This is a genomic window from Microbacterium memoriense (genome assembly GCF_025398275.1).
GTDB lineage: Bacteria > Actinomycetota > Actinomycetes > Actinomycetales > Microbacteriaceae > Microbacterium > Microbacterium memoriense.
The window spans coordinates 1-56,784 of the sequence record NZ_JAODOR010000005.1 but is presented as its reverse complement, the minus strand read 5'-3'; the positions used below and the strand labels follow the sequence as shown (position 1 = coordinate 56,784).

Here is a 56,784-nt window from a genome sequence, read left to right as displayed (position 1 = left end):
GGGGGTTTCGACGCTGGCGGTGACGGTGGGATTTGAACCCACGGTAGGGGTGAACCTACACAACATTTCGAGTGTTGCACCTTCGGCCGCTCGGACACGTCACCGCGGAACAGCTTACGTGACACCAGAGGATGCCGCCAATCGCGCCGAGAGACCCCCGAGCGCGGGTAGCGTGTCGACGTGACCGAGCGAATGAACGCACAGCAGCGACTGGTGCTCGCGGTGGCCGTGCTCGGCTCTTTCGTCGCGTTTCTCGACTCGACGATCGTCAACGTCGCCCTCCCCGCGATCTCCCGCGACCTGGGCGGAGGGCTCACGACCCAGCAGTGGACGGTGGATGCCTACCTCGTCACTCTCGGCGCCCTGATCCTCGTCGCGGGCGCGGTCAGCGACGCGTACGGCCGCATCCTCGTTCTTCGGATCGGTCTCATCGGCTTCGGCATCGCCTCGGTCGCGGTCGCGCTCGCTCCCGACCCGACCGTGCTGATCATCGCGCGCGCTGCGCAAGGCGCGGCAGGCGCCTTCCTGGTGCCGAGCTCGCTCGCCCTCATCACCGCGACGATGCGTGACCCGCTCCGCGCTCGCGCCATCGGCTTGTGGACCGCGCTGACCACGGGTGCGACGGTCATCGGGCCGCTCATCGGCGGGCTGATGGTCGACTATCTCTCGTGGCGCTTCGCGTTCGTCATCAACGTGCTGCCGATCGCGGCCGGCCTCTTTCTCCTCACCCGCCTGGACCTCCCCGGCGACCGCATCCGGCCTGCGGGCACGCGGATCGACTGGCTCGGCGCGGCTATGTGCACCTTCGGGCTCGGCGCCGCCGTCTACGCGCTGATCGAAGAACCGAACGCCGGATGGGCGGCCCCCGAGATCTGGATGCCGGGGATCGCCGGCATCCTGTTGCTCATCGCTTTCGGTTGGCGGCAACGCACCGTCCCTCACCCGATCCTGCCGCCCGCGCTTTTCCACCGCCGCAACTTCACGGCGGGCAACATCTCGACCCTGTTCGTCTACGCCGCACTCTCGCTCAACGGTTTCGTCCTCGCCGTCTACCTGCAGCAGGGTGCGGGGCTGTCGGCCACCCTCGCGGGGCTCGCGAGCCTGCCGATCACGATCCTCATGATCCTGCTGAGCTCACGCGCCGGCACCCTCGCCGGGCGCTGGGGGCCCCGCGTCTTCATGACAGCAGGCCCGTTGATCATGTCGGCCGGCACCCTGCTGCTCCTGACCGTCTCGGCCGAGTTCGACTACTGGTGGCAGGTGCTCCCGTCAATGCTCCTCTTCGGCATCGGTCTCGCGCTGACGGTGTCACCGCTGACGTCGGCGATCCTCGGCGCGGCTGATCCGGCGCAGGCGGGCATCGCGTCCGCGGTGAACAATGCGGTGGCGCGGATCGCCGGGCTCGTGCCGATCGCCGCCCTGGCGGCGATCACGGGTGGCGCACTCGACCTCGCCGGATTCCACCGCGCGGCCATCGTGACCGCGGTCCTGCTGGCGATCGGTGGGCTGGTCGCGCTCGTCGGCATCCGCAACCCGCGGGTGGTTCAGGCCGAGCCAGGCCCGTAGGCGGCGGCGATGTCCTGCGAGGTCGCTCCGCCCTCGTATGTGCCGTGTTGCGGCCATCCCTCCGGGACATCTTGCCACTCCTCCTGTCGCCCGAAGGGCAACAGGTCGATCAGCCCGTGGATGTGGCCGATCTGCTCGGTGCCGCGCCCGTCAGTGTGCCAGGTGCGGTAAACGGTGTCCCCGTCACGCATGAACACATTGAGGGCGAATCCGGCCTCAGGGGGCGCGCCCATGTCGGCGCCGAACGGGCTGTCCGCGGTCGAATACCACCCCATCGCGTTTCCGACGCGCTCTTTATAGGCGAGGGCCTCGTCGATCGGCCCCTGCGTGACGATCACGAAGCGCGCGTCGTAGTCGTCGAGGAAGTCCAGCCGCGTGAATTGCGCCGTCCACCCGGTACATCCGGGACACTGCCAGGTCTTTCCGGGAAACCACATGTGGCTATAGACGATCAATTGGGTCTTGTCCTGGAAGAGGTCGATCAGCCGAACGGGTCCGTTCGGTCCGTCCAGGATGTAGTCCGGCAACTCGACCATCGGCAGCCGTCTGCGCTGCGCCGCGATCGCGTCGAGCTCGCGCGTCGCGGCCTTCTCCCGCACGCGCAGAATGTCGAGCTCGCGGCGCCAGGTCTCGGCATCCACGACGGCAGGCAAAGCGGTCATCGTGTCCTCGCTTTCTCATCGAACGGATGTCGCCATGCTCGCGCCGCGCGAAATCGTCGCGCAAGGGGGATTCTCGGTAGCCGCGGCATCCGCCGCCCTGCCAGACTGAGCGCATGAGCGTGATCGAGAACTCCAAACTCACTGTCGTCGGCGCGGGTGCGGTCGGATCTTCCGTCGCATACGCCGCCCTGATCCGCGGCTCCGCCCGCCACGTCGCCCTGTACGACATCGCCGCAGAGAAGACCGAGGCCGAGGTGCTCGACCTGGCCCACGGCGCCCAGTTCACCGGATCGAGCGACATCATCGGCGGCGCCGACATCTCCGTTGCTGCCGGCTCGCACGTCGTGGTGATCACTGCCGGCGCGAAGCAGCGCCCTGGCCAAACGCGCATCGAGCTCGCCGGCGTCAACGCCAACATCCTGAAGTCGATGATGCCGCAGCTCCTCGAGGTCGCTCCGGATGCCGTCTATGTCATCGTGACCAACCCGTGCGACGTGCTGACCGTCCTCGCGCAGGAGACCACCGGCCTGCCGTCGGAGCGCATCTTTGCGTCCGGCACGGTGCTGGACACCTCCCGCCTGCGCTGGAAGATCGCTCAGCGCGCAGGCGTCTCGATCGCGAGCGTGCACGCCTACATCGTCGGCGAGCATGGCGACACCGAGTTCCCGCTGTGGTCGCACGCGACGATCGGCACGGTCCCGATCCTCGACTGGCAGCCGCTCGATGGGCAGCCGAAGTTCACGGTCGCCGAGCTCGATCAGATCGCGGTCGACGTCCGCGATGCCGCGTACAAGGTCATCCAGGGCAAGGGTGCGACCAACTACGCGATCGGCTTGTCGAGTGCCCGCATCGTTGAGGCGATCCTGAACGACGAGCACACCGTCATGCCGGTCTCGACCGTGCTGCAGGACTTCCACGGCGTGAACGGTGTCGCCCTCTCGGTGCCGTCGGTGGTCAGCAACCGCGGTGCGGTACCGATCCGCGAGACCACCTTCTCGGAGCACGAGCTCGGCCTCTTCCGCCACTCGGCCGAGGCGCTCCGCGAGGTCGCCGACTCCCTCCGCTGACCCCGGCCTGAGCGGGCCGGTGTCGGTGGGCGCGGCTAGCCTGAAGACATGGCATCCAAGCGCGCGACGACCACGACCGCGTTCCGGTGCACGGAGTGCGGCTGGACGGCGGCGAAGTGGGTCGGCCGCTGCGGCGAGTGCCAGCAGTGGGGCAGCGTCGTCGAAGCGGCGACTCAGACCGGGATCGTCCAGAACGTCGCGGCGATCAGCCCGATCCGCGCCGCCGTCCCGATCACACAGATCGACACCGCCGACACCCCTCGGCGCACGAGCGGGGTCGGCGAATTCGACCGCGTGCTCGGCGGCGGCATCGTCCCGGGCGCCGCGATCCTCCTCTCCGGCGAACCGGGTGTGGGCAAGTCGACCCTCCTGCTCGAAGTCGCCGCCCAGAGCGCGCGGGCCGGTCGACGCGTGCTCTACGTCAGCGCCGAAGAGTCGCTCGGCCAGGTGCGCCTGCGCGCCGAGCGTACGGCGGCGCTCCACGACGAGTTGTTCCTCGCGAGCGAAACCGACCTCGCCACCGTTCTCGGCCACATCGACGAGTGCGCGCCCGACCTGCTGATCGTCGACTCGGTCCAGACGGTGTCATCGTCACTGATCGACGGATCCGCCGGCCAGCCCGCGCAAGTGCGCGAAGTCGCCTCCACCCTCATCCGTGTCGCGAAAGCGCGCGATCTGCCGGTCATCATCGTCGGGCACGTCACCAAGGATGGGTCGATCGCAGGTCCCCGCATCCTCGAGCACCTCGTCGACGTCGTCTGCCACTTCGAAGGCGACCGCCAAACGTCGCTGCGATTCGTCCGTGCGCTGAAGAACCGGTTCGGCGCAACGGACGAAGTCGGATGCTTCGACATGACCGGTGCCGGCATCGCCGAAGTCCCCGACCCCAGCGTCCTGTTCCTCGGGCACGGCTCTCAGCAGCCCGGCACCTGCGTCACGATCGCACTCGAGGGACGACGTGCTCTCCCGGTCGAGGTCCAGGCGCTGACACTTCCGGCATCCGGACCGAACCCGCGGCGCATCGTCAGCGGCGTCGACGGCGCGCGCGTGGCGATGGTGCTCGCGGTGCTCGAAAAGCGCGCACACGTCAAATCATCCGATCAGGATGTGTACGTCTCGACCGTGGGCGGCGTGCGCCTGATCGAACCCGCCGCCGACCTTGCTATCGCCCTCGCCGTCGCGAGCGCGATCACCGGGCGCAGCAACCCTCCGGGAGTGGCCGCGATCGGAGAGCTCAGCCTGGCCGGTGAGATCCGCGCCGTCACCCAGCATTCCCAACGCCGCGCCGAAGCCGCGCGACTCGGGTACCGATCGGTCATCGACACCGCCTCGCGCGAGCTGTCGACCGCCTGGCGCGAGCTCGCCGGCAACCACCGCACCGATCCGACAGACCCGCCGACCTTCTGACCCGGGCTACGCGTCGAGCGCGGCGATCAGATCGGCCGGGGTCGCCTGGAGAGGGTGGGGCCCGGCGATGTCGAAGAAGACGGTCGTGATCTCGTCCCCGTGCGTCCCGAGGAAGGCACGCAACCAGGCCGGCGACTGGAGCGCGACCCCGGGCGGCAACGCCGCCGGTTTGTGTGCGGCATCGCTGAAGAGCAAGAGGGCAAGGTCGCCGGAGTTCGGATCGCGGTAGGTCCACACTTCGCCGGCGTCGAGTGGATTGTCGCGCTGACCAGGCTTCATCAGGGGGACGACGGTCGGGCCGTGGCGAAGGGCGAATGCGAGAGCCGCCATGTCCTGCGTCTGCAGCGCGTCGGCCAGTTGGGGGTTCCGAAACTCCAGGGGAGGTTTCGCGCGCTTCTTGCCGGCCATGACGACAACTCTAGAAGACAAGAAGGGGCCCTCTCGATTTCCTCATTGGGGACTGCGGAAATCGAAAGGGCCCATCGCTCACCGGGGCGAAAGTTTTCGTCTGGCCACTGGGGGTTGGCTTCGACTGACCATTGCTGGGGACAACGGGGACCGCCACCGGGAACTACTACAAGGGTACGCACTCCGAAGCCTCGCCGTCTGCATGAAACCCCAGACAATTCATGAGAATGTTCTCAGGAACACCGGCGCCGGTTCACCGCAGTTCGAATGCTTTCGTGTCCGCCGCTTCGATTCCACCGATCGACACCGAAAGGTGGAAGTACCCGGCCGGTGCCTGCGGGCGTGCCGCCGCGCACGTGTCCACCGACGACCGAGTGCGGTCCCATTCGAGCGGCGTGACGCTCGAGACGGTCTGCCCGGCATCCAACTGGACCACCTGATCACTCGATTCGGCCTGGCAATCGGTCGATCGCCACCAGACGTCCGGGCCGCTCGAAATCTCGAACGCCTGCGTCGCCGTGCCGACGTTGATCAGGCACGGCAGGTCGGAGTCGTTGGAGAGCGTGATCGACAGTTTCGGCAACTCGCCGCCTCCGTACGAGTCCTGGTCGGTCACTGCGAGCACCGTGATGTTCGAAGTCGAGCACGCTTCGATGGCTGGGGCGGCGGTCGGCTCGGACGGCGCCGGTTCCTCGGGTACCGACGGCTCGGACGGGGACGGTGTGGCCGCAGGGCTCGTCGCCACGGCGGAGCTCGTCGGACTCGCAGACGCAGCCGGTGTCGCAACCCCGCGCCACGGCTGCCAGATCGCCAGCGCGACGACGCCCGCGACCACGAGCAACGCCACCACCACGACGACGAGTCGACGGCGGCGGTAGACGGCGGGCGAGGGCCGACGGGAGGGGGTGCTCACAGACCCAGGCTATGCGCCGGCATCCGCCGATCCATCAGGACGCGCCTGCAGGCTCTTGAGCATGCGGGTATTACCCAGGGTGTTGGGCTTGACGTGCGCGAGGTCGAGGAACTCCGCGACGCCTTCGTCGGGGCTCCGGAGGAGCTGCGAATACACATCCGGGTCGACGACTTGCTCACCGATCGGCGCGAAGCCGCGGCGGGTGAAGAAGTCGACCTCGAAGGTGAGGCAGAACAAACGGCTGAGCCCCAGGTCCTGCGCGCGCTCCTCGAGCTTCTCGACGATCGCGCCACCCACCCCGTGGTGCAGCCACTCCTCCGAGACGATCAGGGTGCGCACCTCGCCGAGGTCTTCCCAGATGACGTGCAGCGCGCCGCAGCCGATGAGGCGCCCTTGCGCCTCCGCGACGACGAACTCCTGAACGGATTCGAAGAGCGTGACGACCTCTTTGCCGAGCAGGATCCGGCGCTGGACCCACGGGTCGAGAAGCTCGAGGATGCCGCGCACATCGGCCGTCCGTGCGGGTCTCACCCGGAAGAGCGGGTCGGCGGAGTGCGAGGGTGTCACCGCACCACTGTATTGCGGCGCCCTGCCGACCCGCACGAGCGCAGAGATAGTGTTACCTGTAACCCGCCCGCAACAGGGCTCGACCAAGCTGGGGCAATGTCGATCAAAGTCGCACTGGAGCACTACACCAGCTACGAGTTCGCGCGGCCGGTGTCAGTCACCCCGCACGTCGTGCGCTTGCGACCCGCCCCGCACGCGCGGACGCCGATCGAGGCGTACACGCTGGACATCTCACCGGCGAACCACTTCCTCAACTGGCAACAGGACCCGTTCGGCAACTGGCTCGCGCGGATCGTCTTCCCCGAGAAGGTCAGCAAACTCGAGATCACGGTCGGCGTCGTCGCCGACATGATGGTGATCAATCCGCTCGACTTCTTCATCGAGGAGTACGCCGAGCGTTTCCCGTTCACCTATGCGCCGTCGCTGGCGGCCGATCTCGCGCCTTACCTCCGCCCCGTCGACGACAGCGATCGGACGGAGGCCTGGCGTGCGGGACTTCCGCCGCTCCCGGCAGATGGCATGCCGACGGTCAGCTTCCTCTCCCAGCTCAACGCGGCCGTCAACGGTGCCGTCGCCTACAGCGTGCGCATGGAACCGGGTGTGCAGACGCCCGATCACACACTCGCCGCCGGGATCGGCTCGTGCCGCGACAGTGCGTGGATGCTGGTGAGCTTGCTGCGCCAGTACGGTCTCGCGGCGCGGTTCGTGTCGGGTTACCTCGTGCAGCTCGCGCCCGACCAGAAGTCGCTCGACGGCGGAAGCGGCCCGGCCGAGGACTTCACCGACCTGCACGCATGGGCCGAAGTGTTCATCCCGGGCGCCGGCTGGGTCGGCCTCGATGCGACGAGCGCCCTGTTCGCCGGCGAAGGGCACATCCCGCTGTCGGCGACGCCGCATCCGTCCAGTGCCGCACCGATCGAGGGCGGCACCGAACCGGTCGAGGTGACTTTCGGGTTCCACAACGAGGTGCGGCGCATCCACGAGGACCCCCGCACGACGAAGCCGTACACCGACGCCCAGTGGGGGCGCATCGACGCGGTCGGCGAGCTCGTCGATGAACGGTTGCGCGCGGGAGACGTGCGCCTGACCCTCGGCGGCGAGCCGACGTTCGTCGCTCTCGACGACGCGACGGCCGCCGAGTGGAACACGGATGCCGACGGCCCGCAGAAACGCGAGCTCGCGAATGTGCTCGCCGAACGCTTGCGACGCACATATGCCGCAGGCGGCATCGTTCATCGCGGGCAGGGCAAGTGGTACCCGGGTGAGCCCATGCCGCGGTGGAACATCGCGCTGCAGTGGCGTACCGACGGCGTTCCGCTGTGGAACCGCGCCGAGCTCTTCGACGACCCGTGGGGCAAGCCCGCGTATCCCGGGTCGGCCCCCGAACGTGCTGAAGCGCTCGCGCGCAGCATCACCGGCATCCTCGGCCTTCCGGAGGGGCAGCTTCTGCCCGCCACGGAAGATGCGCTCGCGGCGCGGCTCGCCGATGTGCGCAGGCCGGCGGGCGCCCGTCCGGGCGACGAGGATGACAGCGACGCTCCGGATGCCGGCGCCCCGACCGCGTGGGTGCTCCCCCTCGTCACGGGAGAGGCCTGGGCAAGCCCCGCGTGGCGTTTCCGCCGCGGACGCCTCGTCCTCGTCCCGGGCACGAGTTCGGCCGGGCTCCGTCTCCCCCTCGATTCCGTCTCGTGGGAGGACCCCGCCTGGCAGGGCGAACCGACGTACCTGGATGCCTCGGCGCCCCTGGTCCCCGGCATCCCCCGCGTCACCATCGTCGATCCCGACGAGCAGCCCACCACAGCACTCGTCGTAGAGGCGCGCGAAGGCTTCGTGCACGTTTTCCTGCCGCCGACCGACCGCCTCGATGACTATGTGAGCCTGCTCCAGGTCATCGAGCGCGCCGCGACCCAGGGCGGCACCCGCCTCGTGATCGAAGGCTACGGCCCGCCGCCGGATGCACGGCTGACGCAGCTCGTCGTGACGCCGGACCCTGGTGTCATCGAGGTCAACGTGCAGCCGACGGCGTCGTGGGCCGAGCAGCGGGCGCTCACGTTCGACCTTTACGGAGAGGCGCGTCTGGCGCGGCTGTCGACCGAGAAATTCGACGTCGACGGCACGCACACCGGCACCGGCGGCGGCAATCACATCACTCTCGGCGGCCAGCAGCCGATCGACTCACCGCTGCTGCGGCGTCCCGATTTGCTCGCGAGCCTCGTCACGTACTGGCAGCGGCATCCGGCCCTCTCCTTCCTCTTCTCCGGGCGGTTCATCGGGCCGACCAGCCAGGCGCCGCGCTTCGATGAGGGACGTCCGGAAGCGGTCTATGAAATGGAGATCGCGCTGAGCGAGGTGCGGCGGCTGAGCGCCGAGACCGACGAGCCCCGCCCCTGGCTGATCGACCGCGCCCTGCGGCACCTGCTCACCGACCTCACCGGCAACACGCACCGCGCGGAGTTCTGCATCGACAAGCTGTACAGCCCCGATACGAGCCGCGGGCGCCTGGGCCTCCTGGAACTGCGCGGCTTCGAAATGCCCCCGCATCCGCAGCTCGCCCTCGTCCAGGCGCTCCTCGTCCGCAGTCTCGTGACGATGTTCTGGGAGAAGCCGCTGATCGCACCGCTCGTGCGCTGGGGCACGGCGCTCCACGAGGACTTCCTGCTGCCGCAGGGCACCCGGCGCGACATCCTCGAGGTGGTCGAAGACCTCCGCGCCGCCGGAATCCCGGTCGAGTACAGCTGGATGGAGCCGTTCGTCGAGTTCCGGTTCCCGCGGATCGGGTTCACCCGTCTGGGCGGCAGCGCCGGGATCGAGCTCGAACTGCGCCAGGCGATCGAACCGTGGCACGTGCTGGGCGAGGAAGCGACGGCCGGTGGCACCTCGCGTTACGTCGACTCGTCGGTCGAGCGCATCCAAGTGACCGTCTCCGGCATCGATCCGACTCGGCACCTCGTCGCGTGCAACGGCGTCGCCGTGCCGCTGACGTCGACGGGGAAGCTTGGCGAGTACTACGCCGGCGTTCGCTATCGCGCCTGGCAGCCCTGGTCTGCCCTGCACCCGTCGATCGAGGTGCACGCACCGCTGAGTTTCGAGGTCGTCGATGTGGATGCCGCGGCCAGCCTCGGCGGGGCGACGTACCACGTCGTCCATCCAGGTGGCCGGGCGTACGAGCACCCGCCCGTCAATGCGAACGAAGCCGAAGCACGGCGCTCCGGCCGGTTCGAGCCGCGCGGCCACACGCCGGGCGCGTTCGATGTCGCGGCGGCCCGTGAGGCTGGGGCGCGTGCGGCGACGGTCGACTACCCCCGTACGCTGGACCTCAGGAGGGTTCCGCAGGCGTGAGTGTGCTCCGCGACTACGCGATGGCAGTGTCGCAACCGACACTGCCCTTTGACGCGCCCGTCGACGGCGCCGTGTCGCGCTACGACGAGGTCGTGGGCGCCGATGGCGCACTGCGACCCGCGTGGAAGTCGATCGCCTCGCTCGCACTGTCGCTGAGCCCGCAGGAACTGCATCGCGTCGACGACGAGATCACGAGGTTCCTCGCCGACGACGGCGTCTCCTACATCCGCCCCGGCAGGGGCGCCGAGCCGTGGCAACTCGATCCGATGCCGCTCGTGATCGACGCGGCCGGCTGGGCGCGGCTGGACGTGGGTCTTGCGCAACGCGCGGAACTGCTCAACGCGATCCTCGTCGACCTGTACGGACGGCAGACCCTCTTGCGCGAGGGGATCATCCCCTCCGCGATCGTTCTCGGTCACGCCGGATTCGCGCGGCCGGTGGCGCGGGCGAGCGCCAAAGATCCGAACCCGCTGCTGCTGTCGGCGACCGACCTCGGTCGCGATGCGGACGGCGAATGGCATGTGCTCGCCGATCGCACCCAGGCGCCGTCCGGTCTCGGATTCGCCGCGGAGAACCGTCGGGTGATCTCGCAAGTTCTGCCCGATCTGTACCAGGAGGGCAACCTCCACCGGATGGATCCCTACTTCACCGCCCTCCGCGCCGCCCTGCTGTCCTCCGCGCCCGAGGACGTCGACGATCCGCAGATCGTCATCCTCTCCCCCGGCACACTCTCCGAAACGGCGTTCGACCAGGCCTTCCTCGCCAACGCGCTGGGCTTCCCGCTCGTGCAGGGTAGCGACCTCGTCGTGCGCGACGGTTGGGTGTGGATGAAGCCATCCGGATGGCCGCGGACGCGCCCGACCGAGCGGATCGATGTCATCATCCGCCGGGTGGACGCCGCCTACTGCGACCCGCTGGAACTCCGTGGCGACTCGCGGCTCGGCGTTGCCGGGCTCTCCGAAGCCGTGCGCCGGGGACGCGTGCGACTCGTGAACGGGCTCGGCGCCGGTGTGCTCGAGAACCCGGCGCTCATGCCGTTCCTGGCGGCGGCGTGCGAGCACCTCCTCGGCGAGCAGCTCCGGCTGCCGTCGGCGCCGACCTGGTGGTGCGGAAACCCCGAGGATCGCGCCCTCGTGGTCTCGCGCATCGCCGCCGGCGATCCCTCGCTGATCGTGCGGATCATGGATTCCCCGCGCCGGAGCCTCGCCGGCCTCTCCCCCGACGAGCTGATCGCGCGCATCGAAGCCGCGCCGCACCGATTCGTCGGGCAGGACCTCCTCCCGCTGTCGCAGGCGCCGGTCTGGAACAGCTCAGGCCTCGCGTCGGCGATGCCGATGACGTTCCGGGCCTTCACGCTGAGATACGGCTCCGCGTATCGGCCCCTGATCGGCGGGCTCGCGACGGTGCGCTCCGGTGTCGATGCCACCCCGACGACGAAAGACGTGTGGGTCCTGAAGTCGGCGGAGACCGATCCGGACCAGGGTCTGTCCGAGATCGTTCCGGCGCCCTCGGGCCGTTCCATCCCGTCGCTGGCGCCGCGCGCTCTTGCCGACATGTTCTGGGCGGGCCGGTACGCCGAGCGCGCGGAGGACCTCCTCCGCCTGGTACTGAGCGCCCAGACCTCTCTCGATCAACACGGCGGACACACTGCTACGACGGTCGATGACAGCTCGCGCGTGTTGCTGAACGCGCTCGGCTTGCTCGCCGGAACCCGGTCGCTCGATCCCGAAGCCGAGTTCCGCTCGTTGCTGATGGATGCCGGACGCCCCGGGTCGGCCGGCCACTCGATCGCACGCCTGCGCGAAGCGATGGAAGGCGTCCGCGATCAGCTGTCCGGCGACACGTGGCGTGTGTTCGCGCACATCGACCGCGCACTGCGTTCGCTGCGGAGTTCCGCGCATCCGCACCGCACGGCGGAGTCTGCGGGCCGCATGCTCTCCGCGATGCTGTCGCTCTACGGTGTGACGGCCAACATGATCCGCGACACCGGATGGCGCATGATCGAGGCCGGTCGCCACCTCGAGCGAAGCCTGCAGGTCTGCCACCTGCTGACCGCAGGGCTGACCGAACCACGCAACGCGCGACGCGAGCGGGATGTGCTCGAGGCGGTGCTGACGGCATCCGAGAGCATCGTGACCCACCGCCGCCGGTACCGCGGGTCGATGCGCGTCGCGGACGTCCTCGACCTTCTGCTGAGCGACCAGGACAACCCGCGCTCGGTCGCCTTCGGCCTGGCCGCGCTCCGCACGCACCTCGCCGCGATGCCGGCATCGACCGGGTCCACCCGCGCGGAGCGCTTGCTCGACCATCTCGAGACCCAGCTGCAGAACGCCGACCTGGCGGAGCTCGCAACCGTGACGTCGGGGCGCCGCGAACACCTCGCCGTTTTCCTCCGGGAGATCTCCGCGCAGCTCGCGCAACTGTCCGACGCGATCGGCCACCTCCACTTCGAGAGCGGCCCGCCGGCCGTGTCGATCGCGGATCTGGCGCTGATCGAACTCATGGAGGCGCGCGCGTGAACCGCTACCGCGTCTGGCATCGCACCGAGTACACGTACTCGAAGCCCGTGCAGGACAGCGTCGGCCAGTTCCATCTGGTCCCTCGCATCCTGCCCTGGCAGAAAGTGACCGACGCCACCGTCACCCTCGACCCGCACCCGGCCGATCTTGCGCCGGACGTCGACTATTTCGGCAACTCCGCCACCTACTTCCACCTCACCGGGGGGCATTCGGCGCTGTCGATCGAGGCCTCCAGTGAGGTCACGGTCGACGAGCCCGCCTACGACCACGACGCACTCGCGCGCCCGTGGGAGGACGCCCGCCCGCTTCTCCACCCGGATCTCGTGGGCTCCTGGTCGGCCGTCGAATACGCCCTCGAGTCCGAACGCGCCCGCCACGACGCCGAGGCGACCGCATATGCCGCCGAAAGCCTGACGCCGGGTCGCCCGATCGGTGAGGCGGTGACGGAGCTGATGCAGCGGATCTTCCGCGACTTCGACTACGACAAGACCGCGACAACCGTGACCAGCAGCGTCGCCGATGCCATGCGCAAGCGCGCCGGAGTCTGCCAGGACTTCGCGCACGTCGCGCTCGCGAGCCTCCGCGCGCACGGGGTTGCCGCCCGATACGTGTCGGGATACCTCGCCACCCAGCCCCCGCCAGGGAAGCAGCGCGTCTTCGGCGCCGACGCGTCCCACGCGTGGATCGCGGTGTGGTTGCCGGGAACCGACCAGTGGCTCGCCGTCGACCCGACCAACAACCAGTGGGCGAACGACCGGTACGTCACCGTCGCCTGGGGGCGCGACTACGGCGATGTCGCTCCGGTCCGCGGCATCATCTTCACGAAAGCGAAGAAGTCCACCCTCCGCGTCTCGGTCGACGTCGCTCCCCTCGTGGAGTGACGCAGCACGGCGTGCGCTGTGACACGCTAGGGCGGTGAAGGCCTATCGCTGCCGCGTCTGCGGCAATCCCCTGTACTTCGAGAACTCCGTCTGCGTGTCCTGCGGTACGCCGCTCGGCTACTCGCGCGGCGAGCGGGAGATCGTCCCCGTCGATGCCTCCGGAGTCTACGTCGACGCGGACGGGTGGATCTGGCACGTCTGCCGCAACCTCAATCTGTCCGGCTGCACGTGGCTCGCACCACTGGCGGGAGGGCAGTGCTTCTCGTGCGACCTCACCCGCATCCGCCCGGCCGATACCGATGCGCCGGGCCTTGTGAACTTCCCGATCGCCGAGCGAGCGAAACGCCACCTGATCACCGAGCTGGATGCGTTGGGCTTTCCGCTCGTCACGAAGGGCGAGGACCCCACCGGCGGCCTCGCGTTCGATCTGCTGTCGAGCACGCTGGCTCCCGTCATGATCGCGCACAGCGACGGCATCATCACGATCGACCTGGCCGAGAGCGACGACTCCCACCGCGAGCGCATCCGCCGGCAACTCGACGAGCCGTACCGCACGATGCTCGGCCACTTCCGCCACGAGGTCGGTCACTACTTCCAGTGGCGCCTCGTCGAAGACGACCCCGAGGTGCTCGCGCGATGCCGCGAACTGTTCGGCGACGAGAGCGTCGACTACGACGCCGAGATCCGACGGCACTACGCCGACGGTCCCCCGGCGAACTGGACCGAGCACTACATCTCGTCCTACGCGACGATGCACCCCTACGAGGACTTCGCGGAGACGTGGGCGCATTACCTCCACATCTGCGACACCCTCGAGACGGCCATCGAGTACGGGCTGCTTCCGGCCGCGGACCTCCTCGGACACGCGCGATTCCGCGACCTCGTGGCGAGCGTCTGGGTGAAGCTCTCCACAGGCCTGAACCTCGTCAACCGCTCGATGGGCAAAGACGACCTGTATCCGTTCGTGCTGGCCCCGACCGTGCTCGACAAGCTGGACTTCGTCTCGACCCTCCGCCCGGCGCCCTGACAAACGTCGCCACAACGACGAAGAGCGGATGCCCGTCGGCATCCGCTCTTCGTGGTGTGAGGACTACGCCCCGGCGACGATGTCCGGTGTGGCCTCGATCGCGCCGGCAGCGGTCACACCGACCGCGACCTTCTCGCCACGCGGCCCGTTCACGAACGCGAACTTGCCGTCTTCGACATCCACCTTGACGTGGTCGCCGCTGTTCAGCTCGCCGTGGAGGATCCGCTCACTGAGGTGGTCCTCGATCTCGCGCTGCATGGCGCGGCGGAGCGGCCGGGCACCGAGCGTCGGGTCGAAGCCGATCTCGATCAGCTTGTCTTTCGCGGCATCGGTCAACTCGATCGTCATGTCGCGATCGAGCAGACGCTCCCCGAGGCGCTTCGTGAACAGTCCGACGATCTGGCGCAGTTCAGGCTTGCTCAGCTGCGGGAAGACGATGACGTCGTCGACACGGTTGAGGAACTCAGGCTTGAAGTGGCGCTTGAGCTCTTCGTCGACCTTGCCCTTCATCCGCTCGTACGTCGTCTGCGCGTTGCCCTCGACCTGGAAGCCCACCGGGCCACCGGCGATCGCCGACGAACCGAGGTTGGTCGTCATGATGATGACCGTGTTCTTGAAGTCGATCACGCGGCCCTGACCATCGGTCAGGCGACCCTCTTCGAGGATCTGCAGCAGCGAGTTGAAGATGTCCGGGTGGGCCTTCTCGATCTCGTCGAACAGCACGACGGAGAACGGCTTGCGGCGGACCTTCTCGGTGAGCTGGCCACCCTCTTCGAATCCGACGAATCCGGGAGGGGCACCGAACAGACGCGAGACGGTGTGCTTCTCGCCGAACTCGCTCATGTCGAGGGAGATCAGTGCGCTCTCATCGTCGAACAGGAACTCGGCGAGCGCCTTGGCCATTTCGGTCTTTCCGACACCTGTGGGGCCGGCGAAGATGAACGAACCGCTCGGGCGCTTCGGGTCCTTGAGGCCCGCACGCTGGCGACGGATCGTGCGCGAGAGCGCCGCGATCGCCTCTTCCTGGCCGATGACCCGCTGGTGCAGGGCCTTCTCCATGAAGACGAGGCGGCTGGTCTCTTCCTCGGTGAGCTTGAAGACGGGGATGCCGGTGGCCTGCGCCAGAACCTCGGCGATCAGACCTTCGTCGACGACCGCGTGGGTCGCGACGTCACCGGAGCGCCACTGCTTCTCGAGGCGCAGGCGCTCGGCGAGCAGGGACTTCTCCTCGTCGCGCAGCGACGCGGCCTTCTCGAAGTCCTGCTCTTCGCTGGCGAGCTCCTTGTCCTCACGGACCTTGGCGATCTTCTCGTCGAACTCGCGCAGTTCCGGGGGGCTCGACAGGATCGACAGGCGCAGGCGGGCGCCGGCCTCGTCGATCAGGTCGATCGCCTTGTCGGGCAGGAACCGGTCCGCGATGTAGCGGTCGGCGAGGTTCGCGGCAGCCACGATCGCACCGTCGGTGATCTGCACCTTGTGGTGTGCCTCGTAGCGGTCGCGGAGGCCCTTGAGGATGTTGATCGCGTGGGGCAGGCTCGGCTCGGCCACCTGGATCGGCTGGAAGCGGCGCTCGAGCGCGGCATCCTTCTCGAAGTGCTTGCGGTACTCGTCGAGCGTCGTCGCGCCGATCGTCTGCAGCTCGCCGCGGGCGAGGAGCGGCTTCAGGATCGAGGCCGCGTCGATCGCGCCTTCCGCGGCGCCCGCGCCCACGAGGGTGTGGATCTCGTCGATGAAGACGATGATGTCGCCGCGCGTGCGGATCTCCTTGGTGACCTTCTTGAGCCGCTCTTCGAAGTCACCGCGGTAGCGGGATCCGGCGATGAGCGAGCCGAGGTCGAGCGAGTAGACCTGCTTGTCCTTCAGCGTCTCGGGTACGTCGTTCTTCACGATCGCCTGCGCGAGACCTTCGACGACGGCGGTCTTGCCGACGCCGGGCTCGCCGATCAGGACGGGGTTGTTCTTGGAGCGACGCGAGAGGATCTGCATGACCCGCTCGATCTCCTTCTCGCGCCCGATCACGGGGTCGAGCTTGTTGTCGCGCGCGGCCTGCGTCAGGTTGCGGCCGAACTGGTCGAGGACCGCCGAACCGCCCTGTGCGGACTGATTGTTCTGCTCGCCGGCACCGGCGGCGACGCCCGCGGGCTCCTTGCCCTGGTAACCGCTGAGGAGCTGGATGACCTGCTGGCGCACCTTGTTCAGGTCGGCGCCGAGCTTGACGAGCACCTGTGCGGCGACACCCTCACCCTCGCGGATGAGGCCGAGCAGGATGTGCTCGGTGCCGATGTAGTTGTGGCCGAGCTGCAGCGCTTCGCGCAGACTCAGCTCGAGCACCTTCTTGGCGCGCGGCGTGAACGGGATGTGACCCGTCGGCTGCTGCTGGCCCTGGCCAATGATGTCCTGGACCTGCTCGCGCACGGCGTCGAGCGAAATGCCCAGGCTTTCGAGCGCCTTGGCGGCGACGCCCTCGCCCTCGTGGATGAGGCCGAGCAGGATGTGCTCGGTACCGATGTAGTTGTGGTTGAGCATCTTCGCCTCTTCTTGGGCGAGTACAACCACGCGACGGGCGCGATCCGTGAATCTCTCGAACATCTTGGGCTCCTCCAGCACACAGTCCTCGGGTGCGCTTACGAACGACGATAACGACGGATGCGTGCCGGTATGCCCGTGTTCGCCGTCGGCATACCTTCTCATGACGAATCAGAGCCCTCTCGACGTGCGCCGACCAGGTTCGGGGTCGTGACGTGCCGCCTGGGGCTTTCGGAACCGACACAACGCGACCCCGAACTGGGCTCTTGACCTCAGGAGCATTCGCACCATATCGTTTGTCGATAACAATGTTTATCGATATGGAGGATGCCGTGGCTGAACGCACGCTGATGTCTCGCTGGGATCGCACCCTCGCGTTCGCTCTCTACCTGGCGACGTTCTTCTTCGGCGCCTGGTGGGCGGCGAGCGGCCTCATCCAAGGCGCGTTCCGCGTGATCGCCCCCGCGCGATACCCGGTGACGCTCCTCGCCGAAAGCCCGGTCGACCATGGAGCGGAGGTCATCTCCGCGGTGGCTGACACCGTTACTGTGCGGTCCGACGCACTGTCGTCCGGCACCGTCTGGATGCTCGCATCCGCCGATTTCCTCCAGGCTCTGACGATCGCCGGCGTCCTGATCGGAAGTGGGCTGGTGATCGAGCGGCTGCTGCGGGGCAAACCGTTCCACCGGGTGGTGCGCCCGGCGATCCTGCTCGCGGCCTGCTCACTGGCATTCGGCAGCCTGCTCACCCAGGGCGTTCGTGGCCTCGGACAGATGATGGCGGCATCCGACCTGAACGATCAGCTCGGCGGCATCCTGGTCGTGGGGTTCTCGTTCGACATCGTCCCGATCGTGGCCGGCTTCGGGTTGCTCGCGCTCTCGTACGTCATCGCCGCGGGCATGCGGCTCGAGCGCGACACGGAAGGACTCGTCTGATGGATGTCATCGGACTCGCAGCGACAGCCGTCGCCGTCATCGGCGTCGTCGCCCTCGTCTTCTGGATCGGGCTCTCGAGAGGTCGCCCCGACACGTCAGCAGCCGGTGGCCGCGTCATCGGACTCACGATGTGGGTTGCCGTGATCTGGGCCGTCGTCAGTGGGGTCAGCGCCCTCATCGTCGCGGGGTTGGCAGTGTGGTCGCCGGAGGTCGCGATCACGATTCCCGTGCAGCCATTCTGGCCGCAGCTTCCGCCGGGGACCGAGCTCGATGGCATCACGGCAATGCGGGTGTCGGGTGGGTTCACGACGGCCGATGTGACGCTCGGCGGGCTCTCGTTCGGAGTGCGGCTCGCCTGGGCTGTCAGCCAAGCCGTGGCGCTCCTCATCCCCGCGACGATCGCTGCCCTCATCGCCGGCGCGTGCATGCAGCTCCGGGCCGGGCGTCCTTTCGCCCCGGCGGTCGCGCGCATGGCATCCATCACCGCTGTCGTCGTCGCACTCGGCGGCATCGTTGCGCAAGTGGTGGGAGACCTCGCTGGCATCGGCGCGGCCGAACAACTCCTCCGGTGGACGGGCGCCCAGTACCCGGATGTCCCCGGCGTGGAGGACGTGTTGCAGGCGTGGCTCCCACAACCGGGCTTCGAGATCACCTTCCCGTTCTGGCCCATCGCGGCCGGATTCGGCTTTGCCGCGCTGGCGGCGATCTTCCGCTACGGGTCGCGCCTGCAGCGCGACACCGAGGGGCTCGTGTGAGTCCCGCCGACGACGAAGTCACCGGCATCCATTGCCGCCTCGACGAGTTGCTCGCGGAACGCGGGATGACCCTCGCGCGCCTGTCGGAGCTCGTCGGCGTCTCGGTGGTGAACCTGTCGATCCTCAAGAACGACCGGGCCCGCGCGATCCGCTACTCGACGCTGGCGGCGATCTGCCGCGTGCTGGACTGCGAAGTCGGCGAGCTCCTCGTCCGCGCTGACTGAGCCGCGCCCGTTGCGCCCGACGAGGGGTCGCGATCTGCCCCACAGGGCGCCCTGACGGGGCAGATTGCGCCACCTGCGTTGGCGTGGAGACGAATAAGGTGGCGCGAACTGCGGGTTCAACTGGGCGATGAGGGCGGATTGCGCCACCTGTTGCCCGGAGCGCCCCCCACACGCGACAGGAGCGGACACCCCAGAAGGGCGCCCGCTCCTGTCACAGCGCGTGTCAGCCGACGACCTCGAGCTTCACGGGGGTCGCGAACTCGGCGCCGCCACCGGTCAGGGCGAGGTCGACGACGTCGTCGTCCACGCCGTCCACGGCGACCAGCGTCACGCGCGGAGCCATATCGGCGGTGCACACCTGGTCGGCGGGCGGGTCGGTGAAGGTCACCGTGATCTGGTTGCCGCCCTCGACGGTGGCATCCTGCACCATCGGCGCGCACGAGGACGATCCCCAGGTCAAGAGGGCGAACTGTCCGTCATCGATCCAGCCGGCAGACGGTGCGTATTCCTCGACCGGGCCGCCCGAGTAGGCGTCGAGGTCGGTGTCGCCGCGCATGTCGCCGTAGGTCACGACGAGCTCCAGCTCGTTGTCACCATTGGCGCCCTCGGGCAGCTGCACGCCCGTCGCGCGCGGCACGAGATCGCGCGTGCACGCCGTGTCGCCGGCGGGGTCTTCGAGCGTCACCGCGACCGAACCGTCGGCCTGCAGAGTGACGCTGGATGCCGTCGGTACGCACGTGCTGGATCCCTGGGTCACGATCGCGACCATGCGGCCGCCGTCGAGCCACGCGGCGTCGACCTCGAGCTCGGTGGAGGAATCGTCCGATCCACCGGAGGCACCCGGAGCGGCAGGAGTACTCGCGCATCCGGAGAAGGCGAGGGCGCCTGCTCCGAGGAGAGCGAGCAGGGCGAGGGTGCGTCGAGTGGTCATGCCACTATCCTTTCGTGGGGTACTGAGAGGGTGCCGGAAGATCGGTCACGCCCCAGTAACGAGTCACTGAAGAGCCGATGTGAGACGGGCGAGGTTGTCGAGCACCGTAGACCGCAGCGGCTGCTTCTCCCACTCCTCCAGCGTCAGCTCGCGGCTCTGCGAGCGGTATTGGTCTTCCACGGCGCGGAGTTGCTCCACGAACTCCTGACCTCGGGTCAGGAGCGAGATCTCGAGGTTCAAACCGAACGAGCGCATGTCCATGTTGCTCGAGCCGATGACCGCGACTTCGTCGTCGACCGACATCGACTTGGAGTGCAGGATGTAGGGCCGCTTGTACATCCAGATCTTCACGCCGCCGCGCAGGAGCGCCTCGTAATAGCTGCGCTGCGCGTGGTAGACCATCGCCTGATCCCCTTCTTCCGAGACGAACAGCTCGACGTGCACGCCGCGTTGACACGCGGTCGTGATCGCGAGGAGCAGCCCCTCGTCGGGGACGAAGTAGGGGCTGACGATGATGATCTTCTTTTGCGCGGCGAACAGGAGCGCCATGAAGAGCTTCAGATTGTTCTGGAACTCGAAGCCCGGACCGGACGGGATGATCTGGCAATCGAGGTCGCCGGGGCCGGGTGCGACGTCGAACAGGTCGATCTCTTCCAGGAGGGTCTCGTCGGTCTCGCTGTACCAGTCGGACAAAAACACGGCGTTGACCGACGCGACGATCGGACCCTCCAGCCGTGCCATCATGTCGACCCAGTGGAGACCCCGCTTGATGTTCTTCGGCAGGTTGTACGTCGAATCGGTGACGTTCTGCGATCCCGTGTAGGCCACGCGCCCGTCGACGACGAGGAGCTTGCGGTGATTGCGGAGGTCGGGCCGCTGGTACTTCCCCCGCAGTGGTTGCACGGGGAGCATCACGTGCCAGTGCGCGCCCATCGCGTTCAGGCGCCGCTTGGTGTCTTTGTACCTGGGCTTGCTGCGGTTGGCCCAGTGGTCGAGCAGCACGCGCACCACGACACCGCGTGCCGCCGCTTCCTCCATCGCGCGGAAGAAGTTGTCGGTCGACTCATCGGCCTGCAGGATGTAGAACTCGACGTGCACGTAGCGCTCGGCGGCGCGGATATCTTCCGCCATCGCATCGAGGCTCTCCTGGTAGTCGGAGATCATGCGCGCCGCATTGTCGCCGGCGATCGGCATCGCGCCGAGGTTGCGGTTCATGCGGACGAGAGAGGTGAACCACGCCGCAGCGTCAGGGCGCAGCGTCCCGAAGTCCAACCCGCGGCTGGTCTCGCGAATGTACCCGTTGATCTGTTCCTGCTTCTTGCGGCGCTTCCGCGGAAGGCGCGGGTTGCCGATCAGGAGGAACAGCAACACCCCGATGAACGGGATGAAGTAGATCGCGAGCAGCCACGCCATCGCCGCGGTCGGGCGCCGGTTGCGCGGGATGACGATGATCGCCGTGACGCGGATGATGATGTCGATCACCAGGACGACCCAGACACCCCACGTCGTCGACCAATCGACGATGATGTTCACCACGCACACTCCCCTGTCGTCCCGCACCCGTCAGGGCCGGTCCGCTCAGCGTAGCGAGTGCGCGTCGCAGGCGACGTCAGGCTGCGGCATCCTCGTTCGTCGCGGCGGGCAAACCGCGCTTCGCGCGCTCTTCGGCCTCGACCTCGGCGTAGACGCGGCGCTCCGTGCGGTCCATGCGCAGGATGGAACGGAGCACGAAGATGAACAGCCCGAGCACGACGACGGTCGGCAGCAGCGACCAGATGACGGCGAGCCAGTACGAGTCCATGCCTCCATGGTACGCGGGGCGCACAGCTTCCTCCCCAACCGCCCTCCGTCACGAGTTCCCCACCGTTCGGCTCTCTCCGCTCCCACGACGGAGGCCGGCGCCCCAGGCTCGACGGCATGTCCACCATCGTCACCGCCTCCGGGGCGGCCCAATTCCTGTCTCTCGTGCCGAGCCTGCTCGGCTTCACTCCGACGCGCAGCGTCGTGCTCGTCCCTCTCGCCCGTGGGCGCAGTCTCGGCGCCATGCGCCTCGACCTCCCACCCGACGACCTCTCCGACTCGGTCGCGTCGACCGCCGTGGGCATGCTCTGCCGCATCCCGACGGCGGACGCGGCGATGATCGTCATCTATACGGATGCCGCTGTCGCGGGCGCGCTGCCCCACCGTGAGCTGGCGGAGGCCATCGCCCGGTCTGCCGATGCGTGCGGGCTGACGCTCGTCGATGCCTTCACGATCGCGGCCGATGGGTGGGGCTCGCACCTGGATCGGGATCTCCCGCTCGGAGGTCGCCCCCTCGGCGAGCTGATCCGGCACGACCCTGTTCCCGGCCCGGCACCGGACGGCGACCAGTCCAGTGGCGCGACTCTCCCCCGGCGCAGCGCGAGCGACCGTCGGGCGGTCGGCGCCGCATTGCGCTCGCTCGAAACGGCCTTGGAGGTGATCTGCGGCATCCCGGCGGGGACGGATCGAGTCGACGGGGTGGACCCCGCGGCACTCGAGTCCGCCTGCCTCCTCGATGATCTGCCGACGCTGTTCGAGGACGCGCTGGGGTGGGATGCCGCCGCTCTCACCCCGATGCGCGCCGCCGTTCTCATCTGGTGTCTCGCCCGCCCGGCGCTGCGCGATGTCGCGCTCGTGCAGTGGGCGAGCGATCTGAGCGGCGGCGATCGCGCGATCGATGCCCAACAGAAGTGGGAGGACGGCGCACCGTACCCGGCCGATCTGGCCGAGCGAATGTGGGGCGAAGGCCCCCGCCCCGATGTCGAACGGTTGCAGGCGGCGCTCGAGCTCACCCGACAGGTCGCGTCACTCTCTCCGAGCGCGCACCGCCCCGGTCCGCTCGCGCTCTGCGCCTGGCTGTCCTGGGCGCTGGGTCGGTCGACGCACGCCGATCGCTACACGCGCGACGCTCTGCGGATCGAGCCCACTCATGGTCTGTCCGAGATCGTCCAGTCGTTCGTCCAAGCCGGGCACATCCCCGATTGGGCGTTCCGGCCGGCTACTTGACGAGCGGGAAGAGAATCGTCTCGCGGATGCCGAGACCGGTGATCGCCATCATCAGCCGGTCGATCCCCATGCCCATGCCACCTGTGGGCGGCATGCCGTGCTCGAGGGCGCGCAGGAACTCCTCATCCACGCGCATCGCCTCGTCGTCGCCGCGCGCGGCGAGCTTTGCCTGTTCGACGAACCGCTCGCGCTGGATGACCGGGTCGACGAGTTCCGAGTAGCCGGTGGCCAGCTCGAACCCGCGCACGTACAAGTCCCATTTCTCGACGACGCCGGGGATCGTCCGATGCTCGCGCACGAGCGGGCTCGTGTCGAGCGGGAAGTCCATGACGAAAGTCGGGCGCGAGAGGTCGCCCTTGACGAAGTGCTCCCAGAGCTCTTCGACGAGCTTCCCGTGCGTCGCGACCTTCTCCGGGACCTCCACCCCGACCTCGGCAGCGAGCGCCTGCAGATCCGCAAGTGCGGTCTCCGGAGTGATGGTGCGGCCGGCGGCATCCGACAGCGACGCGTACATCGAGATGCGGTCCCACTGACCACCGAGGTCGTACTCGGTCCCGTCGGCCCACGTGACGGTGGTCGACCCGGCGACCGCGATCGCGGCCTTCTGGATCAGTTCCTGTGTGAGGTCGGCGATGCCGTGATAGTCGGAGTAGGCCTGGTAGGCCTCGAGCATCGCGAACTCGGGGCTGTGGGTCGAGTCGGCGCCCTCGTTGCGGAAGTTGCGGTTGATCTCGAACACCCGGTCGATGCCGCCGACGACGGCGCGCTTGAGGAAGAGCTCGGGAGCGATACGCAGGTAGAGCTCCGCGTCGAACGCGTTCGATGTCGTCACGAAGGGACGGGCGGCCGCGCCCCCGTGCTGCACCTGCAGCATGGGGGTCTCGACCTCGATGAACTCGTGATCCGTGAACGTCGCGCGCAGTGACGCGTTGACCTTCGCGCGGGCGAGGACGGTCTCCCGCGCCTGATCGCGCACGATCAGATCGAGGAAGCGCGAACGCACGCGGCTCTCCTCGCTGAGCTCGCTGTGCAGGTTCGGCAACGGCAGCAACGCCTTCGCGGCGATCTGCCAGCGGGTCACCATGATCGACAACTCGCCACGGCGGCTGGAGATGACCTGCCCGGTGACGGAGACATGGTCACCCAGGTCGACGAGCTCTTTCCACGCCTGCAGTGATTCCTCGCCGACCTCGGCGAGCGACACCATCGCCTGGATGCGGCTGCCGTCACCGGATTGCAGCGAGGCGAAGCACAGCTTGCCGGTGTTGCGGCTGAAGACGACGCGGCCCGCGACGGATGCCGTGACCCCGGTCTCGTCTCCGGCGGCGAGCTCGGCGAACCGCGCGCGCAGGGCCGGGATCGTGTCGGTCATGGGCACCGCGACCGGGTACGGTCCGCCGGCGGCGTCGACGCGCTCGGTGAGCAGGCGCTCACGCTTGGCGAGACGTACGGCTTTCTGCTCGAAGACGTCCTCTTCGGACGCGGGATCGATCTCAGCGGCGGGGGTGTTGTCCGTCATGTACGGGCTCCTCGAAGTCCCTCCCATCTTACCGGCGCCCCTCCCGGCCACTCTCGCGGCGCTTCAGTCGTCGACGGCGGTCAGGGCGCGCTCGGTCGTGGAGTGCAGGACCGCGGCGAGATAGCGTCCGGGCTCGTCGACGCCTACCTGGCGCAGGAGCGCTGCCGATTGGCGCACGATGGATGCCGCGAACTCGGTCGCAATCGCGACGGCCTCGCCGTAGGCGGGGCGATCGTCCTCGGCGATCACGACCGGCTCGCAGCCGAGTTCGACCGCCAGAGCCTGCGCGATGGGCAGAACCGCGGTCGGAGCGGTGACGGCGGCGAACGCGTCGTGCAGCTGGCGGAGATCGATCGAGGTGCCCGTGAAGCTGATCGCCGGGTGCACGGCGAGCGGAATGGCGCCGCGCGCCGCGGCCGGCGCGAGCACGCCGGTGCCGTACGACGGATCGACGTGCATCACGAGTTGACCGGTCTGCCACCCGCCGAGCTCGGCGATGCCGGCCACGAGGGCGGGGAGTTCGTCGTGCGGCACCGCGAGGACCACGAGTTCGCTGCGCCGGACGATCTCGTCTGCAGGAAGCACGGGAACACCCGGGAGGATGGCCTCGACGCGCTCCGGGTCAGACCCGGCCGTGATCCCGATCAGCGCGTGCCCCACACCTGCGAACGCGGCCGCGAGAACCGGCCCGACCCGGCCCGCGCCGATCACCCCGACGCCCAACCGCCCGGCGCGGCTCACGGTCGTTCCTCGGATGCCGGGAGCGCCACATCCGCCGGCGGCGTGTCGACCCGTGGCTCAACCGTCGTCCCCGCGTCGAGAGACGACGTGACGGAGACCGCGGTATCACCGGCATCCCATCGGTGCGAGTGGTCGTCCGCGGCGGCGGCGACGGAACCGGCCGCGACGTGCGACCACAGTTCGTAGGCATCGCCGGCATCCACCGCACCCAGATGTCCGGAAACCTGGCCGAGCACCGTGTGACCGGTGACCGCCGCCGTGCGCGCGAGCCGCGCAAGGGGGCCCTGGGCGATCCGCACCGACTGCAGTCGCGCGAGGGGAAGGATGACGAGCGTCCGGCGCAGGATCCCTCGGCGCAGATACAGGGCATCGTCGGTGAGGAGGAACCCGTTGCGACGCCAGGAGAAGATCCGCATCCAGCGGGCCCGGCGCGGCGTCGTGGTGTAGAAATCGCCATCCATCGGCTCTTTCGTTCCCCCAAGGATGCCGGTCGGCACCGCCGTCGTCCACTCGTCCGCCGGCAGCGTCGGCAGCATGAGCCGCAGCACACGGTCGACGTCGGCGAGGGTCCCGACCGGGAGGACCTCGGCGAACTGCTGAGTGGAGGTGTCGGTCGCCGCCCGACCGGAAAGCCGATTGACCCTGACCGACCACCAGTTCGCGGGGCGCCAGAAAAGCGGCTGACGCACCTCGATCGCATGGATGCGGCCCGGCGGCAGTGTCTCGGTGATCGTCGTGAACAGACCGAACGTGATCCGCATGCCGGACGGCGTCGGGGCGACCGAGTAGCGCAGCGCGCGCGTGATCGAGCGGAACCAGTACGTCGCGAACGCGATGAGCGTCGGGATGATCGTGAAGAGCACCCAGGGCGTACCGAAGATCGACCCGGCGACGAGTCCCGTGATGAGCAGCAGCAGCCAGATCGTCGAGTCGGAGAGCAGATGCGAGGCGATGACCCGCCCGGTCGGGATATGGACGACCGATTCGGGCTCGTCGACCGGACCCTCCGCGCCCAGAATGAGCCCCGTCAGGCCGGCCTCGACGGCCGCCGCCGCCGCCGCAGAGCGCGACCCGCGCGCGTCGGCCGCGCGGACGGCGTCGAGCTGCCGGCCCGAGGCGAGGCGCAGGATGTCGGCACGCACCTCTTCTGCGTTCACCGTCGAGAGGTAATCGAGCTTGACGTTCGCATCGAGCCCCGCGCCGACGACCTCGAGCTTGGCCATGCCGAGCAGGCGCGCGATCATCGGCCGGGTGAGGTTGACCCCCTGCACGCGGTCGAGCGGCGCCCGTCGGTGCGTGCGGAAGAGCACACCGGAGCGCACCTCGACGTCGTCGCCGGTGATCCGGAACGTGTGGGCGCGCCACATGACGTACAGCACGGCGATGACGATGATCAGGATTCCCAGCATCCCGAGGAGCGCGATGAGGATCAGGTTGTTCGCGAAGATGTAGTCGATCGCATCCCCCTCCGGGCCGCTGAGATCGACATCGACATCCTCCGGCAGAAAGAGGCCGATCACGCGATCGCGGAGGTTCGTCACAACGATGCCGAGAACGACCAGAAGGAAGAGTCCACCCCGCAGGAGCGGAGTCAGCGGGTGCAGCCGATGCCATTCGCCGTCGCTGAGCCCAGACCGCACGGCAGCAGCCGGCGGCGCCCCCGCCCCGGAGTCCGCACCGGTCGAGGGGTCGGTCACAGTCCGGTCCGACGGGTCTCAGCCACCGCGATGAGCGTGTCGCGGAGGACCTCGGCCGCGGCCTGATCCAGCCCCGGAATCGTGACGGCGGTGGAGGCAGCGGCGGTCACGAGCTTGAGCTGCGCGATGCCGAAGCCGCGATCGAGTGGACCGTGGGTGATGTCGACGAGCTGCATGCGCCCGTACGGGACGGCCACGATGCGCTGCCAGAGGATGCCGCGGCGGAACACGAGGTCGTCGTCGCGCAGGCGGTATCCATAGGCCCGCGCCTGGCGCGGCAGGATCGCGAGCGTCCAGAGGGTGATCGCCAGCACGATTCCGGCCGGAATCCAGATCCAGATCTGATGCCAGACGAGCGAGAACACCAGCGCGACCGCGAGCACCAGTGCGAGGAACACACCCGTGGAGATCAGCTGCACCGTGACGTATTTGCGTGAGATCTGATGCCACGTGCCGTCCAGCGGCAGCCGGTGGGGGCTGCGCGGTTCGAGAATGGCGTCGTAGGTTCCGGCATCCAACACCACGTCCGTGTCCGAACGCGGTTCGGCGTCAGTCGTGGTGGGAGTATCCGAAGCCGGGGTCGGCTGGTCCGGGCTGGTCGTCATCGTCTTCCTTCCGGATCGTGCAGAGGCGTTCGGCGATCACACCGGCGATCAGGAGGACGATGCCTCCGACGATCGCGGCGAGCACCGCTCCGGACGAGCCTAACGAGGGCGAGACGGGGCGGGTGAACAAAAACGCGAGAAGCCCGAGCCCGACTCCAGCCACGACGGACCCGACGATCGCCGACGCTTTCGCCAACATCGCCACCCGCAGCGACCGGAACGGGTCGACCGGTGTCGTGCTCGCACCGGTGATCGCGCGGCGAATCGGAAGTGCCATCAGCACCGTCGCCGCGGCGAGCATGATCAACAGGATCGGGAGCAGGATCGACGGCGTGAATGTGGGCCGGCCCGTCGCCGTCAGCAGCTGGTCGACGCCGAACCCGAGCACCACACCGAGGATTCCGGCGCCGAACAGGACGGCCGTTCCGGTGCGCTTCACGACCGGTCCTCGCGGAGGCGGGCCAGCAGGTCGACGATCGCACCGTGACCGGGCAGGACAGCATCCGGATCGATGCGCGACCACGGCTCGAGAACGAACTCGCGCTCCGCCGCGCGCGGATGCGGCAAGGTCAACCGTGATGACCGCGTACGCACGTCACCATGGGCGATGAGGTCGAGGTCGAGCGTGCGGTCCCCCCAGCGCACGGTGCGCTCGCGCCCGTGCCGCGCTTCGATCGCCTGCAGATACGTCAGCAACATGCTCGGGGCGAGGCGGGTCGTCAGCAGCGCGACGGTGTTGAGGTAGGCCGGAGCGTCGGGATCGGGGCCGGAGGGGGTGACGGCGACGGTTTCGATCGGCTCGGCCGCAAGCACGTTCGTCGTCAGCGGCAGGCGCGCGAGATCTTTGAGCGCCTCCGCGATGGTCTCGTGACGGTGGCCGAGATTCGCGCCGATCGCGACCACGGCCACGACGTCCGAAGCAGCCTCGGTCGGTTCGTCGCCGCTGAACCCCTGGGCGAGGCGGCGGTTCATCGACTGTCCCGCTCTCGGCGGACCGTCACACTGACATCGCCGAAAGCGACCGTGATCGGCGCCTGCGGCTTGTGCACGGTGACCTCGACGGCATCCACCCGTGCGTGGCTCAGCGCCACTCCGGCGATGCGCTCGGCCAGCGTCTCGAGGAGGTTCACCGGCTCGCCCGCGAGGACGGCCGCGACCTGCTCGGCCAGTTCGCCGTAGTGGATCGTGTCGGCGACATCATCGGAGGCTGCCGCGTCGCGCAGCGAGAGTTCGAGCACGACGTCGACGACGAAGATCTGCCCGTCCCGGCGCTCGTGGTCGTAGACGCCGTGGTATCCGGTCGCCCGGATACCGGTGAGCGTGATGCGGTCGGTCATGATCCCTCTCCTGATCCCGTCCAGGCGCGCCAGGTGCGCAGCGCCAGCCGGGTCGTCGCGACGTCGTGCACGCGCACAGCCCACGCTCCGGCCTGCGCCGCCAGCACGCTCGTGACCGCCGTCGCGATGTCCGTGTCTCGCTCGCCCGCGCCGGCGACCTCGGCGATCATGCGCTTGCGGCTCGTGCCGACGAGCACGCGGTGACCCTGAGCGGTGAGGCGCGAAAGCTCCCGGGCGAGCAGCCAGTTGTCGGCCGGTTCTTTGCCGAAACCGAAACCCGGGTCGAGGATGATCCGTTCGCGGGGGATGCCGGCATCCACCGCCGCCTGCGTGCGCGCGGCGAGTTCGCCGATGACCTCGCTGACGATGTCGTCGTAGTGCGCACGGGCGTACATGTCGGCCGAGTGCCCGCGCCAGTGCTGCAGAACGATGTCGGCGTCCGTGGTCGCGACCGCCGGCAGCATGTCGGGGTCGGCAAGGCCGCCGGAGACATCGTTGACGATCCGCACGCCGGCGGCGACGGCCGCGAGCGCCGTGCTCGCGTTCATGGTGTCGATGCTGATCGTCGGCAGTGTCGGCAACGCGATCGCCTGGATCAGATCGAGCACTCGCACCTGCTCGGCCTCGGACGTCACCCGAGTCGCGCCGGGCCGCGTCGACTCCCCACCGACGTCGATGATGTCCGCACCGGACGCGGCAAGAGCATGCGCGTGCGCGATCGCCTCGTCGACACCGAGGAACCGTCCGCCGTCGCTGAACGAGTCGGGTGTCACATTGAGGATCCCCATCACGAGCGTCATCAGGGCGCCGATCCGGTCAGGAGCGCGATGATCTCGGCACGAGCGGCCGGGTCGGCCAGTTCGCCGCGCGCCGCGATCGTGAGGGTGGATGCTTCGCTTTGCCGGCCGCCGCGCGTCGTGACGCACTGGTGCACGGCGTCGAGGACGACGAGTACACCGCGCGCGTCGAGGGACCCGGCGAGCGTGTCCGCGATCTGCTCGCCGAGACGCTCCTGCACCTGAGGGCGAGCGGCGAGCGTGTCGATGACCTTCGGCAGCGCGCCGAGTCCCACGACCTGCTCCCCGGGCAGATACGCGACGTGCGCGTGACCGGTGAACGGGAGCAGGTGATGCTCGCACACCGAGCGGAAGCGCACGCCGCGCAGCAGCACGGCGCCCGACGGGAGCGTGTCCGGCGCCGGACCCCGCGACACCGAAATAGTGTGCGCGAGGGGGGCCGCAGCATCCTCCCCGACCCCGGCGAAGAACTCGGCGTACGTGTCGGCGACACGCTGCGGGGTCGCCTTCAACCCCGGGCGGTCGGGGTCTTCCCCGATCGCGGCGAGGATGTCGCGCACGGCTGCAGCGACGCGGTCTCGATCGACGGCCACGTGGTGAAGCCTAGGCTGTCGCCGGTCGGGCCTGCCCGGTCGCGTGGTGAGCGGAGGCCTTCTCAACCACCGTCGCCGCCTCGGCCGGAGTCGACGCGGCAAGCCCGGCGTCCTGCCGACGCGGCACAGCGACCGGCGGGAGCGTCGACACAGGACGCTCGGACGACGACAGCCACTGCGGACGCGGCGGGAGCTTCTTGACGTCCTTGAAGATCTCGGCGAGCTCGATGTGATCGAGCGTCTCCTTCTCGAGGAGCTCCAACGCGAGCTTGTCGAGGACGTCGCGGTTCGCGTTGATGACCTCGTACGCCTCGTTGTGCGCCTGCTCGATGAGGGCACGCACCTGGCCGTCGACCTGCTCGGCGATCCGCTCGCTGAAGTCGCGGCCATGACCCATGTCGCGGCCCATGAAGACCTCACCCGACGACGAGCCGAGCTTGACCGGGCCGACGTCGTTGGTCATGCCGTACTCGGTGACCATCTTGCGGGCGATGCCGGTGGCCTTCTCGATGTCGTTGGACGCGCCCGTGGTCGGATCGTGGAACACGATCTCCTCCGCGACGCGGCCACCCATCGCGTACGCGAGCTGATCCTGGAGCTCGTTGCGGGTGACGGAGTACTTGTCCTCGAGGGGCAGCACCATCGTGTAGCCCAGGGCCTTGCCGCGCGGGAGGATCGTGACCTTCGTCACGGGGTCGGTGTTGTTCATCGCGGCGGCGGCCAGCGCGTGCCCACCCTCGTGGTAGGCCGTGATGAGCTTTTCCCGATCGCGCATGACGCGCGTGCGGCGCTGCGGACCGGCGATGACGCGGTCGATCGCCTCGTCGAGGGCGCGCATGTCGATGAGTTGCGCGTTGCTGCGTGCCGTGAGGAGCGCGGCTTCGTTGAGGACGTTGGCGAGGTCGGCACCGGTGAAGCCCGGGGTCTTCCGCGCGACGACGGCGAGGTCGACCGAGCTCGACAAGGGCTTGCCGCGACCGTGCACTTCGAGAATGCGCTGGCGACCCTTGAGGTCAGGGGCATCCACACCGATCTGGCGGTCGAACCGGCCGGGACGCAGCAGCGCGGGGTCGAGGATGTCGGGACGGTTCGTCGCCGCGATCACGAGAACGGATGCCTTGGGATCGAAGCCGTCCATCTCCACCAGCATCTGGTTGAGGGTCTGCTCGCGTTCGTCGTGGCCGCCACCCATGCCGGCACCACGGTGACGACCGACAGCGTCGATCTCATCGATGAAGATGATCGCGGGGGCGTTCTCCTTCGCCTGGTTGAAGAGGTCGCGGACGCGGCTCGCGCCGACGCCGACGAACATCTCGACGAAGTCCGATCCGGAAATCGAGTAGAACGGCACACCGGCCTCGCCCGCGACGGCGCGGGCGAGGAGCGTCTTACCGGTTCCGGGAGGGCCGTACAGCAGCACGCCCTTCGGGATGCGGGCGCCGACGGCCTGGAACTTCGCCGGGTCCTTCAGGAAGTCCTTGATTTCCTGCATTTCCTCGATCGCCTCGTCGGCGCCGGCGACATCGGCGAACGTGACGGTCGGGGTCTCCTTCGTCACGAGCTTGGCCCGCGACTTGCCGAACTGCATGACCTTGCTGTTGCCGCCCTGAGCAGCTGAGAAGAAGAACCAGAAGAGCACGCCGAGGAGAAGCAGCGGCAGCAGGAGCGAGAGCATGCTCTCGAAGAAGGTCGTACGCGGCACGACATCGTCGAAACCGTCCGCCGGGTCGGCCGCGTCGATCGCGGCGACGACCTCGTCAGAGCGCGCGTTCACGTAATAGAACTGCACGTTCGACGAGCCCTCGAAGTCACTGGAGAGCTTCAAATCGACACGCTGGTCACCGTCGGTATTGGTCACCTCGGTGACGGTGTCGCCCGACAAGAGCTCGAGACCCTGCTGCGTGGTGATCTGCTTCGCACCGGTGAGCGTCGAGATCAGCGACATCCCGATCAGCAAAAGGGCGCCGATGAGCAATACGTAGATGAACGGATTGCGCGTGAGCTTCTTGAAGTCCATGGTCCGTTCAGGCTACAACGGCGGGCTATGCGAGGACTGTGCATTCGCGCAGGGCGAACCCGGGCGGAGCCTGACGGCATCCACGCCGCGCCCCTCACCTACTGCCCTTCACCCACTGCCATGACGATCCCCGCAGAATGTCGCGAACTCCGCAGCCGGACGCCCCCATCGGTGCGGAGATGTCGACAATCTGCGGCGATCGTGACGGGCGGATGCCGGGGAGCCGCCTGTCAGCTGTAGATGTGGGGAGCGAGCACCGCGACGTCGCGGAGGTTCCGGTACTTCTCGGCGTAGTCCAGGCCGTAGCCGACGACGAAGTCGTTGGGGATGTCGAACCCGACGTAGCGGCAGTCGATCTCGACCTTGGCGGCCTCCGGCTTGCGCAGCAGGGCGAGCACTTCGACCGACTCCGCCCCGCGCGACGCGAAGTTCTCGAGCAGCCAGCTGAGGGTGAGCCCGGAGTCGATGATGTCCTCGACGATCAGCACATGCTTGCCGGTCAGGTCGGTGTCCAGGTCCTTGCGGATCTGCACGACGCCGCTCGATTTCGTGCCGGCGCCGTAGGAGGAGACCGCCATCCAGTCCATCGAGATGTGGCGGGGGAGGCGCCGAGAGAAGTCCGCCATGACCATGACGGCGCCCTTCAGCACCCCGACCAAGAGGAGCTCGCTCCCGTCATAATCGGCGGCGACCTGCTCCGCGAGCTCTTCGAGCTTGGCGTGGATCTGCTCCTCGGTCACCAGCACCGTGGAGAGTTGGTCAGCGATGTCGGTCGCGCGCATGCATCGAGCCTACGCCGCCCGCCACATCGTGCGTGACACCCCGTCCACGCCGAACCTAGACTGTGGCCCACCGGGCAAGGACGCCCGCTCAGACACGCGTGAGGAGCCCGAAATGGCTGGACTGGACGACGTTCTCAAGATGCTGCCGATCGATCAGATCGCCGCGAAACTCGGGGTCGACCCGGCCACCGCACAGGCTGCGGTGGAGCAGGGCGGTGGCGCGATTCTCAGCGGCCTGCAGAAGAACGCCGAGACGCCCGAGGGTGCGTCGGCGATCGAAGCCGCGCTCGGCAAGCACGCCGGTGTCGGCGACGCGGTCGATGTGGATGCCCTGGACACCGCCGACGGCGAGAAGATCCTCGGCCACGTCTTCGGCGGCCGGGAGCAACAGGTCGCGCAGAGCCTCACCGAGGCGCCGCAGACCGCGGGCATCGACTTCGGCAAACTCCTCCCCATGCTCGCGCCGGTCGTGATGGGCATGCTGGCCAAGAACCAGTCCGGCGGCGCGGCCTCGGCGGGCTCAGGCGGCGGCATCGGCGACCTGATCGGCGGTCTCCTGGGTGGCGGCGGTCAGCAGACCGGCGGCGGCTTCGACATCGGTGGCCTGCTCGGGGGCCTCTTGGGCGGCAAGAAGTAGCGGATGCCGCAGCGTTACGCCGCGGCGGTGAACTCGATCACCGCGCCGCGGCGTGACGCACGGCAGCCGGGCAGGTCGATCGGACCCTGCCCGCGCCAGTCGGTGACCAGCCGCGCGACTTCGATCGTCTGCGCTCGGGTCAGGCTCTGACCGAATTCGCTGTGGACGACGTGCCGGATGATCCGATTCCGGAGCGCCGCGGGGTTGGCCGCCAGTGCCGCCACCGACACAGCGATGCCCGCTTCGGCCGGCTCCACGATGTCTTCGATCGTTTCGTCGATCATCTCGGCGAACGCCGCGGCATCCTCCCGCAACTGCTCGGCGGTGCGCGCCAGCGCCTCGGCGACGCCGGGGCCGAGTCCGTCCTCGAGCACCGGCAGGACGTCTTGACGCACCCGCACCCGCAAGAATCGGCGATCGAGGTTGTGCGGGTCGTGCCACGCGGGAAGCCCCTGCGCGACACACGCGGCCCGGGTCGCCTCGCGGCGGACCCCCAGGAGCGGACGCAGCCAGACCAGGTCGTCGTCGTGGCGAAGAGGGGCCATCCCCGCCAGGCTCGTGGCGCCGGAGCCGCGGGCGAGGCCGATGAGGACCGTCTCGGCCTGGTCGTCGAGCGTGTGCGCCAGCAGGATCGTGCGCGCGCCAGCGGTGCATGCCGCATCCCGCAGAGCCGTGCGACGCGCGTCACGCGCGGCCGCCTCGAGTCCGCCGTCTCCGCCGACCGTGACCCGGACCGTGCGGGCCTCGAGCCCGAGCTGCTGTGCGGCGGCGACCGCTCGCGTCGCGACGATGTCGGAACCGGACTGCAGCCCATGATCGATGACCACCGCCGTCGCCGCTATCCCAAGCTTCGGCGCCTCGAAGGCGACCGCTGCGGTGAGGGCGAGCGAGTCGGCGCCGCCGGAAAGCCCGATCACGACCGACCCGTCGACGCCGGCGAGCGCTGCCCGCACGGCGCGGCGGATCTCGGCGACGGCGGGATCGAGGCCTGGTCGGTGCTCCATGCCCCCACGCTATCGCCGCGATTGCGCCTCTCACTCGGCCGCGCCGTCCGCTGTCCCCCGCCCCCCGGTCCGTATTCAGTCTGCGCGCATGCCACTTAACCCGCTGAACCCCGGAAGGACGAGGGTGCGGCGACGTCGTGTCAGCAGCGAGACTGAATATGGACCGGCCAGTCCGCAAGCCGGTGGCACCTGGGCGCCCGGGGACCCGGCGCACTAGGCTGGTCGACGGCATTCCGCCACGACTTTTCCCGAAGGAGCAACACCATGGGTGCGTACGACGCCGTCATCGAAATCCCGCGGGGCAGCCGCGTCAAGTACGAAGTCGACCACGGCACCGGCCGGGTCTTCCTCGACCGCATCTTGTTCACCCCGATGGGCTACCCGGCCAACTACGGCTTCTTCGAGAACACGCTGGGAGAAGACGGCGACCCGCTCGACGTGCTGCTGCTCCTCGACCGCGACCTGTACCCGGGCGTGCTCGCGAAGGTCCGCCCCGTCGGCGTGCTGAAGATGAGCGACGAGGCCGGCGGCGACGACAAGGTTGTCGCCGTGCTCGCGAAGGACCCGCGCTGGGCGCACGTCCAGGACGTCGACGACCTCGACGAGTGGACGAAGGGCGAGATCAACCACTTCTTCGAGCACTACAAGGACCTCGAGCCCGGCAAGTGGGTCAAGGTCGACGAGTGGGCCAACGCGGCCGAGGCCGAGCGGCTCGTCAGCGAGGCGTTCGACCGCTTCGAGGAGCACGAGGGTCAGACCAAGACCCAGGGTGAGGGCGAAGCTCCCAACAGCCTCTGAGCTGTGAACGAAGAAGAGCGGATGCCGTGGCATCCGCTCTTCTTCGTTTTCGGGCAGCTGTCAGACCGAGACGCCGCGGTTGCGCAGGAACGGCGCGGGGTCGATCCGGACGCCCCCCGAATACACCTCGAAGTGCAGGTGGCAGCCGCTGGAGGCACCCGTACTGCCGACATATGCGATGACCTGGCCCGCCGATACGGACTGGCCGACACCGACCGCATAGCCACCTGCGCGAATATGCGCATATCCGGTGACGATCCCGCCACCGTGGTCGATTTTGATGTAGTTGCCCCACGAGCCGCTGTAGGCGGCGAAGATGACGCGTCCGCTGGCGGCGGCATAAATCGAGTTGCCGCAGTTCGTCGCGAAGTCGATTCCGCGATGGTCGGTCACGCAGTATCCGTTGCCGCAGATCGTGCCGCGACCGCCGAACCACGAGCTGATCCAGCCGGAGGCCGGGCGTGCCCAGCCGCTCCCGCCGGACTGGCCGCCGGTGCCACCGCTGCTGCTTCCGCCGCCACCACCGCCGCCACCGCCACCGCCTGCCGCGGCTGCCGCGGCTGCCGCTGCAGCGTCGGCAGCGGCCTGGGCGGCTGCGGCTGCGGCCGCCTGGCGTGCGGCTTCACGGGCCGCCGCTTCTCGGGCGAGGCGCGCCTGGCGCTCGGCTTCAACGCCAGCCTGATAGTCGGCGATCGTCTTGGCCGTCGTGTCCTTGAGGGCCGCCAGCTGGGCCTGCAGGGTACCGAGGTTCGCGGTCTGCGCGTCGAGAGCGGCCTGGGCGGCGGTGGCGGCATCCTGCGCGGCCACCATCTTCGCCTCGGCCTCCTTCTGCAGCTTGTCGCGCTCATCACGGGCGACGGATGCCTGGTTGCTCAGGTTCTGGGCATTGTCGCGCGCGCTGACGGCGTCGGCGTAGATGCCCTTGTTCGCCGCGACGAGCTTGTCCATCGTGCCGAGCTTGGCGAGCAGGTCGTCGGCGCTCGCGGCAGAACCCGAGAAGAAGAGCTCGAGCGAGGCATCTTCGCTGCCGTTGCGATACTGCTGGGCAGCCAGGCGCCCGAGCTTGCCGGCGCTCTCCTGCGCACGGGCCGCTTCCGCGTCGGCCTGAGCCTGAAGGTCGGTCGCGCGGTACGCGGCGTCTTCGAAGGCTTCCTGCGCGGCGACGTATTCCGCGCCGAGACGCTCGGCCTCGGCCTGTTTGTAGGCGACATCGGCCTGCAGGGAGTTGATGAGTCCCTCGATGCGGCTCACCTCAGCGGCTTTGCTCGCCTCGTTGGACTTGGCGCGCTGCACGTCATCCCAGGAAGGATAGTCAGCGGCGAACGCAGCCGGCCCGAACGCGAGGCCCATCGCACCCACGCCCAGCACACCGAGGCCGATGGCCGCACGTCGACTCAGGGGGCCACGCAGCGCGCGAAGCTCTCGGGGCGTCGGCGCGCAGCCGCAGTCCTCCGCAGACACGCCGTCGTCGACACTCACCTCGGGCCCTTCGGTCGGGAACGCAACTCAAGCCACACTAACAACACCCGTCACATTCGCACCAGAGACGGATGCCGGCACGGCGAGCACCCATCATCCTCACGTGTTCTCGGGCAGATCGAGGCCTCCCACGCCCTCGATTTCCGGATCCGGAGAAAATTGCATATGCTTGAGCGTCGGTAAGCGTGAACTTCCGGGTTCGCTCGGCCCCATCGTTTAGCGGCCTAGGACACCGCCCTTTCACGGCGGCAGCACGGGTTCGAATCCCGTTGGGGTCACACTTACGGCATAATTTAATACGCATGGCCCTGTAGCGCAGTTGGTTAGCGTGCCGCCCTGTCACGGCGGAGGTCGCGGGTTCAAGTCCCGTCAGGGTCGCTCTGAGCGACGGGCCCTTTCTTTGAGAGGGCCTTTCGTTTCAGGAGTGACATTCTTCGGATGCCACTCGGCTCTGTAGCTCAGTTGGTAGAGCGCACGACTGAAAATCGTGAGGTCACGGGATCGACGCCCGTCGGAGCCACACGGATGATCATTACGTCATCCCAGAAACCCTCGCGGAGCTTCTATCCGCGGGGGTTTTGCTTTGCCCTGATCAGCGCCGGTTTTTGTAGCGAGCGCACAACGCCGCGCCGCCCGGTCGTTGGGCGAGCGCAGCGAGGCGAACGGGTCGATGTCATGCCGGCTTTACGAGCTCGTAGGGCAGTTGGGCCGGGAATGGGCCGGGAGCGGCTCGATTACTCTCTGCCGACGATTTCATTAGCGCCCGCCGCGACAAGGTCACAAGTAACTCTTCGTGGCAGTCAGATCCAGCGCGCTCCCACGCGGCCGGAGGTGCCGCGGATGCTTCTTTTTGGTGAGCGTCCCAAAGTAGAAGATGCGCACCCCCAAGTCGGCGAGCACGGCGAGTGCCTCCGGTCTAGCCTGACGGATGGTCGCATTCGGAGGGTTCCCCCATGCTCCGAAGACCTCGGGAACCCTGTTTGTGGTGAGAAACCGCTCGATGGCAACACAGTTGAGGTCAGAGAGCTCCTTGTCGAAGGGCATCAGCTCCGCCGGACGAGTCGCGCGCTCCGGGTAGACGTTGAGTATCGTCCAGCCCGAGTAGCCGAGCTCAACACTCGAAAGGGCGACGCGGTTCACGGTGTCATCGGACTCGGACATGTCTGCGTGTGACGGGTTCATTCCGAGGACGACCAACGGGTTCACTCGCCCTGCTGAGGCGCTGAGTTTGCCCAGCACGAATCTGTGCCCTGGTATGCCGGGGTCGGGATCGCAGAAGGTTGGTGAGAGCGTCGGCGGGTATGGAACAGTTCGACGTCGAGACTTAGGTGGCATTCCTCTCCATCCTGCGGTGGACAAGTCCGGCCAGCTGCTACGGCTGTTCAGGTAATTCTCGAGTCTTCACGATGTCAACTCCCACCCGAGCCGCAAAGCCAATGAGATCACCTCTACCGCCGGGGATCCTGTTCGATAGAAACTGGTTCGGAAACGACTCCATGACCTTGTTCTCGAGGCCATGAGGATCCTTCACGCTGGCGGCGAAGATCCGCGTCGTGTCCAGAGCGCGGAAACTGTCAATGGCCAGAATCGATTCTTCGACTCCGCCCCAGAGCAGTCGATCGAACGCCTTTGTCGTTGACCAGTGCTGCCGAATGCGTGCCTTGATTCCACCTGCGCTCTCTGTGACTCCCACGTAGGCCTGGCAGTAGTCGTCTAAGACCATGACGTAGAGGCCAGTCTTCCCGTCCCATCGATTGAGGTCAGTGACCTCGACCATCCCCCGGTGCGAAGCTATCGCTGTGTCGACTGACCGCCGAAACTCCTGCCGATCGAGCGAGTCAAAGTAGGCCATGTTCAGATCGAAGTTCCGAAGAGCGCGCTCCTGCTGCTCAATGCACCACGAGTCGGTAAGTACCCGATGCTCGTCATCCTCGTAGTACTCGTCGAGTGAATCCCAAAGCTCGGGGGCTTGATCTCTCCGCCAGTAGCTTGAAGACCGCTTGTTGATCTGGGCGTACTTCTCACGGTCGATCCGAAGACCCTGCTTCGAGCCGCTCTGGACTCGCACGCCAAAATGAATGGCTACCTGTGCCGGCTCACGTCCAGGCAACCGTCTGTGGCTCTTGCGGCGAAACTCCTCACTAAGCCGTGCCCTCTCGATTTCGACGTCGTCGCTCATATCGAGTCCAGACGGGATGCCAAAAGCCTGACGGTCTCGTTGAACTCTTCCCGTCGACCAGGTTGGTTGAGCGACAACGGTGACGGATGCCACATATCGACAACGTCGGGACCGACGAATGTAGTCGCGCCGATGTGCCGCTGCCAACCCTTCTGCGCGTAAAGCCCGCCGAGCACAACGAGCTCGAGGCGAGGGAGAAGCGCGATCAGGTCGACGAGTTCTGACGCCCCGTCACGCAGCTCGTCATTCGTCGGCTTTCGAGACGCGACACCGAGATACCAAGGAACGATGTTCCAGGCCAGCGCGCCTTCGTGTAGCCCGGACTCGTTCCTGGCGTTCCACATGTTCGCGGCGGTCGCGTCGTTGTTGTCCACGGAGATGAACCCCGAGCCGGGCCGCTTGTTGCCCGCGTTGGTCATCGGACCTGGTGCCTCGAAAACGAACAACACCCGCGCCTCCTCACCTGCCTCGGCGGGGTCGAATTGGGGAACGTGGACGCCACGACGGTTAGCAAGGTCCTCGGCCCAATCACGCAAACTCTACACTCGAGGCTCTGTCAGCAGAAGCTCCTCGCGAGCGTTCACGAGGGCGGAGTCACGGAAGCCGCGGGGATGGTCGAGGAACACCCTCGGATGCTACCTGTCGCAGCCGACAGAGATCAGGCCAAGCTGGCACGCGAGTCCGTTCGAATGCCATTCCAATTCCCGGCGGTTCAGCTCATGCCACCTTGAATCTCGACGTTGAGCGCATCTACGACGTCGGCGACCTCGTTCAGCTCGAGCAGATCGATCGGACGTGCGCCGGACAGGTGGGAGTTGTGGCCATGGAGCCAGGCCTCGGCGGCCTCGGGCATGTAGAGACGATGGAGGAGCACCGCAACCTCGTTCGGAATGGTCACCCGTGCTGTCTGATGCCCGACTCCGAGCCACCGATCGATAACGTCCATCGCGACGGGGCGGAACTCGAAGGCATCGACGCCGACGTGGAACTGGTTTCCGTCTGGTCCATGATCCCGACTATGCGTGTGACCGTGCAGCAGCGGGATGCCCTCATCGGTCGGGCGATGCTTGCTGTGCCGATCGATTTCCTGAGAGTCACCCCGGTACGGATAGTGCGATGCCATGACCCGGTGGTCTCGGCGTGTGCCCTCGATGATCTCAGGCAGGATCACCCAGCCCGCAGCCTCGTAGATCGGCGCGAATCTCTCGATCGCTTTCCGCGACTGCGTGGCCCACGAGACTCGATCGTGGTTTCCCGGCACCAGAAGCCGTCGCCCGTTCAGCTGAGCGGTCAACGCCACGCTGGCATCGATCGGCCCGAGCGCAACGTCGCCGAGGTGAAGGACGACCGCATCAGGAGGAACGGCAGCGTTCCACCGGTCAATGAGCGCGGCATCCATCTCATCGACAGTCAAGAAGGGCCGGCCGGCGAGTTCACTGATGCGAGCGTGGCCGAAGTGGTGGTCGCTCGTTACGAAGTCGACCGCGTTGAAGTCGAACCATCCTCGTTCAGCGGGCATCCAATTCACTCCCTTCGATCTCAGGCGTTCCAGTGTGCGCTCTGCGGAGTCGCGCCGTCTGCGAAGCGTCGGATGAGCTTTCGACCTTTGCCCAAGCTTGCCTCCAGTCCGGAATGATCCACGACGTACAGCGTGAACACCATCCGTCCGAGATTGCGATCGAACCGCGCCTCGGTGGCCGCTTCGACAAGGTTCCAGCTCCGCACCTGAACGGACGTGCGACCCGCGCGACCGAACGTGTAGGCCGCCTCCAAATCGGAGAACCAGAACCACTGCTCCTCGAGGCGAACACCAAAGCCATTCGCGCGCTCGACGGTCGGCGTGCTCTTGGGCCGGTCGAGCCGTTCGACGCTGACGACCTCGTCATACTCGACGCGCATCACGACTCCCTCCTGAAGACGCTCATCTCCCAGCCGGGTGACTTTTGATCTTCGGTGAGAGAATCACGGACCACGGACAGGGGTGGCGGCACTAGCCAGTCCGACCAACGCTCCGTCTCGCCCTGATCACCAGTGGCGAAGCGATCCGGCTGCTTCCAGGCATCCCAGACGAGCTCGAGAACATGGGACTCCACCACCAGCGCTGCCCAGCGGTTCGCCACCTCCAAGCGGTCGACGAGTCGTCCACGAGATCCTGTCAGCTTTGCGATTCTCGTACTGTCGACTCGCGTTATGCCGACCTTGTACGCGGCATCAGCGGGATAGTGCAGCAGGTACACGTGGTGTGGCTCCCACCACCCGAGCTCGACATGGCTGAGGCGTCGTGGGTCTGCCAGCTCGCCACGTGCAAAGGTGAGCCAATCGCTCCGCATCCGCTTCAACTGTTCCACCGACCACCCTCGCTGGAAAACCGCGAAGATGAAGGTCACCGTCTCTGTCGAGAGGTCGACGCTCGCTCGACGATCAGCACGAAGCCATGCGCGGCTCTGCGGCTTCTTTGGCACGGAATCCCACCAGGACACGTTCTGGCGGGCCTGTCGTGGGAGCGGTCGACTGATTACCTCCTCGACCTCAGAGAACGACATCGCGGCGTCCTCGCGCGGGCTGACGGTGCGCAGATAGTTCCCCAAGGGCGAGTAGACCTGCTCACTCCGGGTCAGCACTTCCTGCTCTACAGACATCGATTCTTCCTCTCGTATACGAGGGGCGATTCGCCCTCAGTGCATATAGGCCGCCGATCACGGCGTTCGCGGACATGGGAGCGTGAGATTCATTCCCAGAGCGCAGCACGCAACTCTTCGATCTGATCGACAGAGCGGGAAAAGTAGTCAGCCTCCGGACCGTCAGCGAACGTGTCGCGATGGTCCAGCAGCGTCGCGCGGTAGTCGTCGACGGCGTTCGCGAGGATTGCGAACAGCTGAGGGTTCTCGAGCAGCGCCACAAGACGCTCGAGTGCACTCATCACTCGGTCTCCTCGAAGAGCGAGTCGATCGCATTGGCGGCGCGCTGCGCGACGTCGGAGCGGGCGTGGCTGTACCGCTCAGTCATCTGCATGCTCGAGTGCCCGAGGATCGCCTGAACGTCGTTCGCGGACGCGCCGGCATCGAAGAGCAGCGTGGCGAGTGTGTGGCGCAGATCGTGGATGCGCAGATCAGTGCGGTGAAGCTCCTTGCGTAGAGCACTCCAATCGATCGCGCGCCGAACGTTGGACGCGTTCAGCCGTCCGCCTCGAGGTCCGGTGAAGACGAGGTCGTTGCGTCCCTTGCCGAGGACCGAGGCCGCGAGGTAGGGAACGAGCGCCGCAGGAATCGGCACTGCCCGCTCCTTATGGCTCTTCGGCGTCACCTCGAGCGTCTTGCCGTCGTTGCCGATGGTGAAGGAGCGCCGCACGTGAATGGTTCGCTGGCCGAGATCGATGTCTTCCACGCGCAGCGCTGTCGCTTCGTTCGCGCGCATCCCTGTATAGACAAGACCGGCGATGTAGCGACGGTGCGGCTCGCTCGCAATGGCCGCCAGCAGCAGAGGCACCTCCGAGGCTGTGAGCGCTCGTGAACGCAGGCTCTTCGACGCGTCGCTCCGCGGCCGACGGGCAAGCCGAGCTTGGTTCAGCGGAACGATGCGCGCCCGCACAGCGCCGTCGAGAAGTCGACTGAGCACAGAGAGCGCATCGATCCGCGTCGAGCTACTTCCGGACCATTCCGCCATGGCCGCTTCGATCTCACCGGCGGTCAGCTTCTCAAGCTTGACGTGACCCAGCCACGGCTTCACCCTCAGCCGCCATGCCCGCTCATAGGCGCGTGAGGTGGACGGGCGGATGCTGTCGGCGATGACAGCCCAGTAGCGCGCGTGCCATCCGATCAAGGTCAGGCTGCCATCCGGGAAGCGCTGCGCCTGAGTCTCGGCTCGGAGCTTCTTTGCCTCCGAGAGCGTTGAGACGTAGAAGCTGCGCTCCCGCCACTCGCCGTTCATACCAACAGCCCACACGCGCACTTGGTACTTCTTGCGGTCTTCGCGGTATCGGATGCCGGCGGGTAGCGTGCGACGCGTCTTCGGATCGATGCGCCCCACGCCGTCACCCGTCACCACGAGTACCACCCGCCTCGAGGAAGTCGTCAACCGTCGACGAACGCCACAGCATGTGCTTGCCCATGTGCGCATCCGGAAACGGGAACCTGTTCTGCCGACGCAGTGAGTCGAACGTCGACAGTGGCACACGGCATCGAGCGGCGGCCTCTCTACGCGTCAGGTATCCCGTGGCATCTGCCTCGGGCGTCGCCCCAGATTCGGCGACGATGGTGGCTCCTATGGTCATGGCGTTCTCCTTTCGTGGGTTTGGTATCGGGCACGTGCTCTGTCGTTGCGCCACTCGCGCGCGGCGTTTGCTGCTTCGGTCGCGAGAGCTTTGTCGCCGTCCGTGAGCCACCCCATCCCGGCGTAGGACCATGAGCCGATGACCAGCACTTCATCCGGAGTGACGTCTTCCGTCGGCCTGACCTTGTCGAGCAGTGCGCTGAGACGCCATGCGCGTCGAGCGCCCCTGAGCGCACCGAGAGTCACGGAGTATCGGCGCGACTTGGTCGAGAAGTGACCGCGGAAACCGAGCATCCCGTCCCACTTGTGCAGCTGCGCGTATGGCCCCTCCGCGTCAACAAACTTTGCGAGATGCCGCACGGTCTGCTTGACGCGCTGGATATGAGCGCGACCACCGCTCGCTGAGTCCAGATCCTCGGTAGCTTTCGTGGCGTACTTGGCGATGTACGCGGCGACGGCACGATCCGAGAGAGAGCCGTCGAGTCCGTCGTGGCGAACGATCACGCGGGCATCGAATTGCTTGCCCCACCGGAGTTCTCGCGAACTGTCATCGCCAGGAGCCGGCGCGGCAATGACGTTGGTCTTCTTCACCGCGGCGCCGATCGCGTCGATGAGGTGAGCCGTCGTGACGGATGCGGGAGCCGGCGGAAACGGATCGACTGGGTCGACGCCGTCGAGACGAATGATGGCGTGGAAGTGCACCACTCCCCTGCGCTGGAATTCCGCAACCTTCGCGAACTGAACTCGCACAACTCGCGATGCGGCCCTCTGAGTGACGCCGAGGGCACGCGCCAGCTCGCGACGTAGGCGGATGCTGAACCGGCGCCATAGCTCAGGCGCGTGGTACTGCCAGACCACCTGTCCGACGTAGTCGTAGCAGTCAGGGCAGACGGCGTCGCCGCGTTGAGAGTCATCTTCGGCGTGGGTGCAGCGACAGCCCCGCGGCATCCCGTGCTCGCACGTTCCGTCTCGGTGATCAGTGGCGGTCGTGTGGACCGCGCCGAAGGATGGCGCTGTCAGCGTCAAGAACACCATCGGATGAGTGGCGACTGCTTCAGGGACTTCCTTCATTCCGCCCGCTGCGCCGGCCATGATCATGTGCCAGGTGTCGCCCTTGTACTCGTGACTGCACGATGCGCAGCGGATTGTGCGGCGATTGCCGCAGCGCGTGAAGGTGATTCCGTCCGGCTCTCGCGACGACGCGTAGTCCGCGAGGATCTCCCCCGTCGGCTCATGGAGCGTTGTGGATGAACCGACGAGCCGCACGGGGTTGTGGCAGTAGCCTGTGGCCGCTGCGTTGCCCATCCATCGGTCGTAGTCGGGGCTTCGCAGACGACGAGCAACAGATTCAGCGAGAGGCATTCGCCACCACCACGGGAGCTGCGCAGCCGATGTCGTATGTGACGGCAGTGAAGTAGTCGTCGTACCAAACGATCCGGCAGATCTCGTCGGCCTCCCCAAGCTCGCGGCGCAGCTCTTGCCACTTGAGGATCTCGGCATCCGAGCAAGTCTCGTTCGCGATCATCGGGCCGTAGAGCTCGAGTTCGTCAGTGTCGACTGTCGGCGCCGTGAACTCTGCCCGCTTGACCTTGGCGGTACTGTCCCAGTACTCACCGAGGTTGCATGGGGCTGTCCGGAAGGCCGGGTGCGGGTAGGCGACGGGTGCCGCCGAAGCGACCGATTCGCTCGGTGAGTGGGCACCACACCCGGACAGCGAGGCGGTGAGGACGACCGCGGCGGCGGCCGTGACGAGAGTTGCGGACCGGTTCATGATGCTTCCTTTCGTGGGGCGCGGCGTGGTTGCCGCGGTGCTCGGGCCGGACGTTCCGGAGCCTCGAGCGTTTCGGGGATGACAACAGGGATCTGCCGCGGTGCGGGAAAGCGTGCGGCCGCGTCTCGGATCATGTCGTCAGTGATCAACCCAGCGCGCACCCGCTCGGGAGGCGTGCCGCCGTCCGGGAGCACGTAGGCGACGCCGGGAGAGTCGGGTGAGATCCTGTGGCAGAGAGCGCCGGCTGCGACCGCCCCGTCGCCGAGGACCATGGCTGTCTCCAGGCTGTCGCGGAGACGAAGGCCGACAGTCTGCGTGAACAGGCCTCGCGCCGGCAGCGTTTCTTTGCGTGGGTCCTGAAGGCAGGCGAAGACGATGAAGCCGACAGCGCGTCCCTGAGAGGCGAGCGTCGCGATCGCGGAGTTCGCGCGGCGCATCAGCTCTCGGTCGGTCTCATACGCCGTGAGGGCGGCGAGCTCATCGATCAGGATGACAACCGTTGGACTACCAGGCGCGGGCACATGCTGCCGAGTGCGCCCGGCGAGCTCACGCGCTCGAGCTTGCATGGCCTCGACGGCCTCCTCGAGCAGGATGACGGAGCGCTGCGCGTCGGCGGCGAAGCGGGTCAGCAGGGTCTGGCCCATTGCCAGTTCCATCCCGCCCTTGCGGTCGATCCCCCAGATCTCAACGACGCCGGCATGAACAGGCTGCGCGAGCCCCAGCAGCAGACCCCACACGAGGGATGCTTTGCCACTACCTGACGCGCCTGCGACAAGGGTGTGCGGACCGAGCCGAAGCCGCCACGCAGCGCCAGTGTTGTCTCGACCCATCACAACGGTCCGGCCGTCCCACGGCTCGCCGTAACCGAGGCTGAAAGGCTGCGCCAGAGCATCCGCGTACTCGAGCCGGAGCATCAGCTCACCGATGCGCGACCCCTGAACGATCGCCTCTCGCGCGCCGAAAGCCTGAGCGAGAATGCCTGTGTGTAGTTGAAGGTGCTCGCGCCCGAGCCCCTGAGGAAGGGAGACCGGCACCAAACAGGTCCACCCCTCCCACGTCGGATAGCCGACGCTTGCGAAGACAGCACCGCCGGACATGCTTCGAGCGGAAAGCCCAAGGCGCATCGCGACGTCGGGCCATGAGGCGATGATGTTCCGCGACACATCGCGTCGCCATCTGTCGGGGTCGGCACGAGGCATCCGTTTGTGGATGACGACGGCCCAGACGATCAGAAGGCCCGCGACGATGGCCAGTCCCCAGCTGAACGATGCTTGAACGGCTGGAATGAAGGCTAGCCACCACATGCCCCAGAGGACCGCGAGCACCCACCACCCGCGCCGCCAGAGGAGACCGAACTCGTCTCCCCACGTGCGGAGGCCGCGCGGCGTGGTGGTAGCCATCACTCGCCGCCGCGCTGCTTCGGGGCGGGCTTCATCTCGCTGGCACGAAGCGAGTAGGCGACGCGGGGCCGACCGTTGTTCTCCTTCACGTAGGGCGTGACCGTAAGCCCCTCGAAGATCGCCGGGCGGAACGGCAGGCCGTTCATCTCGGGCGGGAGCTGCGGCTCCACGATGCTGATGAGCTTGACGGTGACCTCGCCCTGCCCCTTCCGCGCCTCGGGATCGGCGTCGATCACTCGAACCTGCCAGAGCGGGTGACCGCTGTTGCGATCTGCGTCCTGACCGCCGAGCGTGCCGTCGTCGTTCCACTTCATGACTCGTTCGACCTCGCCGACGACGAACGCGCCGCGCGGGAAGAACGCTTCGAAATTGACCGGAATTGCTGACTGCAGTGCCATTTCTGGCTCCTTTCAATTGGAACTGTTAGCAGCAGTCTGCATCACTTTCGTTACGGTTGTCAACATTTGTTTATTGCTTGAGCAGACGTTGCCGGCTTGCTCAAGCCGGAATGATGCCAACGGCCGCTGTAATCTCGGGTGAGAGGAGGCTGCCGTGGACGAGAACCTGGAGCTGTCATGGGGAACAGTCCCGACGGTGATCATCGACCTCGCGAGAGTCCTCGCAAAACGCGCCTCTGAGAACGCGCGCCGGGTCGAGCGCTTGAAGTGGCCCGACGGTCCGGGAGACGTGCAGGATGAGCTCCGGATTGCTATCGGGGCAGCCCACAAGACCACGAAGGCATCGAATGACGTCCGCGCGTTGCTTTCCGCCTACGCGCACAAGTTTCACAATCCGCGCCCGGTTATCTCAGACCTCGCTCGAGCGCAGGAGACAAGTTCGCAGGGGTTCATTCGCCGCTATTCGGAGGGGACTGTCGATGCGGTGGCGTCGCTCCTGTCTCCGACGCCAGAGATCGAGCCCATCCTGCTCGCGTTCCCGTCTGTCTCGATAGCCGATCTCGTGGAACTCGGCGGAACGGTCGGCACCGAGGCGAAGCGGTTGCTCGACTCCGGCGAATGGGACGCGAAGGCACGACGCATCCGCGACACCAAGGCCCGCAGCCGCGAGGACCTGTGAGAACTTTCCTTACTCGTTCAAGGCCGGCCTCCGGCCGGCGGTAGAGCGCTCGCGCCCGCCTGCGGTGCGTCCGGTCCTCGCTGCGCTGCGGTCCGGGCGCTCCTCGGCAGCCACAACCGCTCTGAGGCCACGCGAGAGGAGATGAATTCGCTAATCCTTTGGCACTGCGTCAAGCTGATGGCGCTTTCGCCTCAAGGCGCCGAGCGCGAACTGATGCAACTCCTCGCGCAGTCCGGCAGAACCCCGGCTTCGATATGTGCTCAGCGATTTGCCGTCCAGCAACACGATCTGTATGGCGGTCGACTCCGCCGCTTCTCGCGCGTAATCGGACACAGACTTCGCGAACTGACTAGTGGTCACGATCACGATCACCTGAGCCCTCAGCAGCGTGGCCATGCCGATCTCTTTCGCTAAGACGCTCAGCCCCACGGGCGCCGTCTGGTTCTTGCACTGGAAGAGCCATCTTGAGAAATGTAAATGAGCGCCCTCTGCGACCAGGTCGACCTCGGCGCCGCCTGTCTGCGCACTTCGCAGCCGCAGGTCAGCAGGCATCAGACCCACGTCGGCCGCCATCCGGAGGGCAAGGAGCTCTAGCGCAATGCCTTTCTCGCCCTTGTCCGTCGCACCGAGACCCTCGAGGATGCTGGCGGTCGAGTTGCTGAGGTGCGCTTGAAGCTCTGGCGGAATGTCTCCTAACTCGAGCCCATCAATAAGTGCCGCATCGACCGCGAAGCCATAGTCCGTGAGCTCGACAGTGCCCCCCTTGCCACCCCGTCCGTCCGACTTCACCTCCCGTGAGATAAAGCCAGCCGCTACGAGAGGTTCATAGATTTGCCGTCCGACCAGGCCAGCGTTGAACTCGACTCCACGTTGACGGATCAGGTCGAGTAGATCCGCGGACTGGATCGGCGTTCGGTTGCCCAATGCTCGAATACGGAGCACTTCCACTACGGCGCGCTGCTCGGCCGTCAGCGATCGCCATTTGACGACATCGCTCGGGCCAGCACCGGCAATTTCCGCGAGCAAGCGATGATCCACATTCCACTCGAAATCCACGACGCCAGAGGGCTCTAACCACTGTCGCAGCTTGCCCGAGTAGGACGAGTTCGTTGACACCGCGTAGCCGCGCGCACGGAGTTCGTCGTCTACTTGCTTCTTTGTTACGAACCCAGATCGATTGCGCACATCCTCCGCGATCTGCAGGAGTTCCAGGCCGTGCTTTTCACGTAGAAGGAAGCGCGCGAACGCAGCGAACCCATCCGAACGGTTCTCCGCTTTGCCCAACAACTCCTTGCCGAGATCGCTCGGCAAAAGCGGGTCGCGCTGCGGCTCGAGCAGACCGTACTGCTGCATGCCCGTAACGACGTTGTTCGCACGCTTGAGCTGCTGCTCGAGTTGCTTTTCAGGATCGCCGGCGCGCATTCCCGCAGCATCATCGAACCACCTCGCGCGGATCCATTCGACAACCGCGGCACGATCGCCTGCCACTCGAGCGACCTCGCCGAGAAGGTCAAAAACCGCTTCACCGCCGCCGAGTTGTCCCGGTGTGAACTCGTTAGCCGCAGGCAGCCGCGGCATTGCTAAGCGGCCTGGAGAGTTGAAGAGGCAACGCTGAGGGACAGCGCCAGGCGATCACCCATAGCCTGAGCCAACTTCGGCGGTACTGCGTTTCCAACCTGTCGCCACTGTTGCTCAACAGTGCCGGCCAGGAACCAGTCGTCCGGGAAGGTCTGCAGGCGCTTGACCTCTTCAATTCGAAGAATCCTGTTGCGCCAGTGCAACGGACCCATGTTGTTCGAGCGACGAGCTTGAATGGTCCACGAGGGCATGTCTGGACTCAGCTTGAGCAGGAACGACCAGTATCGCTTTCTCCACTCGAACTGCGGGTCCGGGTGGCCTCGCTTAGCCGTAAGGAAGAGGTAGTTGTCTCCGGGTGGAATTTGCTCGAGGAGATGGCGGTGCTTTCCACCAGCGACATGACCGACATCGGAAGCATTCTCGTCTGTGTCCAAATCGGCGATTGCGGAGCCCGCCGTGATCCACGTCGGCAAGTCAGTTCCGTCGGTTGATGTTGGGTCTCTGTGAGTCGGCTCCGGCCACTCGAACTCGCCGTCCAGCGTGCCGACCACAAAGAACCTCTGGCGAATCTGAGGGACACCGAAATCTGCGGCGTTCAGAACACGCGACGAGCACCTGTATCCCAACGCTTCGGCGGTCGCCAGGATGTGGTCGAGCGTCTCTCGATGAACCTTAAACGCCATACCCGCGACATTCTCGAGCAAGAACGTGCGCGGGCGAAGCCAGCGGAGCGTCTCCAGGTAGCCGGAGATTGTGACCTCACCCACGGGGTCATCCATCGCTCTCGGCTTGTCCGTCCGATAGAAGCGGCTCTTGGAGAAGGGCGGGCAGGGAGGCCCCCCCACGAGCAGGTCGATGTCCTCCAGCGCTTCAGCGCCCACCATCCCCTCGACTCGATCACGCGAGAAGTCGGCGATGCTTCCTTCAAAGAAAGCCGATTCTGGAAAGTTGACTTCGTGGCTTCGCGCAGCGAGGCGATCAGTATCAACAGCCGCGACAATATCGAAACCAGCGTTCCGAATGCCGAGATCGAGGCCACCGCAACCCGAAAAGAGGCTGACGGCGCGCAGACGTTTCGTCACGCTGCCACCTCTGCTCGACTCACGGATGCCATTGTGGCGGAGACCATTGCCTGCGCCATCACGGATGGAACAGCGTTGCCAATCTGCCTCACCTTCTCGCGGCGCGATCCGATGAACTGGTACCCGACGGGGAACGTCTGCAGGGCGGCAAGCTCAGCGATCGCAAGACGACGACTCTCCCAGTGGAACGGCCCCGTCCACGGCCCCGGGCTCGCAGGGATGGTCCAGGATGCGCGATCCGGCGAGAGTTTCAGAAGGAAGTTCCAGTAGCGTGTTTCGGCCTCGAACGTCGGCGACGGATGGCCTGCCCACGCCGAGTGGAACTTGTAGTTCATGCCAGGCGGAATCTCACGCAGGTGCTCAGCCCACCTTCCCTCGACGGCGACATCGTCGAGCAAGACCAGCGACCGATCAATGTCCTGCAATGCGTCGCCCGCGGTCTGCTTCCTCAGTTGGTTTCCCGTCGGAGCATCGAAATGGGTTGCAGCCGGTTCATCGGGCGTCGACTCAAGAGATCCAAGCAAGAACACGCGTTGGCGCGCCTGGGCGGCTCCATAGTCGGTGGCCGTCGCAACAACGGTCCTCGTCTTGTACCCGACGGCTTCTGCGTCGGCCCGGAGTGCTTCAAAAATATGCTTGTTCCGCGGATGGAGGATGCTCGGGACGTTCTCGAACACGAAGGCTGCGGCATCCGCCTCGACGACCAGACGCAGGAACTCGTGCACAAGCGTGCGGCGACTGTCCGGGCGAGCAGTGGGACTATCACTCGGCTTCACTGCGGACTCCCCGCGGGCGCGTGCGCGGCGGTATGCAGCCTCGTCGCCCTTGTCCACCCAGTAGGCAGCTTTGCTGAATGGCTGGCACGGCGCGCCGCCAATAACAACGACGTCCTCGTTCGCCCGGAGCCCTGCCTCACGGCGAAGTTGAACTCCTGACAGCTCGGTGACATCGCCGTGGAGGACTCGCCCGCCGTGAAAAGTTGGGTTGGCAGCCATCGTTTCGCACGAGTAGGAGTCGTTGTCCACTGAGAGCCGAAGGTCCCCGCCTGCGAGTTGGGCTCCAAGCCCAAGTCCGCCTGCGCCCGCGAAGAGATCGATAACCGGGAGCTCGTTGATCACGGGCATGCCTTTCATGGTTGCTGAGGCGTTCCGACTCACGGTAGAGCCAACATCAGACATCACGCCCGCAGCCTCCAGATAGGCTACCGGGAGCTCACCAAACGGCAGCGATCACACGCCAACAACCGGAGTTGCGTTCGATGGAGCACGCGCTGGCGACGCTAGTGTCGGGCTCATGGCTTCTTTAGAGGGCGCGACTCCTCCAGGTTCGCGACTGATGACGCCGAGGGAGCTCGAAGCATGGATCGCGAACTGTCTCCGGATGTCAGGTCGCGCCGTACTCGCGCTGCCGCCCGTGGGCACGAAGCCGTACCGATTCGTTATTGGGGATGGCGCGGCAGCTGGCTCGGACCTCATACGCGTGTACGCGTGGAATGCGACTCATGGTGGAGGCCCCGCCAGAGCAGCTGACGAGTTCCGGATCCAACTGACGGGTTCAATGCCGGAGAGCGTCGACGGCGAAAACACCGTGATACTCGGCTGGAGCGAGCCGTTCCAAGTTTTCGCTGGCTGGGACCCCGAGATCCACGACCAGCGGCTATCAGCGTCGCCCTCGCTCCAGGTGCGCGCTGACGTGATGATCCGAGCGAGCTCGCAAGGGATTGCAGCCGGCACCCGAGCGAGCGGAGACGTAGTTGTCGCGTTCCGCCCAGAGTTGCTGGCCGCGTACTGCCTTAATGCCGAAGCAATACATGCCAACCCGGATGCTGCCAGCGTCGACTGGCTGAATGAATTGCCGTCGCGGGTGGAGGCTTCCGTGGGACAGCGGCCGACGATCCAGCGAACCCTTGAGGTCGCCTACCGCGCGTGGGACTTCGCACATCGCGTGCGGGTCGCCTACGGTGCCCGCTGCGCCGTCTGCGGCCTCGGCTTGGGCCTCGTGGAAGGGGCTCACATCGTGCCTGTGGCGTGGCCGGGAAGCACCGATGAGACGAAGAACGGGCTCGCGATGTGTCGCAACCATCACGCTGCCTACGATCGTGGCCTCTTCACAATCTCGCCAGACTATGAAGTCCAAGTACAGCCGGCGATTCGAGACGGGCACGCGCCCTCTGGCTTGGACTTGGAATGGCTTGGGTCCGTAGATGGAATAGCACTCAGCCACTTGCCAGAGCTCCAGTCTGACCAACCAGATCGCGAGTATCTTGCGGTTGGCCAAGAGGCACGGCGCTAGAACTGGTCAGATCCTCACTGAACGGTGGATCCGGCGACTATCTGCAGTTCTACCCGTCGCTCGAGGAGCTCTCCGCCAGGTCGAGGCTCCACTTGGCCCGCGCCAGAACCTCGTCGTATGTGACTATCTCAGGAAATGTCGTAGCGGCCCGGTAGAGCTCGAACGATCTGACCTTGTCGGAGTGTGCGTGGCCCTCCCGCATGAGACTGGCGAGTGTCCCTACAACCAGAAACGAGCGCGGGGAACCGGAGAAGATCTCTTCACCGGTGCGATATCCCGCGTCATCCCTCGCCGAAATCCAGGCGCCGAGATCGTCGCGAGCGCGGGCGGCTGTCACAAGAGCTTGCGCGACACCGCCGGCAACTGCTCGGGAAGGTGCCCACGTACCCGGTCGATACTCCGACGATTCGAGCAACGGGTCGTCGTGCAGTTTGATCTCAGCGAAGACGAGCGATCGAATCAGACCGGTTGTTGATAGAACGGCGTCAACGCGCTTGCCGACGTCGGAAATGGAGTGGCCCGCCACCACCTGCTCCAGTTTCCCTGGATCCCAGGCTGTTAGGAGTTGGCCCGCCAGCCCCACGCCAAGTATCCAGGGATTGCTCTCAAAGAATCGCTGCCATACGGCCTCCCTGGTCGCGCCCTGGCGTGCCGCGGAAAACTCAGCCGGGTCGGAGAGCAGCGCTTCGAATCGTTCAATCGCCTTCTTCCGGGATGCAATAGCGACCACGTCCCGTGCACTCACGTCGGCTTGGATAACAGCGGCGAAGCGCTCAGGATCGCGATCGTAGATCGCGGCCAGCGCCTGAGGGTTCTGCATCACAGTAGACATCACAGCTTCGTCGATCTTCAGAGTTTCTTCCGCCATCGGGTCCACTCCCTTGATGGCGCAACACAGATCGATGAGTCGCCGCGATGCTTCCTCATCGAGGTTGAGGAGAGTCTCAAGGGATGCATCCTTGCCGACACGTCCGGTTGACCGCTCGAACCGAATCTCCGCGACTCGGCCCCGCGACTTTACAACTCGCGCTTTCACCTGCACGCGACCGGCAGGACTCTGATGCAGTTCCACAACGCTCTCCTCTTCTCCCTCGATCTTTCGGGAGCGCCCGTCGTCCTCCGCAATTACCTGCCAGATGGTTCGAGCCGGCGCGCCGATGTCCTCCGCAGGCCCGAACCGCAGAGCGAAGGATTTGCCAATCGTCGTGCGTCCGAGAACTCTGAGCGACGCATAGTCAGCCTCGGTCTCCGGGACTCGCGACAGCAGATGGGCCCAGTCGACGCCTCGCGATGTCGCATCCATGTACACAGTCTCAACGAATAGACCTTCGACTGCGACACATCTCTTGCGACAGGCCGATTCACCGTGCTCAGCCCCCGCAACGGGCAGCTACGTGCCAGGATGCGCTCTGCTCCGGCAAGCTGCCAGGATGAATCCGAGGGTCGCGAACGGGTGGCCGCTTCAACCCGACTAAGCAGTGAGGTTCTAACATGCCCTCGAGCACCATTGACTTCGGACTGACTGGTGTCGGCGCACAGCTGAAGCTTCGTCTCTTGCGAGTCCCGCTATACCAGAGGTCCTACGCCTGGCAAGAGGAACAAGTTAGCGAGTTCTGCAGCGACCTGCGCAACGCGTTCAACAATGAGCCACGAGAGCATTTCATGGGCACAATCGTCCTGAGTGACGATGGACCCCGTGCCACCGTTATTGATGGTCAGCAACGACTTGCGACAACCACTCTTTTCTTGGCAGCACTACGCGACTATTACCGCGCGCACGGCGAGAACAACCGAGCGGACAGCGTCAACCTCGACTACTTGAACTCCTACTCAGACGACGAGGACGACTTCATCCCCCGACTTCAGATGAACTCGGAAGACGACGAATTCTTCCGCCAGTTCATCATCGAGGACTCGCCTCAGGTCACCCCTACGCGCGGCTCCCATCCGCTTCTCGCTGACGCCTACCGAAAGTTGTATGCGTTTATCGAGGAGGAAGCGTCAAATGCCGGAACCGCGTGGGTTGCTCGACTTGTCGGTTGGAGAAAGTTCATCGAGGAGGGCCTCAGCATCATCTTCGTCGCCGTTGCGACAGAGTCTGATGCGTTCCTGATCTTCGAGACGCTCAACGACCGGGGCGCGAAGCTAACGCTTGCGGATCTCTTGAAGAGCTACTTGTTCGGTCGCGCATCCGCGATGGTTGGGGGCCTCGATCAGGTCCGCGAGAGGTGGCTCCTCGCGCTCGGAGCACTCGACACGGACCAAGACCTCTTCATCACCTTTCTTCGCCAGTACTGGAGCTCGAAGTATGGTGCAACTCGCGAACGCGATCTCTACAAGCGGATCAAAGAGAACGTGACCAACGCCCATCAAGCCGTCGCCTTCGCTGGCGAACTCGAGGCCGCGTCCGCCCTCTACGCCGCGTTGCTAGATCCAGGTCACGAGCAATGGAGCGGATGGGGCACCGATACCAAGGCCAACGTCGAAACACTCAATCGCCTCGGGCTTGAGCAGAACCGGCCCCTCCTCTTGGCCGTACTTCAACACTTTCCTCGTAACGAAAGCAAGAAGGCACTTCGCCTCGCTGTCGGATGGGGAGTGCGCGGACTAGTAGTCGGCGGCATCGGCGGAGGGACCGCAGAAAAGGCCTACTGTGACGCGGCAGTCGAAGTGCGAACAGGCGCGATAACGAGCGCCTCAGGCCTGTTGCCAGCACTCACCTCGATAGTCGCAACCGACGAAGAGTTTGCGCGGAGCTTCTCAACGATGCGCGTCCCAAAGACGAACATCTCCCGCTACTACTTGCTTGCAATCGAGCGCCAACTGGCGCAGAGCGACGAGCCAGAACTCGTGCCGAATGCGAACGAAGACGAGGTGAATCTCGAGCACGTCCTCCCAAGACGAGGCACCGATCAGAACTGGCCCAGCTTTCCCGGAGACCTCAAACAGCAGTGGGTCGATCGACTCGGTAACCACTGCCTGCTGAAGAAGAGTGAGAACAATGCGATCGGGAACGAGCCGTTCTCTGTGAAAAAGCCAGTGCTCGCTGGATCGTCTCTTGCCCTCACCAACGAGATTGGAAGCGTAGACGATTGGAGTGCTGATGCCATCGCCGAGAGGCAAGCACGCCTGGCGGAAATCGCGCCGGCAGTATGGAAACGGACGCTGTAGCGGTCAGCAGCACCCGTCGCATGTCCACGGATTGATACGGCCAACAATCCGGGCCGGTCCCGGGCCGGGAACTCGGTTGAAACCATCGAGAACCAGCCATCACCAACGAGCACGGATTCCGCGGAATCACGTGGCAATCGAGCACCAACTGGCACCCACAAATCTGTGTCACACAACTGAAAATCGTGAGGTCACGGGATCGACGCCCGTCGGAGCCACACGGATGATCATTACGTCATCCTAGAAACCCTCGCGGAGCTTCTATTCGCGGGGGTTTTGCTTTGCCCTGATCAGTGGTGGTTTTCACTGTTGAGCCAGGCGCCGACCTCTAGGACGTCGGGCAATCAAAGCACCATGAAACGGCCGTAGTGGATGGCGGTGCAGCCACTCCGGCGGCCGCTTGTGCCGGGAATGTGCCGGGAACTCGGAAATTTCAGTCGGCGAGCTCGTCTCTCGCGAGCGCTCAGAATGCTGATTCAATCGGCCATTTGTTCGACTCGCGCACCCTCCCTGTGGTCTAGCGGCGGGGGACCTCGCAATTCTCGATGCCGCCGCCACAGACGCCGGCAACCCCTGCGCGGTTCGCACTAGCGGCGCGCCACACTCAAATCCGCGCGGCTACCGGTCGGCGAGCTGTACGCTCTCGTCGATCGCGGCGAGAACACGCGCTGGTGTCATCCCGCGCGCGACGAGCGCCTGGTCGGCTGTAGCAGAGACACCGAACCCGTCGATGCCAACAATGATGCCGTCGCGTCCGGCGATGTCGTGCACCCGAAGGATGCGGCGGCCTCGACGATCACGCGCAGCTGTGACAGATCCCGGAAGCACCCCTTCGCGGTACGCCGCATCCTGGTCCGCGGACCATTCACGGCTGGGCATCGACACGACGCGCACACCCACGGCGTGCGAACCGAGCCCTCGGGATGTGCGTTCGTGCTTCAGAAACGATCATTTGCGGACGCCCGGCCTAACGCGCCGCGACCCGGTGTGGAGTTCGTCGCTCTTTGGCGGTGTTCTGTGATCGTTCAGTGTCGCTAGTTACCGATCACGAGGATGCTGGCGGCGGCCTCGACGACCGGCTACAAGTCCTGCACCGAGGACCGGGCGATTGGTTTGCCAAGCTCGTCTGGAGCGCCGCGATCATCGCGGTACCGCTCGGCGGATTGATCGTCTTCTGGTCAGCGCATGTGATGTCTCAGGACTTC

At 66.4% G+C, this 56,784-nt stretch carries 55 protein-coding genes and 4 tRNA genes; 19 read left to right on the top strand and 40 right to left on the bottom strand.

The window, feature by feature from the left end:
- Positions 1–14 precede the first annotated feature (14 nt).
- Positions 15–104: transfer RNA gene (locus N4R40_RS05045), tRNA-Ser, on the bottom strand.
- Positions 105–192: 88 nt separating this feature from the next.
- On the opposite strand from N4R40_RS05045, the gene N4R40_RS05040 reads away from it, so the two are divergent.
- Complete coding sequence (locus N4R40_RS05040) at positions 193–1,566, top strand: MFS transporter (protein WP_261606371.1); 1,374 nt, start codon at positions 193–195, stop codon at positions 1,564–1,566.
- Here the strand turns inward: N4R40_RS05040 and N4R40_RS05035 are convergent.
- Positions 1,545–2,228, bottom strand: a complete 684-nt coding sequence (locus tag N4R40_RS05035; protein WP_261606281.1) for a DUF899 domain-containing protein — start codon at positions 2,226–2,228, stop codon at positions 1,545–1,547. The genes N4R40_RS05040 and N4R40_RS05035 overlap by 22 nt on opposite strands.
- A 113-nt stretch (positions 2,229–2,341) precedes the next feature.
- On the opposite strand from N4R40_RS05035, the gene N4R40_RS05030 reads away from it, so the two are divergent.
- Positions 2,342–3,295 carry an L-lactate dehydrogenase gene (locus N4R40_RS05030; protein ID WP_261606280.1) on the top strand — a complete coding sequence of 318 codons (954 nt, stop codon included), beginning with the start codon at positions 2,342–2,344 and terminating at the stop codon, positions 3,293–3,295.
- 48 nt (positions 3,296–3,343) lie between these two features.
- The gene (gene radA, locus N4R40_RS05025; protein WP_261606279.1) at positions 3,344–4,702 is read left to right on the top strand and encodes a DNA repair protein RadA; all 1,359 of its coding nucleotides are present in this window, start codon (positions 3,344–3,346) and stop codon (positions 4,700–4,702) included.
- A 6-nt stretch (positions 4,703–4,708) separates the two neighbouring features.
- Here radA and N4R40_RS05020 read toward each other — a convergent pair whose 3' ends face one another.
- The 3 genes from N4R40_RS05020 to N4R40_RS05010 all read right to left on the bottom strand — a co-directional run bounded on the left by N4R40_RS05020 (position 4,709) and on the right by N4R40_RS05010 (position 6,590).
- Entirely contained in the window at positions 4,709–5,110 is a 402-nt protein-coding gene (locus N4R40_RS05020; protein ID WP_261606278.1) for a dehydrogenase, read from the bottom strand.
- Positions 5,111–5,363: 253 nt separating this feature from the next.
- On the bottom strand, positions 5,364–6,023 hold the full coding sequence (locus tag N4R40_RS05015) for a hypothetical protein (RefSeq protein WP_261606277.1): 660 nt from the start codon (positions 6,021–6,023) through the stop codon (positions 5,364–5,366).
- A 9-nt stretch (positions 6,024–6,032) separates the two neighbouring features.
- Positions 6,033–6,590, bottom strand: a complete 558-nt coding sequence (locus tag N4R40_RS05010; RefSeq protein ID WP_261606276.1) for an amino-acid N-acetyltransferase — start codon at positions 6,588–6,590, stop codon at positions 6,033–6,035.
- 96 nt (positions 6,591–6,686) lie between these two features.
- On the opposite strand from N4R40_RS05010, the gene N4R40_RS05005 reads away from it, so the two are divergent.
- Genes N4R40_RS05005 through N4R40_RS04990 form a run of 4 tightly spaced genes read left to right on the top strand, consistent with a single transcriptional unit; the run spans position 6,687 to position 14,356 of the window.
- Complete coding sequence (locus N4R40_RS05005; protein ID WP_261606275.1) at positions 6,687–9,929, top strand: transglutaminase family protein; 3,243 nt, start codon at positions 6,687–6,689, stop codon at positions 9,927–9,929.
- On the top strand, positions 9,926–12,448 hold the full coding sequence (locus N4R40_RS05000; protein ID WP_261606274.1) for a circularly permuted type 2 ATP-grasp protein: 2,523 nt from the start codon (positions 9,926–9,928) through the stop codon (positions 12,446–12,448). Before N4R40_RS05005 ends, N4R40_RS05000 begins: the two co-directional genes overlap by 4 nt.
- Positions 12,445–13,329, top strand: a complete 885-nt coding sequence (locus N4R40_RS04995; protein WP_261606273.1) for a transglutaminase family protein — start codon at positions 12,445–12,447, stop codon at positions 13,327–13,329. Before N4R40_RS05000 ends, N4R40_RS04995 begins: the two co-directional genes overlap by 4 nt.
- A 34-nt stretch (positions 13,330–13,363) precedes the next feature.
- Positions 13,364–14,356, top strand: coding sequence for a zinc-binding metallopeptidase family protein (locus tag N4R40_RS04990; RefSeq protein WP_261606272.1), 993 nt, complete (start codon positions 13,364–13,366; stop codon positions 14,354–14,356).
- Positions 14,357–14,419: 63 nt separating this feature from the next.
- Here N4R40_RS04990 and N4R40_RS04985 read toward each other — a convergent pair whose 3' ends face one another.
- Positions 14,420–16,945, bottom strand: coding sequence for an ATP-dependent Clp protease ATP-binding subunit (locus N4R40_RS04985; RefSeq protein WP_261606271.1), 2,526 nt, complete (start codon positions 16,943–16,945; stop codon positions 14,420–14,422).
- A 269-nt stretch (positions 16,946–17,214) separates the two neighbouring features.
- Between N4R40_RS04985 and N4R40_RS04980 the strand changes: the two genes are divergently transcribed.
- From N4R40_RS04980 to N4R40_RS04970, 3 genes are read left to right on the top strand one after another with little or no spacing between them, the layout of a single operon-like run.
- Positions 17,215–17,817: a hypothetical protein gene (locus N4R40_RS04980; protein ID WP_261606270.1), complete on the top strand. Its 603-nt coding sequence runs from the start codon at positions 17,215–17,217 to the stop codon at positions 17,815–17,817.
- Positions 17,817–18,572 (top strand): hypothetical protein, encoded by a 756-nt coding sequence (locus N4R40_RS04975; RefSeq protein ID WP_261606269.1) that lies wholly within the window; start codon positions 17,817–17,819, stop codon positions 18,570–18,572. The genes N4R40_RS04980 and N4R40_RS04975 overlap by 1 nt, the downstream gene beginning before the upstream one ends.
- Positions 18,569–18,796, top strand: a complete 228-nt coding sequence (locus tag N4R40_RS04970) for a helix-turn-helix domain-containing protein (RefSeq protein WP_261606268.1) — start codon at positions 18,569–18,571, stop codon at positions 18,794–18,796. Before N4R40_RS04975 ends, N4R40_RS04970 begins: the two co-directional genes overlap by 4 nt.
- A 223-nt stretch (positions 18,797–19,019) precedes the next feature.
- Here N4R40_RS04970 and N4R40_RS04965 read toward each other — a convergent pair whose 3' ends face one another.
- From N4R40_RS04965 to N4R40_RS04955, 3 genes are all read right to left on the bottom strand, one after another.
- Positions 19,020–19,727: a hypothetical protein gene (locus N4R40_RS04965; RefSeq protein WP_261606267.1), complete on the bottom strand. Its 708-nt coding sequence runs from the start codon at positions 19,725–19,727 to the stop codon at positions 19,020–19,022.
- Positions 19,728–19,790: 63 nt separating this feature from the next.
- A complete protein-coding gene (cls, locus tag N4R40_RS04960; protein ID WP_261606266.1) occupies positions 19,791–21,263 on the bottom strand; it encodes a cardiolipin synthase in 1,473 nt (490 codons plus the stop codon).
- Positions 21,264–21,336: 73 nt separating this feature from the next.
- On the bottom strand, positions 21,337–21,528 hold the full coding sequence (locus tag N4R40_RS04955; RefSeq protein ID WP_261606265.1) for a hypothetical protein: 192 nt from the start codon (positions 21,526–21,528) through the stop codon (positions 21,337–21,339).
- Between the two features lie 116 nt (positions 21,529–21,644).
- Here N4R40_RS04955 and N4R40_RS04950 point away from each other — a divergent pair, with 116 nt between their 5' ends.
- On the top strand, positions 21,645–22,754 hold the full coding sequence (locus N4R40_RS04950; RefSeq protein WP_261606264.1) for a DUF4192 domain-containing protein: 1,110 nt from the start codon (positions 21,645–21,647) through the stop codon (positions 22,752–22,754).
- On the opposite strand, the gene lysS is transcribed toward N4R40_RS04950, so the two are convergent.
- The 11 genes from lysS to hpt all read right to left on the bottom strand — a co-directional run bounded on the left by lysS (position 22,747) and on the right by hpt (position 32,842).
- Positions 22,747–24,273, bottom strand: coding sequence for a lysine--tRNA ligase (gene lysS, locus N4R40_RS04945; protein WP_261606263.1), 1,527 nt, complete (start codon positions 24,271–24,273; stop codon positions 22,747–22,749). The two genes, N4R40_RS04950 and lysS, sit on opposite strands and share 8 nt — an antisense overlap.
- A gap of 63 nt (positions 24,274–24,336) precedes the next feature.
- Positions 24,337–25,014, bottom strand: coding sequence for a DUF2520 domain-containing protein (locus N4R40_RS04940; protein ID WP_261606262.1), 678 nt, complete (start codon positions 25,012–25,014; stop codon positions 24,337–24,339).
- A complete protein-coding gene (locus tag N4R40_RS04935) occupies positions 25,011–26,711 on the bottom strand; it encodes a PH domain-containing protein (RefSeq protein ID WP_261606261.1) in 1,701 nt (566 codons plus the stop codon). Before N4R40_RS04935 ends, N4R40_RS04940 begins: the two co-directional genes overlap by 4 nt.
- Positions 26,708–27,316: a PH domain-containing protein gene (locus N4R40_RS04930; protein WP_261606260.1), complete on the bottom strand. Its 609-nt coding sequence runs from the start codon at positions 27,314–27,316 to the stop codon at positions 26,708–26,710. Before N4R40_RS04930 ends, N4R40_RS04935 begins: the two co-directional genes overlap by 4 nt.
- The gene (locus N4R40_RS04925; RefSeq protein ID WP_261606259.1) at positions 27,261–27,755 is read right to left on the bottom strand and encodes a DUF3180 domain-containing protein; all 495 of its coding nucleotides are present in this window, start codon (positions 27,753–27,755) and stop codon (positions 27,261–27,263) included. The genes N4R40_RS04930 and N4R40_RS04925 overlap by 56 nt, the downstream gene beginning before the upstream one ends.
- Positions 27,752–28,288 (bottom strand): 2-amino-4-hydroxy-6-hydroxymethyldihydropteridine diphosphokinase, encoded by a 537-nt coding sequence (folK, locus tag N4R40_RS04920; RefSeq protein ID WP_261606258.1) that lies wholly within the window; start codon positions 28,286–28,288, stop codon positions 27,752–27,754. The genes N4R40_RS04925 and folK overlap by 4 nt, the downstream gene beginning before the upstream one ends.
- Positions 28,285–28,653, bottom strand: coding sequence for a dihydroneopterin aldolase (gene folB, locus N4R40_RS04915; RefSeq protein WP_261606257.1), 369 nt, complete (start codon positions 28,651–28,653; stop codon positions 28,285–28,287). The genes folK and folB overlap by 4 nt, the downstream gene beginning before the upstream one ends.
- Positions 28,650–29,453 carry a dihydropteroate synthase gene (folP, locus tag N4R40_RS04910; RefSeq protein WP_261606256.1) on the bottom strand — a complete coding sequence of 268 codons (804 nt, stop codon included), beginning with the start codon at positions 29,451–29,453 and terminating at the stop codon, positions 28,650–28,652. The genes folB and folP overlap by 4 nt, the downstream gene beginning before the upstream one ends.
- Complete coding sequence (gene folE, locus N4R40_RS04905) at positions 29,453–30,043, bottom strand: GTP cyclohydrolase I (RefSeq protein WP_261606255.1); 591 nt, start codon at positions 30,041–30,043, stop codon at positions 29,453–29,455. The genes folP and folE overlap by 1 nt, the downstream gene beginning before the upstream one ends.
- 10 nt (positions 30,044–30,053) lie before the next feature.
- Positions 30,054–32,060, bottom strand: coding sequence for an ATP-dependent zinc metalloprotease FtsH (ftsH, locus tag N4R40_RS04900; protein WP_261606254.1), 2,007 nt, complete (start codon positions 32,058–32,060; stop codon positions 30,054–30,056).
- Between the two features lie 230 nt (positions 32,061–32,290).
- On the bottom strand, positions 32,291–32,842 hold the full coding sequence (gene hpt / locus N4R40_RS04895) for a hypoxanthine phosphoribosyltransferase (protein WP_261606253.1): 552 nt from the start codon (positions 32,840–32,842) through the stop codon (positions 32,291–32,293).
- A gap of 112 nt (positions 32,843–32,954) precedes the next feature.
- On the opposite strand from hpt, the gene N4R40_RS04890 reads away from it, so the two are divergent.
- A complete protein-coding gene (locus N4R40_RS04890) occupies positions 32,955–33,479 on the top strand; it encodes a DUF937 domain-containing protein (protein ID WP_261606252.1) in 525 nt (174 codons plus the stop codon).
- Between the two features lie 14 nt (positions 33,480–33,493).
- Here N4R40_RS04890 and tilS read toward each other — a convergent pair whose 3' ends face one another.
- Positions 33,494–34,483, bottom strand: coding sequence for a tRNA lysidine(34) synthetase TilS (gene tilS / locus N4R40_RS04885; RefSeq protein ID WP_261606251.1), 990 nt, complete (start codon positions 34,481–34,483; stop codon positions 33,494–33,496).
- Positions 34,484–34,747: 264 nt separating this feature from the next.
- Between tilS and N4R40_RS04880 the strand changes: the two genes are divergently transcribed.
- Positions 34,748–35,281, top strand: coding sequence for an inorganic diphosphatase (locus N4R40_RS04880; RefSeq protein WP_261606250.1), 534 nt, complete (start codon positions 34,748–34,750; stop codon positions 35,279–35,281).
- Positions 35,282–35,341: 60 nt separating this feature from the next.
- Here the strand turns inward: N4R40_RS04880 and N4R40_RS04875 are convergent, their stop codons facing one another.
- The gene (locus N4R40_RS04875) at positions 35,342–36,760 is read right to left on the bottom strand and encodes a M23 family metallopeptidase (protein ID WP_261606249.1); all 1,419 of its coding nucleotides are present in this window, start codon (positions 36,758–36,760) and stop codon (positions 35,342–35,344) included.
- A gap of 205 nt (positions 36,761–36,965) precedes the next feature.
- Between N4R40_RS04875 and N4R40_RS04870 the strand changes: the two genes are divergently transcribed.
- The 3 genes from N4R40_RS04870 to N4R40_RS04860 all read left to right on the top strand — a co-directional run bounded on the left by N4R40_RS04870 (position 36,966) and on the right by N4R40_RS04860 (position 37,280).
- Positions 36,966–37,038, top strand: a tRNA-Glu gene (locus tag N4R40_RS04870).
- A 26-nt stretch (positions 37,039–37,064) separates the two neighbouring features.
- A tRNA-Asp gene (locus N4R40_RS04865) sits at positions 37,065–37,138 on the top strand.
- Positions 37,139–37,207: 69 nt separating this feature from the next.
- Positions 37,208–37,280 (top strand) — tRNA-Phe (locus tag N4R40_RS04860).
- Between the two features lie 257 nt (positions 37,281–37,537).
- On the opposite strand, the gene N4R40_RS04855 is transcribed toward N4R40_RS04860, so the two are convergent.
- From N4R40_RS04855 to N4R40_RS04795, 13 genes are all read right to left on the bottom strand, one after another.
- On the bottom strand, positions 37,538–38,095 hold the full coding sequence (locus tag N4R40_RS04855) for a DUF1643 domain-containing protein (protein WP_261606248.1): 558 nt from the start codon (positions 38,093–38,095) through the stop codon (positions 37,538–37,540).
- 37 nt (positions 38,096–38,132) lie between these two features.
- Positions 38,133–38,939, bottom strand: a complete 807-nt coding sequence (locus N4R40_RS04850; RefSeq protein WP_261606247.1) for a hypothetical protein — start codon at positions 38,937–38,939, stop codon at positions 38,133–38,135.
- Entirely contained in the window at positions 38,936–39,388 is a 453-nt protein-coding gene (locus tag N4R40_RS04845) for a uracil-DNA glycosylase (RefSeq protein WP_324291875.1), read from the bottom strand. The genes N4R40_RS04850 and N4R40_RS04845 overlap by 4 nt, the downstream gene beginning before the upstream one ends.
- Positions 39,389–39,651: 263 nt before the next feature.
- Positions 39,652–40,458: an antitoxin Xre/MbcA/ParS toxin-binding domain-containing protein gene (locus N4R40_RS04840; RefSeq protein ID WP_261606245.1), complete on the bottom strand. Its 807-nt coding sequence runs from the start codon at positions 40,456–40,458 to the stop codon at positions 39,652–39,654.
- 20 nt (positions 40,459–40,478) lie between these two features.
- On the bottom strand, positions 40,479–40,841 hold the full coding sequence (locus N4R40_RS04835) for a hypothetical protein (protein WP_261606244.1): 363 nt from the start codon (positions 40,839–40,841) through the stop codon (positions 40,479–40,481).
- Positions 40,838–41,578 carry a hypothetical protein gene (locus tag N4R40_RS04830; protein WP_261606243.1) on the bottom strand — a complete coding sequence of 247 codons (741 nt, stop codon included), beginning with the start codon at positions 41,576–41,578 and terminating at the stop codon, positions 40,838–40,840. The genes N4R40_RS04835 and N4R40_RS04830 overlap by 4 nt, the downstream gene beginning before the upstream one ends.
- 89 nt (positions 41,579–41,667) lie before the next feature.
- The gene (locus N4R40_RS04825) at positions 41,668–41,859 is read right to left on the bottom strand and encodes a hypothetical protein (RefSeq protein WP_261606242.1); all 192 of its coding nucleotides are present in this window, start codon (positions 41,857–41,859) and stop codon (positions 41,668–41,670) included.
- The gene (locus tag N4R40_RS04820; RefSeq protein WP_261606241.1) at positions 41,859–42,965 is read right to left on the bottom strand and encodes a tyrosine-type recombinase/integrase; all 1,107 of its coding nucleotides are present in this window, start codon (positions 42,963–42,965) and stop codon (positions 41,859–41,861) included. Before N4R40_RS04820 ends, N4R40_RS04825 begins: the two co-directional genes overlap by 1 nt.
- Before the next feature lie 4 nt (positions 42,966–42,969).
- Positions 42,970–43,209, bottom strand: a complete 240-nt coding sequence (locus N4R40_RS04815; RefSeq protein WP_261606240.1) for a helix-turn-helix transcriptional regulator — start codon at positions 43,207–43,209, stop codon at positions 42,970–42,972.
- On the bottom strand, positions 43,206–44,570 hold the full coding sequence (locus N4R40_RS04810; RefSeq protein ID WP_315902488.1) for a replication initiator: 1,365 nt from the start codon (positions 44,568–44,570) through the stop codon (positions 43,206–43,208). Before N4R40_RS04810 ends, N4R40_RS04815 begins: the two co-directional genes overlap by 4 nt.
- Positions 44,557–44,979 carry a hypothetical protein gene (locus N4R40_RS04805; protein ID WP_261606238.1) on the bottom strand — a complete coding sequence of 141 codons (423 nt, stop codon included), beginning with the start codon at positions 44,977–44,979 and terminating at the stop codon, positions 44,557–44,559. The genes N4R40_RS04810 and N4R40_RS04805 overlap by 14 nt, the downstream gene beginning before the upstream one ends.
- Entirely contained in the window at positions 44,976–46,379 is a 1,404-nt protein-coding gene (locus N4R40_RS04800) for an FtsK/SpoIIIE domain-containing protein (protein ID WP_261606237.1), read from the bottom strand. The genes N4R40_RS04805 and N4R40_RS04800 overlap by 4 nt, the downstream gene beginning before the upstream one ends.
- On the bottom strand, positions 46,379–46,777 hold the full coding sequence (locus tag N4R40_RS04795; RefSeq protein ID WP_261606236.1) for a plasmid replication, integration and excision activator: 399 nt from the start codon (positions 46,775–46,777) through the stop codon (positions 46,379–46,381). Before N4R40_RS04795 ends, N4R40_RS04800 begins: the two co-directional genes overlap by 1 nt.
- Before the next feature lie 154 nt (positions 46,778–46,931).
- Here N4R40_RS04795 and N4R40_RS04790 point away from each other — a divergent pair, with 154 nt between their 5' ends.
- Complete coding sequence (locus N4R40_RS04790; RefSeq protein WP_261606235.1) at positions 46,932–47,456, top strand: hypothetical protein; 525 nt, start codon at positions 46,932–46,934, stop codon at positions 47,454–47,456.
- A gap of 150 nt (positions 47,457–47,606) precedes the next feature.
- On the opposite strand, the gene N4R40_RS04785 is transcribed toward N4R40_RS04790, so the two are convergent.
- Genes N4R40_RS04785 through N4R40_RS04775 form a run of 3 tightly spaced genes read right to left on the bottom strand, consistent with a single transcriptional unit; the run spans position 47,607 to position 51,240 of the window.
- Positions 47,607–49,034, bottom strand: a complete 1,428-nt coding sequence (locus N4R40_RS04785; protein ID WP_261606234.1) for a restriction endonuclease — start codon at positions 49,032–49,034, stop codon at positions 47,607–47,609.
- Between the two features lie 2 nt (positions 49,035–49,036).
- A complete protein-coding gene (locus N4R40_RS04780) occupies positions 49,037–50,116 on the bottom strand; it encodes a DNA cytosine methyltransferase (protein WP_261606233.1) in 1,080 nt (359 codons plus the stop codon).
- Positions 50,113–51,240 (bottom strand): DNA cytosine methyltransferase, encoded by a 1,128-nt coding sequence (locus N4R40_RS04775; protein WP_261606232.1) that lies wholly within the window; start codon positions 51,238–51,240, stop codon positions 50,113–50,115. The genes N4R40_RS04780 and N4R40_RS04775 overlap by 4 nt, the downstream gene beginning before the upstream one ends.
- Before the next feature lie 169 nt (positions 51,241–51,409).
- Between N4R40_RS04775 and N4R40_RS04770 the strand changes: the two genes are divergently transcribed.
- Positions 51,410–52,408, top strand: coding sequence for an HNH endonuclease (locus N4R40_RS04770; RefSeq protein ID WP_261606231.1), 999 nt, complete (start codon positions 51,410–51,412; stop codon positions 52,406–52,408).
- Between the two features lie 49 nt (positions 52,409–52,457).
- On the opposite strand, the gene N4R40_RS04765 is transcribed toward N4R40_RS04770, so the two are convergent.
- Entirely contained in the window at positions 52,458–53,711 is a 1,254-nt protein-coding gene (locus N4R40_RS04765) for a Shedu immune nuclease family protein (RefSeq protein WP_261606230.1), read from the bottom strand.
- Positions 53,712–53,899: 188 nt separating this feature from the next.
- On the opposite strand from N4R40_RS04765, the gene N4R40_RS04760 reads away from it, so the two are divergent.
- Positions 53,900–55,579: a DUF262 domain-containing protein gene (locus tag N4R40_RS04760; protein WP_261606229.1), complete on the top strand. Its 1,680-nt coding sequence runs from the start codon at positions 53,900–53,902 to the stop codon at positions 55,577–55,579.
- A gap of 618 nt (positions 55,580–56,197) precedes the next feature.
- Here N4R40_RS04760 and N4R40_RS13190 read toward each other — a convergent pair.
- On the bottom strand, positions 56,198–56,521 hold the full coding sequence (locus N4R40_RS13190) for a transketolase-like TK C-terminal-containing protein (RefSeq protein WP_407665837.1): 324 nt from the start codon (positions 56,519–56,521) through the stop codon (positions 56,198–56,200).
- Between the last annotated feature and the right edge of the window lie 263 nt (positions 56,522–56,784).

Coding starts and splice junctions, on each gene's coding strand:
- N4R40_RS04825 (WP_261606242.1), bottom strand. CDS start 41,859: ATGAGTGCACTCGAGCGTCTTGTGGCGCTGCTCGAGAACCCTCAGCTG.
- folK (WP_261606258.1), bottom strand. CDS start 28,288: ATGAACCGCCGCCTCGCCCAGGGGTTCAGCGGCGACGAACCGACCGAG.
- N4R40_RS04770 (WP_261606231.1), top strand. CDS start 51,410: ATGGCTTCTTTAGAGGGCGCGACTCCTCCAGGTTCGCGACTGATGACG.
- folP (WP_261606256.1), bottom strand. CDS start 29,453: ATGACGCTCGTGATGGGGATCCTCAATGTGACACCCGACTCGTTCAGC.
- tilS (WP_261606251.1), bottom strand. CDS start 34,483: ATGGAGCACCGACCAGGCCTCGATCCCGCCGTCGCCGAGATCCGCCGC.
- N4R40_RS04840 (WP_261606245.1), bottom strand. CDS start 40,458: ATGCCCGCTGAACGAGGATGGTTCGACTTCAACGCGGTCGACTTCGTA.
- N4R40_RS04810 (WP_315902488.1), bottom strand. CDS start 44,570: ATGCCTCTCGCTGAATCTGTTGCTCGTCGTCTGCGAAGCCCCGACTAC.
- N4R40_RS04930 (WP_261606260.1), bottom strand. CDS start 27,316: ATGACGACCAGCCCGGACCAGCCGACCCCGGCTTCGGATACTCCCACC.
- N4R40_RS05040 (WP_261606371.1), top strand. CDS start 193: ATGAACGCACAGCAGCGACTGGTGCTCGCGGTGGCCGTGCTCGGCTCT.
- N4R40_RS04795 (WP_261606236.1), bottom strand. CDS start 46,777: ATGGCACTGCAGTCAGCAATTCCGGTCAATTTCGAAGCGTTCTTCCCG.
- N4R40_RS04965 (WP_261606267.1), bottom strand. CDS start 19,727: ATGACCACTCGACGCACCCTCGCCCTGCTCGCTCTCCTCGGAGCAGGC.
- N4R40_RS04830 (WP_261606243.1), bottom strand. CDS start 41,578: ATGTCTGTAGAGCAGGAAGTGCTGACCCGGAGTGAGCAGGTCTACTCG.
- lysS (WP_261606263.1), bottom strand. CDS start 24,273: ATGACGGACAACACCCCCGCCGCTGAGATCGATCCCGCGTCCGAAGAG.
- N4R40_RS04890 (WP_261606252.1), top strand. CDS start 32,955: ATGGCTGGACTGGACGACGTTCTCAAGATGCTGCCGATCGATCAGATC.
- N4R40_RS04855 (WP_261606248.1), bottom strand. CDS start 38,095: ATGCCACCTAAGTCTCGACGTCGAACTGTTCCATACCCGCCGACGCTC.
- N4R40_RS04975 (WP_261606269.1), top strand. CDS start 17,817: ATGGATGTCATCGGACTCGCAGCGACAGCCGTCGCCGTCATCGGCGTC.
- N4R40_RS04815 (WP_261606240.1), bottom strand. CDS start 43,209: ATGACCATAGGAGCCACCATCGTCGCCGAATCTGGGGCGACGCCCGAG.
- N4R40_RS04805 (WP_261606238.1), bottom strand. CDS start 44,979: ATGAACCGGTCCGCAACTCTCGTCACGGCCGCCGCCGCGGTCGTCCTC.
- N4R40_RS04760 (WP_261606229.1), top strand. CDS start 53,900: ATGCCCTCGAGCACCATTGACTTCGGACTGACTGGTGTCGGCGCACAG.
- N4R40_RS05035 (WP_261606281.1), bottom strand. CDS start 2,228: ATGACCGCTTTGCCTGCCGTCGTGGATGCCGAGACCTGGCGCCGCGAG.
- N4R40_RS04950 (WP_261606264.1), top strand. CDS start 21,645: ATGTCCACCATCGTCACCGCCTCCGGGGCGGCCCAATTCCTGTCTCTC.
- N4R40_RS04765 (WP_261606230.1), bottom strand. CDS start 53,711: ATGGATGCGACATCGCGAGGCGTCGACTGGGCCCATCTGCTGTCGCGA.
- N4R40_RS04985 (WP_261606271.1), bottom strand. CDS start 16,945: ATGTTCGAGAGATTCACGGATCGCGCCCGTCGCGTGGTTGTACTCGCC.
- N4R40_RS05020 (WP_261606278.1), bottom strand. CDS start 5,110: ATGGCCGGCAAGAAGCGCGCGAAACCTCCCCTGGAGTTTCGGAACCCC.
- N4R40_RS04775 (WP_261606232.1), bottom strand. CDS start 51,240: ATGCCCGTGATCAACGAGCTCCCGGTTATCGATCTCTTCGCGGGCGCA.
- hpt (WP_261606253.1), bottom strand. CDS start 32,842: ATGCGCGCGACCGACATCGCTGACCAACTCTCCACGGTGCTGGTGACC.
- radA (WP_261606279.1), top strand. CDS start 3,344: ATGGCATCCAAGCGCGCGACGACCACGACCGCGTTCCGGTGCACGGAG.
- N4R40_RS04880 (WP_261606250.1), top strand. CDS start 34,748: ATGGGTGCGTACGACGCCGTCATCGAAATCCCGCGGGGCAGCCGCGTC.
- N4R40_RS04850 (WP_261606247.1), bottom strand. CDS start 38,939: ATGAGCGACGACGTCGAAATCGAGAGGGCACGGCTTAGTGAGGAGTTT.
- N4R40_RS04955 (WP_261606265.1), bottom strand. CDS start 21,528: ATGGACTCGTACTGGCTCGCCGTCATCTGGTCGCTGCTGCCGACCGTC.
- N4R40_RS04800 (WP_261606237.1), bottom strand. CDS start 46,379: ATGGCTACCACCACGCCGCGCGGCCTCCGCACGTGGGGAGACGAGTTC.
- N4R40_RS05005 (WP_261606275.1), top strand. CDS start 6,687: ATGTCGATCAAAGTCGCACTGGAGCACTACACCAGCTACGAGTTCGCG.
- ftsH (WP_261606254.1), bottom strand. CDS start 32,060: ATGGACTTCAAGAAGCTCACGCGCAATCCGTTCATCTACGTATTGCTC.
- N4R40_RS05030 (WP_261606280.1), top strand. CDS start 2,342: ATGAGCGTGATCGAGAACTCCAAACTCACTGTCGTCGGCGCGGGTGCG.
- N4R40_RS04785 (WP_261606234.1), bottom strand. CDS start 49,034: ATGCCGCGGCTGCCTGCGGCTAACGAGTTCACACCGGGACAACTCGGC.
- folB (WP_261606257.1), bottom strand. CDS start 28,653: ATGACCGACCGCATCACGCTCACCGGTATCCGGGCGACCGGATACCAC.